Source organism: Pantoea sp. EABMAA-21 (genome assembly GCF_030053335.1).
GTDB classification, from domain to species: domain Bacteria; phylum Pseudomonadota; class Gammaproteobacteria; order Enterobacterales; family Enterobacteriaceae; genus Pantoea; species Pantoea communis.
This window is the reverse complement of the sequence record NZ_JASGBX010000020.1, coordinates 57,672-104,769: the sequence shown is the minus strand read 5'-3', so window position 1 is coordinate 104,769 and position 47,098 is coordinate 57,672. Positions and strand designations below refer to the sequence as shown.

Here is a 47,098-nt window from a genome sequence, read left to right as displayed (position 1 = left end):
CCAGTGACATACGGATTAACAGTCCGCCGTTCTACCGACTGAACTACAGAGGAATCGTGTGAACGAGGCGCATATTAGCGATGCCGATCCCCAATGTCAAAGCCCGATCGCACACTTCTGGTTTAAGTGCGCGTAAAAGCAGCGGAATGCTGTTTTTCTGCCTTGAACGTTCAGATTTCAAACTGCCAGCAAGATCTCACTTTAAGCGCATTTCCTTTGAGATGTTAGATGCATGTCAAAGTTTTGTTATTTGCCGATTTTAAAACAATCATTTCAGTGCTTTTATGATGAAAATTTCAAATGCTGATCAGATGAAACAAATGAACTGCTTATCATCACGGGTGAAATCAGTTTTGGCGTCTGAAACAGCATTTCGAAAATAACCTTTTGATAAGTAGATAGTTGCAGGAAAGAGCAGTACCGAAACGATAGCGTTAGACCAGAAGCCTTACCTCTACAACCAGATAAATAACGCCAGTGCCGTTGAGTGAATGTAAAAAATATTTTTCATTCGTCGTATCAGCCCAACTGAGCATGTTAACGAATAAGAAGGGTTACCTATGAAATTCAAAAAAGCGTTAGTGACTTCCCTGTTAGCTTGCATGTTACCTGCCGCTGTTATGGCAAAAGACCTTCAGGTGGGCGTCTCTATGGCGCTGTTTGACGATAACTTCCTGACCATTCTGCGCACCGCGATGCAGAAAGAGATGACCAAAGATGGCGTTAAGGGTCAGGTCGAAGATGCGAAGGGCGACGTCTCCCAACAGCTGCAACAAATTCAGAACTTCATCGGTCAGGGCGTTGACGCCATTATCGTTAACCCAGTGGATACCAATGCCGTCAAACCTTTGATGGATGCGGCCTCTAAAGCGGGTGTGCCGCTGATCTTTGTTAACCGCAAACCGGCAGGTGAATTGACCGACAAAATGGCTTACGTCGGCTCTGACTCCGAATTAGCGGGCCGTCTGCAAATGGAAGCGCTGGCAAAAGCGATGAACGGTAAAGGCAACGTCGCCATTTTGATGGGCGATCTGGCTAACGAATCCACTCGTGACCGCACCAAAGGTGTTGAAGCGGTGGTGGCTAAATATCCTGGCATCAAAGTGGTGCAGAAACAGACCGCGAAATTCACCCGTAATGACGCGGTGGACGTAGTGAGTAACTGGATGACCGCAGGCGATGACATTCAGGCGATTGCTTCAAACAACGATGAAATGGCGATCGGTGCGCTGCAGGCGCTGGGCAAAAACCCGAACCACATCCTGATTGCGGGCGTGGATGGTACACCGGATGCGTTGCAGATGCTGAAGAACGGCAAGATGGTCGCCACTGTATTCCAGGATGCTAAAGGTCAGGGTGAAGGCGCCGTACAGACTGCCGTGAAACTGGCGAAAGGCGAGAAAGTGGAGAAGGTGATTAACATCCCTTACCAGCTGATCACCAAAGACAACATGGCGCAGTTCGAATCTCGTAACCAGAAATAATCGTTCCCGACTCAGCCGTACGGAGGTGATGTATGACCGCTTTTGCGCTTGAAGCCGAAGGCATCAGCAAGTTCTTCCCCGGAGTGAAGGCACTCGACAATGTCTCACTACGCATTAAACCGGGGTCGGTACATGCCCTGATGGGTGAAAATGGCGCGGGCAAATCCACTTTAATGAAATGCCTTATCGGGATGTACCGTCCCGATAAGGGCACCATTCGCATTAAAGGGGAGCCGGTGCAGTTTCAGGACACCATGGATGCGCTGCGTTCTGGCATCTCCATGATCCACCAGGAACTGAATCTGGTGCCTTACATGACTGTGGCTGAGAACATCTGGCTGGGTCGCGAACCGATGAAGTACGGCTTTGTTGACCACGCGTTGCTGAACAAGCAAACGCAGGAATTACTCAACAAACTCAATATCCGTTTAAAAGCCGATCGTATGGTTGGCGAGCTGAGTATCGCTGCTCAGCAGATGGTGGAAATTGCCAAAGCGGTGTCGTGGAACTCCGACATTGTGATTATGGACGAACCGACCTCGGCACTGACGGAAACCGAAGTGGCGCATCTGTTCACCATCATCCGCGACCTGCGTGCGCAGGGTAAAGCCATCATCTATATCAGTCACAAGATGGATGAGATTTTCACCATCACCGATGAGATCAGCATATTCCGCGACGGCACCTGGGTGGGTAGCAACAGCACTTCCGAGTTTACCCGTCAGTCATTAATTACCCAGATGGTGGGGCGTGAACTGACGCAGCTGTTCCCGAAATTCAATGGTGAAATCGGTGAGGAAGTGCTGACGGTGCGCAACCTTACCTGTAAAGACCGTTTCACCGATATCAACTTTACGGTACGTAAGGGTGAAATCCTCGGTGTTGCCGGTCTGGTGGGGGCGGGACGCAGTGAAGTGATGGAAAGTTTGTTCGGGATGGAAAGCTTCGACAGCGGTGAAGTGCTGATCGATGGCGTGCCGGTCAAAATCGATTCGCCTTCCACGGCGATTGAGAAGGGCATGGCGTTCCTGACCGAAGACCGTAAAAAGTCCGGCTTATTCCTGGTGTTGTCGGTGATGGAGAACATGAGCATCGTCAACATGCCGGATTATGTCAGTAAAGCCGGTTTCGTTAGCCACATGAAGATGGCACAGGACTGCATGGAGCAGATCCGCAAGCTCAATATTAAAACGCCGACCATGGATCAGATCATCAACAACCTTAGTGGCGGTAACCAGCAGAAGGTGCTGATTGCGCGCTGGCTGCTGGCTCAACCGAAGATTCTGATCCTCGATGAACCGACGCGCGGTATTGACGTCGGGGCAAAAGCCGAGATTTACCGCTTAATCAGCGAACTGGCAAACCGTGGCGTGGCCATCATTATGGTCTCGTCGGAGTTGCCGGAAATTCTGGGCATGAGCGACCGCGTGATGGTTATGCACGGCGGACGTATAACTGGCATCCTCGATAAAGAAGAGGCCAATCAGGAAACCATTTTGTCGTTGGCATCCGAGTGAGGCGCGAGACATCTATGAGTAACGTAAAAATTACGGCCCCGCAGGCCGCGGAATCGACATCCTTCTTTGGCAACCTGCGCCATAAGTTGCCGAAAGATACCGGCATCTTTGTGGTGATGTTGGGTATTGCCTTAATCTTTGAGATTGCGGGCTGGTACGTTCGTGACCAATCTTTCCTGCTCAACACCAACCGTCTGGTATTGATTGTTTTACAGGTGGCGATCATCGGCATCATTGCGGTGGGCGTGACCCAGGTCATCATCACCACGGGGATTGACCTGTCGTCTGGTTCGGTGATTGCACTGACGGCGGTAGTGGCGGCCAGTCTGGCACAAACCTCTGACAGCCTGACACCGATGTATCCGTCACTGGTTAACCTGCCTGCCGTCATTCCGATTGTGGCCGGTATTGGTGTAGGTTTGCTGTGCGGGGTCATGAACGGTTTCCTGATTACCAAAACCGGGATCCCTCCATTTATCGCCACACTGGGCATGATGGTGTCGGCGCGTGGTCTGGCGCAGTATTACACGCAAGGTAACCCGATCAGCTTCCTGTCAGATGGTTTTACCTCCATCGGCCAGGGCGCGATGCCGGTGATCATCTTCCTGGTGGTGGCCTTCCTGTTCCACATCGCCCTGAAGCATACCCGTTACGGTAAGTATGTGTATGCAATTGGCGGCAACATGACTTCGGCCAAAGTGTCAGGGATCAATGTTAATAAATACCTGATCATCGTCTATACCATCGCGGGTGCGCTCTCTGGCCTGGCGGGTGTGGTGCTGGCGGCGCGCGTCAGTAGCGGCCAGTCAAGTATGGGTATGGCGTACGAGTTGGATGCGATTGCCGCAGCCGTTATCGGCGGTAGCAGCCTGATGGGCGGCGTGGGTCGCATCACCGGGACGCTGATTGGTGCGGTGATTCTGGGTCTGATTAAGAGCGGATTCACCTTCGTGGGTGTGGATGCTTACGTGCAGGACATCATTAAAGGCATCATCATTGTCGCCGCAGTGTCCATAGATATGCATAGAAACCGTAAAAAGAGATAGTACTTCCTGATTGCAGGGCGCACTGTGTGCGCCCTCAAGGACATTTTGCTCCGTTGTTCACAATAAGTTTTCCCACTGGTTGATCCTGCTCCTTTCCCCGCGTTTGCTTTCGTTCTGACCGTTTTAGGTCATTTTCTGTGAGTTATGCACCACTGCGACGCTTTCGGTCATCACTTTTTTGCACATCTGCCACGCAAGTTGCGCACCATGGTGGTGCATTTCGATTTATTTTTAATCACTCTGTGTCATGTGCTCAGCTTATTAACTCTTAAGAGGTAATCAGAAAGGCTTATTTTCCGTGCCGTTAGGAATATTCTGGCACTGCTTTTTCACGCTCCGAATAAACCTGGCCTGCATATTGCAACTTCATGAACACAAGCCAGCAGGCTGAGACACCCAAACGGGTTATTCGGGGATTGACGGAGGCAATATGAATTTAAGACGACTGAAGTACTTTGTAAAAATCGTCGATATCGGCAGCCTGACTCAGGCAGCAGAAGTGCTGCACATCGCGCAGCCTGCGCTTAGCCAGCAAGTTGCGACGCTGGAAAACGAACTCGATCAGCAGTTACTGATTCGCACCAAACGTGGCGTAACACCAACCGAGGCGGGCAAAATTCTTTATGCTCATGCTCGTACGATTCTGCGCCAGTGTGAACAGGCGCAAACGGCTGTCATCAACGCGGGCCAGGCGTTAAATGGTCAGGTATCAATTGGTCTGGCACCGGGCACCGCCGCTTCTTCGTTGACGATGCCGCTGCTGCAAACGGTGCGGGAACAATTCCCGGATGTACTGGTGTATCTGCATGAGAATAGCGGCACCTCTTTAAATGAAAAAGTGATGAACGGTCAGTTGGATATGGCGGTGCTGTATGACCGTGCGCCGACAGCCGGCATTAACAGCATTCCATTGATGAAAGAAGAGTTGTATCTGGTCGGTGCGACCGCATGCCCGGGCGCTACCGTTGATCTCGCCGACGTGGCGCAGATGAATTTGTTCCTGCCGCGTGACTACAGCGCGGTGCGCAAACGTGTTGATGAAGCATTCTCGCTGCGTCGTCTGAGCGCAAAAATCATCGGTGAAATCGAGTCAATCTCAACCCTGACCGCCGCGGTTTCCAGCGGTATGGGTGTGACCGTTCTGCCGGAATCAGCGGCTCGCGCCCTGGTGAGTTCAACTCACGCGTGGATGGCACGTATTAACAGCCCATCGCTGAATCTGCCGCTCTCGCTGAATATCTCTGCGCGCTTGCCACTGTCACCTTCCGCGCAGGCAGTGAAAAACATCCTGCTGTCACTGCTGAATAAGCCGATGACGGAAGAGCGCGAGTTGATGCTGGTCGGTTAATCCCTTCTTCTTTACCCCAGCTATCTACGGCTGGGGTAACCCCTTCACGCTTTAACACCCGCAAACGCGTCGAGATAAATCACCCTCCTTATTACTATTCCGCATAACACACCGTTTTTTATTATTTCCTGCAATGACACCAACTTCATAACATGGACGAAACAGGGCAGGGAACAGGAGAAAAGGGTGTGAATTTCCAGCAACTTAAAATTATACGTGAAGCTGCACGTTGCGAATTCAACCTGACAGAAGTGGCGAACACGCTGTTTACCTCACAATCCGGGGTTAGCCGCCATATTCGTGATTTGGAAGATGAACTCGGCGTCGAGATCTTCATTCGTCGCGGCAAGCGATTGCTGGGCATGACGGAACCGGGCAAGGCGCTGTTAACCATTGCTGAACGCATTCTTGATGAAGCAGGCAAAGTGCGTCGCCTGGCGGATGTGTTTACCAATGAAACCAGCGGCGTGCTAACGATTGCTACCACGCATACGCAGGCCCGCTATAGTCTGCCGCGTGTGATCAAAGCATTCCGACAGCTCTATCCTAATGTGCGTCTTGAACTCAATCAGGGTTCACCGCAGGAAATTGTGGCCATGCTGTTGGCGGGTGAAGCTGATATTGGTATTGCCTCCGAGCAACTGGTGAACAACAGCAGCCTTGCGGCTTTCCCGTGGTTTAGCTGGCACCACTCGTTATTGGTGCCGCACGACCATGAACTGTTACAACATCAGCCGATCACGCTGGCTAGCCTGAGTCGCCATCCCTTGATTACCTATCGTCAGGGGATCACGGGTCGCTCGCGTGTTGACCGTGCGTTCCAGGCGGCGGGACTTAAGCCGGATATCGTGCTCAGCGCGCAGGACTCCGACGTGGTGAAAACCTATGTTGAGTTGGGACTCGGCGTTGGCATCCTGGCTGATCAGGCGTGCGACATTTATGAAGGTGAAGATTTGGTGAAAATCGACACCCATCATCTGTTCGATGCCAACACCGTATGGCTGGGATTGAAGCGCGGCCAGTTACAGCGCAATTATGTCTGGCAGTTCCTGGAACTGTGTAACGCCAATCTGTCGCTGGAAGAGATCAAGCGTCAGGCGCTTTCCTATGAAACGGAATCTGAACCTGCTATCGATTTCCAGATTTGATGCAGTGGTCGTCATAAATGGCGACCACACATTTCCTACAGGGTGCGCATTCCTGCGCGCCTGGCCTCAAACCGCAGCGTAATCAATGACGCATTTATGCACAGCATAAAATTTCTTTTGGCGCGCTAAAACACATCCTGGCCCGGTTTCCACCCCTTAGAAAAACATCCTGCACTGCTGCGCCACGTTACAGTGAAATGAACAGGATAAAGGGGATGAAAATGTCGCGGATTCAACTAAAAGATGCAGAACTGTTACGCCAGCAGGCGTTGTTTGGCGGGCGCTGGCAGGACGCGCACGCCGGGGCCACGCTGCCGGTGATTGATCCCTCCACTCAGCAACAGATTGCCACTATTCCGGCACTGGGTGCAGCCGAAACCGAGCAGGCAATAGATTATGCTGAGTCGGTGCGTGTCAGCTGGGGCAAAACCCCGAACGCGTCACGCGCGGCACTGCTGGATAAATGGCATCAGCTGATTCTCGATAACGCGGACGATCTGGCGATCATCATGACCGCCGAGCAGGGCAAACCGCTGGCAGAGGCCAAAGGTGAGGTGTTGTACGGTGCCAGCTTTGTTAAATGGTTCGCTGAAGAGGCACGCCGCATCTATGGCGATACCATTCCGGCGCCCAGTGAAGACCGCCGCATTCTGGTTCTGAAACAACCCGTTGGCGTGGCCGCAGCGATTACGCCGTGGAATTTCCCGATTGCGATGATTACCCGCAAAGTGGCACCTGCGCTGGCCGCCGGTTGCCCGATCATCGTTAAACCTTCTGAGTTGACGCCGCTGTCGGCTCTGGCACTGGCGGTGCTGGCAGAGCGGGCAGGTTTTCCCTCTGGCGTACTTCAGGTGCTCACCGGATTACCCACCGAGATCGGCAGCACGCTGACTGCCAGCCGCACGGTGCGCAAAATCTCCTTTACCGGATCCACGCGCGTCGGCCAATTGCTGATGCAACAAAGTGCAGACAGCATTAAACGCCTTAGCCTGGAACTGGGCGGTAATGCGCCACTGATTGTGTTTGATGATGCCGATCTCGATGTCACTATCCCTGGCGTCATGGCGAGTAAATTCCGTAATGCCGGTCAGACCTGCGTCTGCGCCAATCGCATTTTGGTGCAACGCGGTATCTATGAGCGTTTCAGCGAGAAACTCCTGGAGGCAGTGGCAACCCTTAAAGTGGGGGATGGCTTTGAACCCAGTAGCACGATTGGGCCACTGATTAACGATCGCGCTGTTGAGAAGGTAAACAGCCATATTGATGATGCGCTTAGTCAGGGAGCGACCTTGCTGCGTGGCGGGATCAGTGCAGCGAATGGCACCTTTGTTGAGCCGACCGTGTTGGGTAATGTCACCAGCAGTATGCGTATTGCGCATGAAGAAACCTTCGGCCCCGTCGCACCGCTTTTTGTCTTCGATACCGAAGAGGAGGCGATACGCATGGCGAATGACACGCCTTATGGATTGGGCGCATATTTCTTTACGGAGAATATACGTCGAGCCTGGCGCGTGGCGGAATCATTAGAATTTGGCATGGTCGGTTTTAATACCGGTGCGATATCTTTAGATGCGGCACCTTTTGGCGGAATTAAATTATCCGGTTTAGGACGTGAAGGTTCACGCTATGGAATTGAAGAGTATCTGGAGCAGAAAACGTTTCATATGGGCAGTTTATAAATGCAGCAATGCGTGTTAAATCGTACCGCTCCAAATAGGTAACCGCGCAATTCATTGCGCATAATGACTTTCATCACCAATTACATTAACAGCGCCGGCAACCTCAGGTTTACGGCGCTGTTTTATTTTGTGCGCGGCGTCATATTTTTCCGGCCCATCACCGTTTTAGTGCAAGTTTCGTGCGAGCTGCACCGTAGAGATGCACGAATTTTGTGAAGTAAATCATCTGTTTATTCCTTCGGCAAATCCGCAAATTTTCCCTCTTCAATACGGCAGAAAATTTTTCTGGGCTGTTTTTTACGCATTTTTATTTTTTACTGGGCTGGCATACTTTCTGCATTAGCTTATTAACGTGACAGATAAATGTAGTGCAAATCGTTAATTGGCGCACATGTGATGGGTGTAACAAATAAGGAATTTTCCATGTTAAGTTTCGACCCTGAAAAAGTTTCCCTCCCGATTGGCCATTATATTGGTGGCCAGCATGTTTCCACCCAGGGCGCGCGTTTTGCCGTAAAAAGGCCATCTGATGGCAAAGTCTATGCCGAGCTGAGCGAAGCCCAGGCCAGCGATGTTGATAGGGCTGTCACCCTGGCCCATGAAGCGCTGAAAACCAGTGGCTGGCGCAGTTGCCCACCACGGCAACGTGGAAAAGTGTTACGCCGCTGGGCGGATCTGATTGAAAGCGATCCGTTACTGGCTCAGCTCGAAGCGCTGGGGTCGACGCGGCCGATCAGCGATGTGGTAAAGCATGAGATTCCGTTTACCGCAGAGGCCATCCGTTTCTACGCTGAGTGCGCAGACAAATACAGTGGCGATCTGTTCCCGACGCAGGAAAGCAGCCTCGGCATGCTGATTTCGGAGCCATACGGCGTGATTGGCGCGATTACACCGTGGAATTTCCCGCTGTCGATGGCCTCGTGGAAATGCGGTCCTGCACTGGCAGCGGGTAATGCCGTGGTGCTGAAACCTTCGGAGCTGACACCTTTCTCTACCGTACGCATGGCGGAACTGGCGCTGCAGGCCGGTTTACCGGCGGGCATTCTGAATATTGTGCAGGGCAGTGGTGCAGTGACCGGCAGCGCGCTGGTCACCCATCCGCTGGTACGCAAAGTCTCGTTCACTGGTTCCACGGTGACGGGCGCACGCATCATGAGTGACGCAGCACAGCATGGCATGAAGCCTGTCACGCTGGAGTTAGGTGGCAAAAGCCCACAGATGGTGTTCGATGATGCGGGCGATATCGATGTCCTGGCACAGCGCATTCTGCGCGGCTTCACCGCCAACGGTGGACAGGCATGCGTCGCGGGTACTCGCTTAATTGTGCAACGTGGCATCGCTCAACCGCTGCTGGATCGCCTGGTGGCGCTATGCCAGCAGCCGCAGCCGGGTGTCACCTGGCAAGACAGCAGCCGTTATGCGCCGCTGATCGATGAGCGCCAGGGCAACAAGGTGGCATCGGTGATCGCCGAAGCCAAAGCGCAGGGCGCAGAAGTGTTAGTGGGCGGCGAGCGTTTTGCGGACACCGACGAAGGTTGGTTCTGGCAGCCTACGCTGTTATGTGGTGTGGCGGCTGATAACCCGGCGGTGCAGCAGGAGATCTTTGGCCCGGTGCTGACGGTGCAGGAGTTCGACAGCGAAGAAGAAGGGCTCGCGCTGGCGGCGCACGAAACCTATGGACTGTGTGCCGGCGTGCATACGCTGAGTCTGCCGCGTGCCATGCGAGCGATGCGTGCCATCGAATCAGGCACCGTATGGATCAACCGCTACGGTCGCTCCGGCGATTTCATTATTCCCACCGGCGGCTTCCTGGGCTCCGGTATTGGCAAGGATCTGGGTCGTCAGGCGTTTCAGGCCTGCCAGCGCCAGAAGAGTGTATTAATCGATTTCTAAATTCACGTATCAGACAACGACGAGGTCGCGTCATGGCACTGTTTAAACCGAAATTCATCACCTTTGATTGCTACGGCACCCTGATTAACTTTGACATGGCAGGAGCGGCAGAGCGCTGCTTCAAAGATCGGGTGTCAGCGCAAGAGATGCTGGCCTTCACCACCGATTTCGCCATCTATCGCCGCGATGAAGTGCTGGGGGCGTGGAAACCTTACTACGACGTCGTCAGCGATGCGTTGGAGCGCACCTGTAAAAAATGGGGCGTGCAGTGGAGCAAAGCCGATAGCGACTTTATCTACACCGATTGCGCCACCTGGGGGCCGCACCCAGACGTGCCCGCGGGACTTGCCAAAGTGGCGAAAGAGTTCCCACTGGTGCTGCTCACCAACTCAATGAACGATTTGATTCCCCATCACGTGCCGCGTCTTGGTGCACCGATCCACATGACCATCACCGCAGAAGAAGTGGGTGCGTACAAGCCGCAGATGAAAGGCTTCGAGTACATGCTGGACAAGCTGAATTGCGGTCCCGAAGAGATCCTGCATGTTTCGTCGAGCCTGCGCTATGACCTGATGACCTGCTACGACATGGGCATCAAAAACAAAGTGTGGGTCAACCGGGGTCACGATCCGGCCAACCCAGCTTATGAATACACCGAGATTAAAGATATCGGCGGTCTGCCCGCTGTGGTTGGACTCTAAGCCCGGAGGCGGCGATGAAACTCGAATCATTCTGGCAAGCCACGGCACCGGCATTTACTGGCGCAGCGAGTGGCGCACTGCCATCGGTTGCTGACGTGGTGGTGATTGGCGGCGGATTTACCGGCATCTCAACCGCGCTGAATCTCGCACGACAGGGTATCAACGTGGTGGTGCTGGAAAGTGGCAACGTGATGAGTCAGGCCTCCGCACGTAACGGTGGGCACTGCAATACCGGCGTATCGCAAAACTTTGCTTCGCTGGTAGCCAGCCAGGGGATCGAGCAAGCCAGTCGCTTCTATCGGGCTTTTGATGACGCCGTGAGTTATGTCCAGCAACTGGTGCGGGAAGAGCAGATTGATTGTGATTTTCGCCTGTGCGGAAAGCTCAAGCTCGCCAGCAAAGCGTCGCATTTCCCCGGACTGCGCAGTGCATGGCAACTGATGCGTGACACAGTTGACCCGGAAATCGAGTTGATCAGTAAAGATGAGATTCGCCGTGAAGTGGGCAGCGATGCCTTTCACGGTGGCTTACTGCAAAAACGCGGTGGCCAGATGCATATGGGCAAGTTCGGCATTGGTCTCGCCAATGCCGCTGCCCGCGCGGGAGCGAAGATCTTTCCCCATCACGCGGTGACCGGCTTGACGCGTCTGGATGGCTACCGTCATCGCGTCACCACCGCCCAGGGCGAGATCATCGCGGAAAAAGTCATGATGGCCACCGGCGTATCGAATGAAGGGCCGTTCCCGTGGTTCCAGCGCCGCATCGTGCCGGTAGGCAGCTTTATCGTGGTGACTGAACCGCTGGGTGATGCGCTGATTGAACAAGTGCTGCCCAAAGACCGTACCTATGTCACCTCGCTGAACATCGGCAACTACTTCCGCACCACTGCCGATCGTCGCCTGGTGTTTGGGGGGCGCGCACGTTTTGCCGTCAGCAATCCGACCTCGGATACGCGCAGCGGCGAAGTGTTGCGCGCCGCGATGACCGCGCTGTTCCCGCAGCTGGGCAAGTCGCGCATCGATTACTGCTGGGGCGGCATGGTGGATATGACGTCCGATCGCCTGCCGCATGCGGGTGAGCACGATGGCGTGTTCTATTCACTGGGCTACAGCGGCCACGGCACACAGATGTCGGTGTGGATGGGGCGGGTGATGGCCGATTTACTGGCAGAAAAGCGTAACGAAAATCCCTGGCAGCGCGATACATGGCCTGCGCTGCCCGGTTACCACGGGAAACCCTGGTTTTTGCCTCTCGCGGGGCTGTATTACAAGGCTAAGGATCGGCTCTCCTGATCGTTAATCCGGTGCGCATCAATGTGCACTCTACGATGGGATTCTTCAGGTCGCTATTGATGCGCGCCAGGGGAATGCTTTCGAGGGGAACGCATAAATGCACATCCTAAGGTGTCATTGATTTGGCATTCATGCGGACCCTATCCGGTTTGGTAGGGGCCACATTAATGGCGATCTGATTGACGCTCGATTATCAAAACAAACCACTTTTCATATTGAGGGTGTGCAGATGAGTAAATTCGATAAAGAGTCTGACGCTGTAAATCCGGCCCTGACACGTATGCTGACTGAGGGATCCCTGTCACGTCGTGGCCTGATGAAGTTGTTGTCTGCGGGTGCAGTCATGAGCAGCGGCTTGATAGGTTTTCCGCAGATGAGCTTTGCGGCTGAAACACCGGTGAAAGGCGGCAAGATGCGCGCAGCCATGTCCAACGCCTCCGCTACTGACACACTCGATCCTGCCAAAGGCAATAACAGCGGTGACTATACCCGCCAGTTTATGGTCTACAGCGGCCTGACCGAACTCGACCAAAAGTTGGCGATTCAACCGGGGCTGGCGGAGTCCGTGGAGTCTTCGGATGGTGTCACCTGGCACATTAAATTGCGCAAAGGGGTCACGTTCCACGACGGTAAACCTCTCACCGCGAAAGACGTCATTTACTCACTCAGCCGCCACAAAGATCCCGCCGTGGCTTCCAATGCCTTCAAGCTGGCCGATCAGTTCAAAACCTTCACGGCGGTGAACGATAACGAAGTCACACTTGAGCTGAGCAGCGCCAACTTTGACGTGCCTTATATGCTCGCCAGTGCCCCATTCCTGATTGTGCAGGATGGCACCAAAGACTTCAGTAAGGGTATTGGCACGGGGCCGTTCAAATTGAAAGAGTTCACGCCGGGCGTACGCTCTGTTGGCGTCAAGAACCCAAACTACTACAAGCCCGGCCTGCCACATCTCGACGAAATCGAACTGCTGGGCGTCACCGATCAGGCGGCACGTGTCAATGCGCTAATGTCGGGTGACTTGCATATCGTTTCGACCCTGAGCGCAGCCGACAGTAATCGTTTGAAAGCCACGCAAGACTTCGCCGTGCTGGAGAGCAAGGCGGGGATGTACACCAACCTGATTATCCGCACCGACATGAAGCCGGGCAGCAGCGAGGATTTCGTGCTGGCGATGAAATATCTGCAGCCGCGTGACATCGTGCTGAAAACCGTGCTGCAAGGCTACGGTGATATCAGTAACGACACCCCCGTGCCGCCGTGGCATCCGCTGTTTAACGCCGATCTCAAACCGCGTCCGCTGGATGCCGAAAAGGCCAAATTCCATATCGAGAAAGCCGGTATGAAGGGCGCAACGGTAGAGATCATCACCACGCCAAACATCGAAGGTGCGGTGGAAGGGGGCCAGTTAATCCAGCAGGTGGCGCGTAACACCGGGTTGAACGTTAAGGTGCGTCGCGTGCCGTATGACGGCTACTGGTCAACGCACTGGACCAAAGACCCGGTGGGTTATGGCTCGATCAACCCGCGTCCAACGCTGGATATGCTGTTCTCTCAGTTCTATATGTCGAGCGCGGCCAACAATGAATCGGGCTGGAAGAACGATCAGTTTGATCAGTTGGTCGTCGCCGCACGCGGTGAGCGCGATCAGGGCAAACGCAAGCAGATGTATGGCGATATGCAGAAGCTGATCTATGACCACTGCGGCACCATCATCCCCACCTTTATCAGTACCCTCGACGGGTACAGTAAAAAAGTGGGCGGTGTTGAAGCCTGGCCAAGCGGCATGATGATGGGTTACCGCTTCCATGAGTTCGCCTGGCTGAAAGCCTAATCCGTCATCCGTCAGAGGAGAACGCCGATGAACCGATACATGTTGTTTCTGATTGCCCGGCGCGCAGGTGCGGGCATCCTGACCTTGCTTATCGTCTCGGCGGTGGTGTTTTTTATCACCAGCCTGCTGCCCGGCGATGCCGCGCAGATGATCCTGGGGCAAAACGCCACGCCGGAAACGGTGGCGGCGTTACGCCAGCAGCTGGGTCTCGACCAGCCGTTATTGATGCGCTACTTCAGCTGGCTCGGTGGAATGTTGCAGGGTGATTTTGGTACCTCGTTTGCCAGTCATTTGCCAGTGACGCAACTGGTGGGGCAGCGTATTCCTGCCACGCTGGAACTGGCAGGCATCACTACGGTGATCTGCGTCCCTCTGGCGCTGGTGATTGGCATTCTGGCCGCTATGAATCGCGGTTCAACGCTGGATCGTTTCCTGGTGATCGCCACCATGGCGACAGTGGCCGTACCGGAGTTTCTGGTGGCCACCGTGGCGGTGTTGATCTTCGCGGTTAAACTGCATTGGGTCTCGGCAATGTCGTTTGGCAGCCCCGATATGGATCTCGTCAGTTATTTGAAAGCCTATGCACTGCCGGTACTGACGTTGTGCTGCGTATTGGTGGCGCAGATGGCACGGATGACGCGTTCGGCGATCATTAATCAGCTCGACAGCCCGTATCTTGAGATGGCGTTGCTGAAAGGGGTCTCGCCGCTGCGTGCCGTGTTGCGTCATGCGCTGCCGAATGCGGTGGGACCGATTGCCAACGCCATTTCGCTCAGCCTGTCTTACTTGTTTGGTGGCGTGATCATTATTGAGTCGATCTTCAGCTACCCTGGTCTCGCCAGTGCGCTGGTGGATGCCGTGAGTAATCGCGATCTGCCAGTGGTGCAGTTGTGCGTGATGATGTTCGCCGCCTGTTATCTGGTGCTGCTGCTGATTGCTGACATCCTGACTATCGCCTTTAACCCAAAATGGAGGAGCTGATGAATAGCTTGCTGCTTCCTGTACGAATTTTTCAGTCGCTGTCGATCTCCGGTCGCATTGGCCTGGCAATCTCTCTGTTTTGGGTACTGATGGCGCTGTTCGGCAATCAACTGGCGCCGCATAGCGTAGAGGATATCGGTGGTGGCCCGATGCTAGGAGGGATGACCGCTGACAACCTGCTGGGCACCGATTATCTCGGTCGCGATATCCTCAGCCGCATCTTATACGGTGCGAAGTTCTCCATTGGGCTGGCGTTGACCGCTGCGCTGGGTGCCAGTTTAATCGGCACCTTGCTGGCGCTGCTGGCCGCCGTTGCAGGACGCTGGCTCGAAGAGTTGCTGGGCCGCATCAACGATGCCATGTTGGTGCTGCCAGGCAAAGTGCTGTCGCTGATGATTGTGGCCGTGTTTGGTTCCTCGCTGCCGATGCTGATTCTGACAGCCATCTTCACCTACTGGCCCGGTGCGTTCCGTATCGCATTCGCTATGGCCAGCAGTTTGCGCAATATGGATTATGTCCGTGCTTCACGACTGCGTGGCGAAAGCCGCTGGTACGTGGCAATCCATGACATTCTGCCGAATATGGTGCATCCGATGCTCACCGATTTTGGCCTGCGTTTTGTCTATATCGTGCTGTTACTCAGCGGCTTGAGCTTCCTGGGCTTAGGCGTGCAACCACCTTATGCTGATTGGGGCACGCTGGTACGTGAAAATCTACAAGGCCTGTTTAACGGTTCGCCTGCGGTATTGATGCCGGCAGTGGCGATTGCCAGTTTAACCATCGGCGCCAACCTGTTTATTGACAGCCTGCAACAGATGCGTCCGCTGACGCTGGCGAAGGAGGGAGCATGAACGTGACACCCCATACAGCCATGCCCGTGATCTCCGTTGAAAACCTGCGTGTCACCGCCGAGACGGATAAGGGCGAAGAGATCGATCTGGTTTCTGATATCCGTTTTACCGTACAAAAAGGCGAAGTGCTGGCGCTGATCGGTGAGTCCGGTTCGGGTAAAACCACCATCGCCATGGCGCTGATGGGCTATGCGCGCCACGGTTGTCGCATCGCCGAGGGCAACATTCATCTGGCGGGCACCGACGTGCGTAGTCTGTCGCCCGGCCAGCTGCGCGAATTTCGCGGCAACAAAGTGGCCTACATCGCCCAAAGTGCAGCAGCCTCCTTCAACCCGGGAATGCGTATTCTCGACCAGGTTATCGAGCCAGTGGTGATCCATGGCACCATGAAACGCAAAGCCGCCAAAGAGAAGGCGATCACGCTGTTTCGCGAGCTGGCATTGCCGAATCCTGACACCATTGGCGACCGTTTCCCGCATCAGGTCTCTGGCGGACAGCTGCAACGTCTGATGACGGCCATGGCGCTGATCGGCGACCCGGATGTGGTGATCCTTGACGAGCCGACCACGGCACTGGATGTCACCACTCAGGTTGAAGTACTGAAAGCGTTTCGCCGTGTGGTGGCACAGCGCGGTGTGACCGCGATTTACGTCAGTCACGATCTGGCGGTAGTGGCGCAGATGGCGGATCGAATTCTGGTGCTGCTGCGCGGAAAAATGGCGGAATATGGTTCCACAGAGCGGCTGATTGGTGCGCCGCAGGCTGAATATACCCAACTGCTGATGGATGCCGCTCGTCAGAAAGAGCGCGAGAGCAGCTGGACCTGTGCAGAGGCTGATGCACAGCCGCTGATGGAAGTGCGCGATCTCAGCGCCGGCTATGGCCCGCGTGACAGTGAGGGCAAACCGAAAACGCTGATTCTGGAAGATATCAATCTCAAGCTGTGGAAAGGGCAAGCGATTGGCATTATCGGCGAGTCGGGTTCGGGTAAAACCACGCTGGCGCATGCGATTGCCGGCCTTAATGCCCCGAGTCACGGTCATATTCTGTTTAATGGTCACTACATCAATGGCGACATGCACAAACGCCCGGATAACGAACTGCGGCGGATCCAGTATGTGTTCCAGATGGCGGATACCGCGCTGAACCCGGCTCACAACGTGGAACGTATTCTTACTCGCCCGCTCGTGCTGTTCCACGGTCTGAAAGGGGCCGATCTTGAGCGGCGTCTGCATCAGTTACTGGACCTGGTCAAATTACCGCGCTCAGTGTTGTGGCGCCGCCCATGGGCGCTGTCCGGTGGGCAGAAGCAGCGTGTGAATCTGGCTCGTGCCCTTGCGGCGGAGCCGGATCTGATTCTGTGCGATGAAGTGACATCGGCATTAGATACGGTGGTCGCCGCCGCCGTACTGGATTTGATCAGCGAACTGCGTCGTGAGTTGGGACTGTCGGTGCTGTTTATCAGCCATGATATGCATGCCGTGCGCGCCGTTTGCGATGATATCGTGGTGATGAAGTCAGGCCGCATCGTCACGCAGATTTCCCGCGCTGAATATGATAAGCCGACCAGTGAGCTGTACTTCGAACGTCTTAAACGGGCGGTGCCGGAGCTGCGACAGGGTTGGTTGGATGAGCACGAAGAAGTGCTTAAAGCAGAATAAATATCACGGCATTCGTAGCGATGCGATAAATCGCACATCTTAATGGCGAAACCGCTCGCGCAGCAGATTGCGCCGCTACGTCGCGGGTGTGTTTTACAAGAAAGGAGCAGCAGATGATCACATTACGCGCCATGACGCAGGACGATATTGAACACGGCTATGCCATCACCCAACAGCTCAAGTGGCCGCATCGTCGTGAAGACTGGCAGCAGGCGCTGGCGCTGGGTGAGGGCGTGGTGGCGGAAGAGCAGGGGCAGTTTGTCGGCAGCGCCTTCGGTTGGCGCTGGGGTGACAGCGCGGCAACCATTGGTCTGGTGGTGGTGAATCCCACCTGCCAGGGGCGCGGCATTGGTAAGCAGCTGATGCTGGCCGTGATGGAAAAATTCCCGGACGCCGTGATTCGTTTACATGCCACGGAAATGGGGCAGGGGCTGTATCAGAAGCTCGGCTTTAAGGTGACGGGCACCATCCAACAGCACCAGACACGTGAGCTGGCAGCGGTGCCTGCGGTGAGTATCCCCACCGGTTTAACGCTGCGTAATGCCGAGGCGAATGACGTCGATCTACTCACCGAATTAGACCATCAGGCTCACGGTATGTGGCGTCCACAGTTGATGCAAACGCTGATCGCTGACCATCAAACGGTATTGCTGCATGACGCGCAGCAGCGGGTGCAAGGGTTTGCCAGCCTGCGCCGATTTGGTCACGGCTGGGCAATTGGCCCGGTGATTGCGCGCAATATCGAGGTGGCACAGGCGTTAATTGCCGCGCTGATGCAGGGTTTACGCGGCGAGTTCGTGCGCATCGATACCGATGCGGCTTTACCGCTGGCGAGCTGGCTGGAAAAACTGGGGCTGGTCAAGGTTGACGCGCCCACCACCATGTATCGGGGAACGCCTTGGTCACCGCAAGCCGGTGAGATGCGGGCGTTTGGGTTGATGACCCAGGCGATGGCGTGATGCATATCGTCTATAAATCGGAAGCCACGCGTGGAGCCCACTGGCAGCGCTGGCTGGCTGAACATGCACCGGATGTGCAGCTGCATATCTGGCCGGATGTGGGTGACGCAGAACAGGTTGAACTGCTGGTGGCCTGGCAACCGCCAGAAGATGTCATGGCGACCTTCCCTAATCTCAAAGCGCTACTGTCGGTGGGCGCGGGGGCCGATCAGTTCGATCTCAGCCAACTGCCGCCCGATTTGCCGGTGGTGCGCATGATCGAACCCGGCCTGACGCAAGGCATGGTGGAGTATGTCACTTTTGCCGTGCTGGGGTTGCATCGTGATATGCCGCGCTATTTCCAGCAACAGCGCGCAGCAACGTGGCAAACGCACCCGATTCGCACCGCCAATCAGCGGCGGGTGGGCGTCATGGGCTTAGGCGAACTCGGCCAGGCATCTTTGCAGCAGCTGGTGTCATTAGGGTTTGAGTGTGCTGGCTGGAGCCGGACACCGCGTGAACTCGAGGGCGTGCGCTGCTGGCATGGCGCTGAGCAATTGGCTGAGTTTCTGGCACACAGCGACATTCTGGTGTGTTTGCTGCCGTTGACTGACAACACGCGCGGTTTACTCAACTCTGAGCTGTTTGCGCAGTTACCTGCCGGAGCCGCACTGGTACAGGTGGGGCGTGGCCCGCAGTTAAATCATGACGATCTGCTCACGTCGCTGGCCAGCGGACAATTGAGCGCAGCCGTGATCGATGTGACCGATCCCGAACCTTTACCGCCAGAGCATCCTTTTTGGCAGCATCCGGCGATCTGGCTCACACCGCACATTGCCAGCCAGACGCAAACCGACAGCGCGGTGGCTGCGCTGCTCGATAACCTGCGCCGCTATCAACGTGGCGAACCCATGGTCGGCCTTATCGATCGTAACCGGGGATACTGATATGCAACTGGATCAATTAGTCGCTCTGCGACGGGATCTGCACGTCCATCCCGAACTGGGCTATCAGGAAACGCGCACCAGCGACATCGTGGCGCAGGTGCTGCAAGAGCACGGCATTGAGGTGCATCGCGGCCTGGGTAAAACCGGCGTGGTCGGTGTGCTGAAACGGGGAAATAGCCCGCGCATGATAGGTCTGCGCGCGGACATGGATGCGCTGCCGATGCAGGATAACGGCACCCAGCCGTGGAAAAGTGTGCATGACAATGTCTGTCACGCTTGCGGTCACGATGGTCACACGGTGATGCTGCTGGGCGCGGCTATCCAGTTGGCTCAGCAGGGTGATTTTAACGGCACGCTGGTGTTTATCTTCCAGCCAGCGGAAGAAGGTTTAGCCGGCGCGAAAGCGATGATCGATGACGGCCTGTTCCAGCAATTTCCTTGCGATGCGGTATTTGCCCTGCATAACTGGCCTGAACTGCCTCTGGGCGAAGTGCAGACCCGGCCGGGTGCCATCATGGCGGCGGCGGACCGTTTTGATATCACGGTAAAGGGCGGTGGCGGTCATGCGGCACAGCCACACCTGACGCGTGACACCTTGCTGGCCACCAGTGAATTGGTGGTGCAACTCAATACGCTGGTGGCGCGCGCACTTGACCCGTGCGAGCCGGGTTTGCTGACGGTGACGCGCATGCAGGGCGGTTTCTCACACAACATGATTCCGGCGGAAGCCAGTATCACCGGCACGGTACGTACGTTCAGCCCGGCAGCGCAGGACATCATTGAAAGCCGTCTGCGTGAAATGGCGCAACATGTCACGGCGGCGCACGGTCTGCAGGCAGAGGTGAGCTATCTGCGTTATTACCCGGCCACGGTCAATCATGCGGGTGCTGCACAACTGGCGCTGGATGCCCTGCGTGAGGCGGACATGCCTGCTGAACAAGCCAGACAGCCTGCTCTCACCTCGGAAGATTTTGCCTTTATGTTGCAGGCCAGAGCGGGGGCTTATCTGTGGATCGGATCGGCACCCAGCCAGCCGTTGCACCATTCCTCTTACGACTTCAACGATGCGCTGATCCCGCACGGTATTCAGACTTTGACGGCCATCGCCCGCCACGCGCTGCGTGCAGAATTTCCCTGCTGATTGGCAGAAGATTTTGAAACGAAATGCCGCTGCTTTGCTGATTACGGCAGCGTGAGAAACCAACGGGTTGCGATACTTGAGCCAACCGAACGTTACGTGGATGAGGATTTTGAAAATGCAGAATGTCATGGCGGAGCAGCAAACGTATAGCGATAACAGCCTGTTACTGGATACACGTGAACAGAACGTGCCGCGTGGTGTGGTCACCGCGCATCCGTTGGTGATTGAGCGGGCAAAAGGCAGTGAAGTGTGGGATGTCGAGGGCAATCGCTATCTCGATTTTGTCGGCGGGATTGGGGTGCTTAATGTGGGCCATAACCATCCGGCGGTAGTGAATGCGGTGACAAAACAGCTTGGGCTGGTGTCACACGGCTGTTTCCAGGTCGTTGCCTACCCGGGCTATATCGAACTGGCGCAGCGCCTGAATGCGCTGGTCGGCAAAGGTGAAGATTTCAAAAGCGTGTTCTTCACCAGCGGGGCGGAAGCGGTAGAAAATGCGGTGAAAATTGCCCGTGCGCACACCAACCGCAGCGGCATTATCGCGTTTGAGGGTGCCTTCCATGGGCGTACGTTGCTAGGCTGTACCCTGACGGGGATGAGCCAGCCGTATAAACAGAACTTCGGCCCGTTCGCCTCAGAGGTGTATCGCCTGCCTTATCCTAATGCCTTCCATGGCGTCAGCGATGATGACTGCCTGCAAGCGCTGGAACAGTTGTTCGCCGTGCAGATCCTGCCGGAGCGTGTGGCAGCAATCATCATCGAGCCTGTTCAGGGCGACGGTGGCTTCCTGCCAGCGGGTGCGAACTTTATGCAAGCGCTGCGTCGCATTACCGAAAAACACGGAATCGTGCTGATTCTCGATGAAGTGCAGACCGGATTTGGTCGCACCGGTACGCTGTTTGCCTTCGAGCAACTGGGCATTACACCGGATCTGGTGACCGTGGCGAAGAGTCTGGGGGGCGGTCTGCCGATTTCCGGCGTAGTCGGCAAAGCAGCCATCATGGATGCGCCATTGCCGGGCGGTCTTGGCGGCACCTATGGCGGTAACGCGCTGGGCTGTGCGGCGGCGCTGGCGGTGCTGGACCTGCTGGAAAACGACAATCTGCTGGCGCGCAGCAATCAGCTGGGTGAACAGCTGAATGCACGTCTGCAACAGCTGGCGGAGAAATATGCCTGCATTGGTGAAGTACGTGGCGTGGGCTTTATGCAGGCGGTGGAGATCATCGACTTCGAAACCAAACGTCCTGACGCTGCGATGACGCAGAAAATCCTCGACTGCGCCTGTCAGGAAGGCCTGCTGTTGATCAAGTGTGGCCTGCATCGCAACGTGGTGCGCTTCCTCGCGCCACTGGTGACCACAGATTCTCAGCTGGAAGAAGCGTTACATATCTTTGATATTGCGCTGGCCCGCGCCAGTGGTCGCCTGGGATAAATCCGGCTTCCTCATTGATATCTAAGGAATTATTGACTCGACCAATGAATGACGTGGCGTGCGGAAGTCGCTAGCGCCGTCACGTCAAAGCGTGATATACCATCGTATCAGCCTGCGCGATTGGTCAACAATGAGGGGTGCTATGAACGGCTTAATGAAACTCGACCGCATCGACATCAACATCCTGGTGCAACTACAAAAAGATGGCCGTATCAGCAACGTCAATCTCGCCGACGCCGTAGGACTTTCGCCCAGCCCTTGTTTGCAACGGGTGAAGCGCCTGGAGCAGGCTGGATTTATTACCGGCTATGAAGCCCATATCAATCTGACCAAAATTACCGATTCCGTTACGGTGTTCACCGAGGTCACGCTCTCGGGCCATCGACGCGAAGATTTTATGAAATTCGAAAATTCGGTTCGCGACGTGGATGAGCTGATGGAGTGCCATCTGATTACCGGCGGCTACGACTATTTGCTGCGCTTTATTACCCGCAGCATCGAGCACTACCAGGAAGTGATTGAGAAGATGCTGGACGCACAAATCGGCATCGATAAGTACTTCAGCTATATCGTGATTAAATCCCCGATTATGAAAAGCACCGTGCCATTGCGATCGCTGATTGCTAAGCATAATTCTGTGGATTTTAGTGTGTAATTGACCCCATCCTGACCTTCTCCCAGACAGGGAGAAGGTATTGTTTCCACTCCGCTATTCGCCCCTGAACCTCCGAACGCATCTGCCACAGCATAAAATTTCTTCTCTGCCGTAAATTCCCTTTATCTTTACTGTTCCGGTCGTGGCTTCACGCGCGTCCTGTGCCTGCATATCCGTACACTCAATTTATCGCTTTACAAGGAGTTGCCATGACCGCTTTAACCCTTGCCGATCATCAATGGCAGCGCGACGAGTTCACCATCTCTACCGATCGCCAGCGCCTTGATATGGATTACATCCACCAGCAATTGACTGAGAAGTCTTACTGGGCCAACGCGCAGCCACGCGCCAAAACCGAGCGCGCTTTTGCCGGTTCGTTGCCATTTGGTGTTTACCATCAGCAACAGCAGATTGGCTTCGCGCGACTGGTGACGGATTACACCCGATTTGGCTGGCTGTGCGATGTGATGATCGATGAAAACTGGCGAGGCCACGGCCTGGGCAGCTGGCTGGCGACCTGTGTGCGTGCGCACCCGGAGCTGGCCACGGTGCACCGCTGGATGCTCTCTACTAATGATGCCCATCAGCTGTATCAGCGCCTTGGCTGGCGTGTGGTGCAGGATCCGCAAAAACTGATGGAATTTCCTCTCTCCTGATAACGGAGCTTGCTCACCATGGGTTACCGCGTTGGCGTTGATATTGGCGGATCCTTTACGGATTTTGCCGTGCTGAATGAACAGACTCATCAGATTCATACCTTAAAAGTCCTGTCGCGACCGGATCAGCCCGGCAGCGAAATCCTCACCGGGCTGTCGCAGTTGCAGCAGCGTGACGGGATTGAACCCCAGCATATTGACTATTTTACCCACGGCACCACCGTGGGCATCAACGCGGTCATCCAGCGACGTGGCGTGCGGCTGGCGCTGTTTGCCACCGAAGGATTTTGTGATGTGCTGGAGCTGGCGCGTCTCAAAATTCCTCATATTCACGATCTCTTTTCGCGACGTCCGGCACCGTTGATTACCCGCGATCGGGTGTTTGCCATCAAAGAGCGAACGGACCGCCACGGCACCGTGTTGCAGCCAGTGGATCGGCAAAGTGTGCTGGATGCCATTGATCAGGCGCGTGCGGCGGGTTGTCAGGGCATTGTGGTGTCGCTGTTACACAGTTATCGCAATCGCCACAACGAAGCAGCAGTCAAAGCCATTATCGACGAGGTGGCGCCTGAACTGCTCACCTCTTGCTCCGCCGACATCTGGCCGATCATTCGCGAATATGAACGGACTATCACCGCCACCATTAATGCCTATGTGCAGCCGATGGTGATTCACTACCTGGAATCGTTTGAACAGGCGTTGCACACCATGGGCGTTAAGCCGCCGCCGCGTATCACCAAATCCAATGGTGGGGTGATGGGCGTGGAGCAGGCGAAAAGTGAATGTGTGCAGATGGTGTTGTCCGGCACGGCTTCAGGCGTGATCGGTGCCAGCTTCCTTGCCAGCGCTTGTGGTTTCGACAAGATCCTGAGTCTTGATATTGGCGGCACCAGCGCGGACGTGGCGGTGATCGTCGATGGGCAAGTGGCGCAGGGCAACGGTGAAATCATCGGTGATTTCCCGATTTATATTCCGTCAGTGGCAGTCACCTCGGTGGGGCAGGGTGGCGGCTCGCTGGCGTGGATCGATAACCAGGGCGTGCTGCAGATGGGCCCGGATAGCGCCGGATCGCTGCCCGGGCCGGTGTGTTTCCAGCGTGGAGGGACGCAACCGACGGCGACCGATGCTTTTGCCGCCTGTGGCATGATCGGTCATGGCGATCTCGGTTACAACGCGGTGAAAGTCGATGTTGCTGCTGCACGTGCTGCCTGGCAACCGCTGGCAGATCAACTGGGTATCACGGTGGAAGAGACGGCGGAAACCGCCATCGAGCTGGCGATCTCCAGTATGTACGGTGATACCAGCGGATTGCTGTCGCGTTTTGGGTTGGATCCGCGTGAATTTTGGTTCCTCGCCTTTGGCGGCGCGGGCCCGATCGGGCCCGATGATGGGGTGTTTCCTCGCCCGCGAACTCAATATGAAAGGGGTGATCGTGCCGCCTACACCGGGCGTGCTGTCAGCGCTAGGAGGGTTGGTGGCGGATATCCGCAATGATTTTATCCGCACGCTTTATAGCGATCTGGACGCGACGCTGGCGGATGCACTGGCAACGGAAGCGGAAGGCCTGAGCCAACGCGCACGCGGCTGGCTGTGCGAGCAACATGGCACTGATATGCCATTCACCTTGCACTACAGCGCTGATATGCGCTATCGCGGTCAGTCGTTTGAGATCGAAGTCGCGCTACAGCCAGAGTGGCTGGCGCAGGCCAACGTGGCGGCCTTGCACGAGGCCTTTGACCGCCAGCATCAGCTGCTATTTGGTCACTGTGATGCCAATGCACCCGTGCAGATTATCAATCTGCGTTTAGTGATCGCCTCGCCCACACCGAAGCCAACGCTCAACATCTTACCCGACGCGACCGGGCCCGTTGCCGTTGCGAAACGTGTCAGTGCCTGGATTGATGGCGCATCGCATCAGGTGGATGTGGTGGTGCGTGCCAGTCTGCGGGCCGGACATCATCTCAACGGACCGGTGATCATCGCACAAGATGACTGTACCACCTGTGTTCCACCGCAGATGCAGGTGGATGTCGATACCTTTGGCAACTTGCTGATTACGCCTGTGGAGGCAAACTAATATGGCCATTAACGGACGTAACCTGCAAATTCTCGCGAACTATTGTGCCGCTGCGGCCGATGCGATGGCGTTTACGCTGATGCGCACCGCGCACTCCACTTTCGTTAAAGAGACCGAAGATTTTTCCTGTCAGATTGTCAGCCGTGACGGCATGGCGTTCGCTTCGCCACGCAGCTTTGGCGCGCCCTGGTACAGCGGCATCGATTACGGCCCGGTGCTGGCGTTAATCGATCATTACGAAGAGGGCGATATCTGCATCACCAATGATTCGTATGCGGGCAATGTGGCCACCCACTCGCCGGATATCCACATCTGGAAGCCGGTGTTCCATAACGGTGAAATTGTCTGTTTTGTGGTGGGTCATATTCACAACACCGACGTGGGCGGTGCGGTGCCGGCTTCGCTGTCGCGCTCGCTGACCGATATCGTGCAGGAGGGCATTCGCATTCCGCCACTCAAGATTGTGCGCAACGGTGAGTTGAATGAAGAAGTCGCCAGCATTATGCGCCTAAACGTGCGTGTACCAGAGCAAAACTGGGGGGATTTCAAAGCGCAGATTGCTTCGGTAAACGTGGGCGAGCGTAAGATCCATGACATCATCGCGCGTTTCGGTATTGAGGATTTCCTGCAGGGCATTGAAGGCATTCTGGACTACGCCGAAGCGCAGGCGCGCAGCATTATCGCCACCATTCCGGATGGTGAATACTTCTATGCTGACTTTGCCGACGAAGATGGTGAAGGCGGCTATCCGTGCCGCGTGGCGATCACGCTGCGCATTAGCGGCGACACGCTGGAACTGGATTACACCGGCAGCGATCCGCAGCTGGCCTCCTCGCTGAATATGCCCACCGGTGGCCGTGAACGGCATCCGCTGGCGCTGGTGGGCGTCACTTATGTGCTCTCAACGCTGGATCGCCATCTGCTGCTTAATGCGGGCACCTTACGCCCGACGCGCGCCATCCTGCCGCCGGGCACCGTAATGAACTGTGAAGCGCCCGCAGCGGTAGGCATGCGTTCGCTGACCTGTGCGCTGTCGCAGATTGCCACCATCGGCGTGTTCTCCCAGGCATTGCCCGATCGCTTACCGGCAAACTCACCCGGCGGCAACTCAATCATGAATATCCGTACCAGCGATAGTCAGAACCGCAGCGTCGTGGCCTCGCTAGGACCTGTCGGCGGTGGCGCGGGCGGAACGCCACGTCATGATGGCCCGGATGGTTCTGGCGGGTTATCGGCGTTTCTGAAAAACACGCCTATTGAGATCAACGAGGCAGAAGTCCCCATCCATTTCCATCGCTATGGGCTGGCGGCGGACAGTGCCGGTGCCGGGCGCTATCGCGGCGGTCTGGCCACGGAGATGGCGTTTGAAATTACCGCGCCCAACACCACGGTAACGGCGCGCAATCGCAACCGGTCAGTGTTCGCCTCGGCTGGCGTGCTAGGCGGTGAGTCAGGGGCATTGTCGCACTTCCGCACGCTGCGCAACGGCAAGGTCATTGAACACGGCAACACCGATGTCATTCGTTGCCAGCCAGGCGATATCGTTGAGGTACGCGGTCCGGGCGCGGGAGGGTATGGCCTGCCGGTGGAGCGCGAGCCGGCGGCGGTGCTGCAGGATGTGCGCTGCGGATTTGTTTCAGTGCAAGTGGCACGTGATAGCTATGGCGTGGCGATCATCAATGCTGAGGTGGATGAGGTCACCACTGCGCGTTTACGCGCTGAGATGCAGCGCGAAGCCCGGCAGCATTTTGATCACGGCCCGGCACGCACGGCATTTGAACAGCAGTGGACACCGGCGCGCTATGCGTTGCTCACCGCGTTTCTGGCAGAAGCGCCGGTCAGCTGGCGCCACTTCCTGAAGCAACAGGTGTTTGACGCCGTGGCGGCGGAGGCACAACCCGTTGCACTTAAGCCAGCCATAGCAGATACACAACCGGCAGCACTTGACGCGCAGATGCAGGCTATCTTTCAAAATCTGCAACAGCGCTATCCGGCGATGATGAACCGGTCGCACTAAGCGCTAATATTCAGCTTCAGGCTTTGCCATAGTCTTTTGTTGCCCGATGACGGTTCATCGGGCGCACTTAAGAGGATGTCACTATGGCTTCAGCAAACACCCCCGTTTGGTTTATTTCTGGCTGTTCAACCGGCTTTGGCCGGGAGCTGGCGCAGCAGACCATTGCGCGCGGCTTTCACACCGTGGTGACCGCGCGTGACCCGGCGAAAGTGCAGGATTTGGTGGCGGGGCATGACAATGCACTTGCGGTGGCACTGGATGTGACCGATCAGAGCAGTATCGATCGCGCGGTTCACGCGGCGCTGGAGAAATTCGGTGCCATTGATGTGCTGGTCAACAATGCGGGTTACGGCTATCAGAGTTCAGTCGAAGAGGGTGATGATCGCGAGATCCGTGATCAATTCGATGCCAACGTCTTTGGCCTGTTTGCCTTAACGCGTGCGGTATTACCGGCGATGCGCAAACAGCGTCGTGGACACGTCATCAATATCACCTCAGTGGCCGGATTCATTGGTTTTGCCAGCTCAGGCTACTACTCGGCCAGCAAACACGCCGTGGAGGGCTGGTCTGATTCCCTGGCGGTTGAAGCGGCACCTTTGGGCATTCATGTTACCTGTGTTGAACCGGGGCCATTCCGCACTGACTGGGCGGGGCGTTCGCTGCATCAGACGCCGAGCACCTTACCGGAGTATGCCGACACGGCGGCAGCGCGCATGAAAGCCACGTCTGAATACAGCGGCACCCAGGCCGGCGATCCGGCACGCGCGGCCACGGCGATGATTGCCATCACCGAACATGACAATCCTCCGCGCCATTTGGTGATGGGCGCATGGGGTTATGAGGCGGTGACCAATAAGTTGAAAGAGCGCCTGGCGCAGATCGAAGCCTGGAAGCAGACGTCGATTGATACAGATTTTCCGTCATAACCCTGGTGCAGGGTAGATCGCGCCGCCACCGCTAACCGGATTAAACGCGAGCGGCGCGGTTTTGACGTCAATGCCCGCAGGGCGGAACACTCTCCTCCCGCTGGGCATTTATATCATCTTTTCAATCTCTTCAAACGGTACGGCCTGGCTGAACAGATATCCCTGCAGCTGATTACATCCCGCATCGGCCAGTGCCATTTTCTGGCCTTCGGTTTCGACCCCTTCAGCGGTCAGCGTTAAGCCCATAGCGTGACCCAGACGCACCACGGATTCAACGATTGCCGCAGAATTTTGCGCCACGCCCAGTGATTGGGTGAAGGAGCGATCAATCTTAATTTTGTCGACCGGGAACGTGCTGAGATAGTTGAGGCTGGAATAACCGGTGCCAAAATCATCCAGCGCAATCCGGAAACCGGCCTCACGCAGCGCGATGATGTTATTACGCGCTTCGTGCTCATCCTCAATCAATACGCCTTCGGTGATCTCCAGTTCCAGATGATGCGGATTGGCGCCTTCTTCACGCACAATTTCAACGATGCGCTCCACAAAGCCACTGGCGCGGAACTGCACGGGAGAAACGTTGACCGCCACAATCACCTGCGGCAATTTCAGTGAGGTTTTACAGGCTTCACGTAATACCCATTCGCCCAGCGGAATGATCATCCCGGTCTCTTCGGCGATGGCGATAAAGTCACCCGGCGAGACATCACCACGTACCGGATGCTGCCAGCGCAGCAGGGCTTCTAATCCCACCACACGCTGTCCGCTGATCTCCATCAGGGGTTGATACCACACGCGCAGGCCATCGAAATTGACCAGCGCCTGACGTAAATCCGTCGCCATCTGCTGGCGGGTGCGCAGCGATTCATCCATCACTTTTTCGAACTGGCGATACTGGCCGCGACCACTGTTTTTCGCCTCATAGAGCGCGATGTCCGCTTTACGCATCAGCTCCATGCGGTCAATGCCATCTTTAGGGGCCAGCGCCAGCCCGATGCTAACCCCAACCCAGACTTCGCTGCCTTGCAGCTCATAGGCTTCACTCAGCTCACTGATAATGCGTTTTGCCAATGCCTGCACCTGACCGATGTTATCGACGTCCGGCATCATCACAATAAATTCATCCCCACCGATGCGTCCTACGGTATCGCTGGCACGCAAGATGTGCGTGAGGCGGCGCGCCACCTCAATGATCAACTCATCGCCCGCATGAAGACCATAGGTATCATTGATGTTTTTAAAGCGATCGAGATCAAGCAACAGCAGCGCCACACGCTGATCGTGCCGGGCGGATGCCGCCAGCGCCTGGGTCAGCCGATCTTCCACCAGCGCCCGATTCGGCAACCCGGTCAGCACATCGTGAAAAGCCAGATGCTGCGCTTGCGCTTCACTGGCACCGAGCTTAAGCAAAGATTGCGACAGATTGAGAGAGGAGGTCCAGATGCGCCTGACCATAAACAGACAGAGCAGGGTAATCAGCAGCACGGATAACAGTGTTGAAGGGCCGAGCATGCGCAACATCTGCGCACCGGGTTTATCCGGTAGCCAGCTCAGGTAACCCACGGCATCGCCTTGCTGTGAATTCAATTGGTAGAGTGCATCTGTTCCGGGCTGGGGCGCGCCATCGCTAAAATGCAGCTGCTGCAGCTGGCTGCGATCCGCCAGATTACGTAAATAGCCATCATCGAGAAATTTGATACTCACTAATCGATAGCGGCCTGCTTCACGGGTGCTGCTGATATCGCCAACGGCCAGGGCCGCGGCACGTTGCCCAATGCGCACGAAATCGGCGCGATCGCTGGGACCCGCCACCTCATCGCTGCTCACCACGAGCGGACTGGCCAGCATGTCTTTAAGGTATTGCCCTACGCTGTCACTGGATACGCGTTTACCCTCACGTCAGACCGCCAGTGGCTGATTGTTACGATCCATCAGCAGAATCAACTGGTGGTCAAACATGTCATAAAGCCAGCCGCCGATATTTTGATCTAACCAGTTCTGATCCGGCACGCCCAACGCCAATTGGTCAGCAAGAGGCGACCAGCGAGTCAAACTGCGCAACTGACGCAAATGTTCATTCAAACTTTGGCTAAAGGAGGCCTCAATCATGCGTTGCTGTTGATCGCGAGCCTGTTCATTGCTCAGCGAGGTGCCCCAGAACAAGCCAACACCTGCTCCGGCAAAGGTTAAAACTAAAATCGCCACCAAAGGCAAAATCACTTCCCGAACGAAATTGCGTCTGAATCCATCTGACAGTTTGATTGTATTAATCATTTTAAGGTTCGCGTGACAAGGAGGGCTCATCAATAACGTTAGCAGACTTTACGCAAGCTTCACCCAGTAAGGAAAGCGATAAAGCGGTGAAAATAAGCGATAATTTTTTGAACACTGTAACAAAGGCAACAGTTAAAAATTTTTTATCACAACCGCAGCCGTTTCGCTTCGATCCTGCTGCCCTATAGCAAATTCATCCTCACGTCATTGAGTCGTCACGGCGCTGTCATCTGGCTCGCGCACTGTAGTCGCCATCTCGCAGCACTTGTCGCTGCGTTCCTCAACCATAGCGAATGAGGTATTGAACGTGATGGAGATATCCAGACATCCGACCACTGTTTACCAGGCGGTCGCCGCCCAACTGGAGCAGGCACTGCAAGAGCGTTATCGCTGCGGTGACTATCTGCCTTCCGAACAGCAGTTAGCCGAGCACTATGAAGTCAACCGCCATACGTTGCGCCGCGCGGTGGATGAACTGGTGAACAAAGGGCTGCTGCAACGCCGTCACGGCGTCGGCATCCTGGTGTTGATGAGTCCCTATGATTACCCCTTGCATGCGCAGGCGCGCTTTAGCCAAAACCTGCTGGAGCAGGGCAGCCATCCGACCAGCGAACGTTTGCTGGCAGTGCTGCGACCGGCCAGCAGCGACGTGGCCAGTGCACTGGCCATTAATGAAGGCGACAACGTGATTCATCTGCGCACGCTGCGCCGCGTCAATGGCGTACCGGTGTGTGTCATCAATCACTTCCTGCCGGAACTGAGCTGGTGGCCGGCGATACAGCAGTTCCAGAACGGCTCGCTGCATGACTTTATGCAGCAGCACCTTGGCCTCGATTTAACGCGTTCGCAAACCCGAATCAGCACCCGCCGCGCCCAGGCTAAAGAGTGTAAACAGCTGGAGATTGCCCTGCAGTCACCGCTGCTGTGCGTGCGCACCCTGAATAAACACCGTGACGGTAAGGTAGCGGAATACTCCGTCAGCCTGACGCGTGGCGACATGATTGAACTGACTCTGGAGCATGAATGAAACAGCAAACCGCTCGCCAGCATTGGCTATCGGTACTCGCGCACAGCGAAGCCAGCCAGCTAAATGCCCACTGGCAGTCGCTGCACCTCAATGCACAATTTGAAGCGATTCGTCCCGCCGAAACCGGTTTAACCCGTTTGCAGGCGCGCATGGGCGGTAGCGGCAAACGCTTCGTAATGGGCGATGCCACCGTCACGCGTGCCGTAGTGAAACTGCACGATGGCACCCTTGGCTTCAGCTATGTGCTGGGCCGCGATAAAGCCCATGCCGAACGCTGCGCCGTGATTGATGCGCTGCTGCAACAGCCGGAAACCCATGCGCTGTTGCAGGAAAAATTGATTGCCCCGCTGGCGGCCTTGCGTGAAGAGCAGCGTCAGCTGCGTGCACGTGAAATCGCCAGCTCTAAAGTGGACTTCTTTACGCTGGTACGCGGAGATAACTAATGACATTACTCGCCAGTTTTAACCATCCGGTTGCCGATTCACAGCGTGCTTTTCGTCGCATTCTGAAAGCCATGAGCGAGCCAGGCGTGATGGTCTCACTGCCGCTGGAACAGGGCTGGGGCGATTTGTCTCCTGCCGCGACGGCGGTACTGCTGACGCTGGTGGATCAGGAGAGTGCGCTGTGGCTGGATAGCCGTGTAGACAGCGAAATCGTGCGTAACAACCTGCGTTTCCACACCGGTGTGCCGATTGTGGAAGAGCGCCATGCACCGTTTGCCTTAACCCATGCAGCGTCAAATCCGGATCCTGCGCAGTTCGCGCCGGGCGACAATATGTCACCGGAAAAAAGTACCACGCTGATCATTGAAGTGCCCTCCCTGAATGGGGGTTTAACCCTGCGCCTGTCCGGCCCTGGCCTGCGTGAATCACGCGCCATCGCGCCACAGTTGCCGGAAGCGATTCTGACTTATCTGCGTGAGCGTCCGCATCCGTTCCCATTGGGCGTGGATCTGATTTTCACCTGCGGTGAAGCGATGATGGCCTTGCCACGCACCACTGACGTGGAGGTGTGCTGATGTACGTTGCGGTGAAAGGGGGCGAGAAGGCGATAGCCAGCGCCCATGAGCTTCAGGCCGATCTGCGCCGTGGCGACCGCGACGTGGCGGAACTGGGTTGCGATCAGGTCGCGCAACAGTTGGGATTAGCGGTGGATCGCGTGATGACCGAAGGCGGCATTTACGATCCCCAGCTCGCGGCCTTAGCGATTAAACAAGCCAGCGGCGATTTGGTGGAAGCCATCTTCCTGCTGCGCGCCTATCGCACCACCTTGCCACGTCTGGCCGACAGCATGGCGCTGGAAACCGATGAGATGCGCATCGAACGTCGTATTTCGGCGGTCTACAAGGATTTGCCGGGCGGCCAGGTGCTCGGCCCCACTTACGATTACAGCCATCGTCTGCTCGATTTCACGTTGCTGGCCAACGGTGAAATCCCGGCGGCACCGCGTGACGATCAGGCACTGCCTGAACGCTGTCCGCACGTGTTCAGCATGATGACCAAAGAGGGTCTGGCGGCGCGTGAAGAGGATGATGGCAGTGAGCCGTGCGATATCACCCGCGAGCCGCCCGGTTATCCGGCGACGCGCGCGGCACGCCTGCAACAGCTGGTACGCGGCGATGAAGGTTTTCTGCTGGCGCTTGGATATTCCACCCAGCGTGGCTACGGGCGTAACCATCCGTTTGCCGGTGAGATTCGCACCGGCTATCTCAGCGTATCAATCTGCCCGGAAGAGCTGGGCTTCGAGATTGATATCGGCGAAATCCTGCTGACCGAGTGTGAAATGGTTAACGGCTTCACCACGCAAACTGAAGGTGCGCCGCACTTCACCCGTGGTTACGGCCTGGTGTTTGGGCGCTCAGAGCGTAAAGCGATGGCAATGGCGCTGGTGGATCGTGCCCTGCAAGCACCCGATTACGATGAACGTATTGCCGGTCCGGCGCAGGATGAAGAGTTTGTGCTGTCGCATGCCGACAACGTGGAAGCGGCGGGCTTTGTTTCGCATCTGAAACTGCCGCATTACGTCGATTTCCAGGCGGAGCTGGAGTTGCTGAAACGGCTGCGTGAACAGGTTCAGGAGCAAAACGATGAGTGAGTTAACCGGCTATAACAACGGCTATCTGGATGAGCAGACCAAGCGCACCATTCGTCGCGCGATCCTCAAAGCGGTAGCGATTCCGGGTTATCAGGTGCCGTTTGCCGGACGAGAAATGCCGATGCCTTACGGCTGGGGCACTGGCGGGATCCAGATCACCGCCAGCATCATTGGTGACAGCGACGTGCTGAAGGTGATTGACCAGGGCGCGGATGACACCACCAACGCCGTATCCATCCGTCGTTTCTTCCAGCGCGTCAGCGGCGCAGCGACCACTGAAGCCACCAAAGATGCCACGCTGATCCAGACGCGTCACCGCATTCCGGAGACGCCACTGCAGGAAGATCAGGTGCTGATTTTCCAGGTGCCGATTCCTGAGCCGCTGCGCTTTATCGAACCACGCGAAACGGAAACTCGCACCATGCACGCACTGGAAGAGTACGGCATCATGCAGGTCAAACTGTATGAAGATATCGCCCGCTACGGCCATATCGCCACCACCTACGCCTATCCGGTAAGGGTCAACGATCGCTACGTGATGGATCCATCGCCGATTCCGAAATTCGACAACCCGAAGATGCACATGATGCCCGCACTGCAGCTGTTTGGTGCTGGCCGTGAAAAACGCATCTACGCGCTGCCGCCGTACACCAAAGTGGAAAGCCTCGACTTCGACGACCACCCATTCACCGTACAAAGCTGGGATGAACCCTGTGCCCTGTGCGGTTCACGCCACAGCTACCTTGATGAGGTGGTCATGGATGATGCCGGTACGCGCATGTTTGTCTGCTCCGATACCGATTTTTGCCACCAGCAGCAGGAACAACAACATGCACAGTGAACAGCCGCTGCTTGCGGTCAACAATCTGACGCACCTCTATGCGCCAGGCAAAGGTTTTGAAGACGTTAGCTTTGAACTCTATCCAGGGGAAGTCTTGGGCATTGTGGGCGAGTCTGGTTCCGGCAAAACCACGCTGCTGCGCAGCCTGTCGGCGCGTTTAGCGCCACAGCAGGGCAACATTCTCTATCGCGCTCAGGATCTCTATCAGCTAAGTGAAAGCGATCGCCGCCGCTTACTGCGCACCGAGTGGGGTGTGGTGCATCAGCATCCATTGGATGGATTGCGTCCGCAGGTCACGGCAGGCGGCAATATCGGTGAGCGCTTGATGGCCGTCGGCCAGCGCCATTACGGCGATATCCGTAAAGAGGCGATGCGCTGGTTGCAGGACGTCGAAATCCCCGCTAACCGCATCGACGATTTGCCGACCACCTTCTCCGGCGGTATGCAGCAGCGTTTGCAGATTGCCCGCAACCTGGTGACCCAGCCCACGCTGGTGTTTATGGATGAGCCGACCGGCGGACTGGATGTATCCGTGCAGGCGCGACTGCTGGATCTGCTGCGTACCCTGGTACGTGAACTCAATCTGGCGGTGGTGATTGTCACGCACGATCTCGGCGTGGCGCGCTTGCTGGCGCACCGTCTGTTGGTGATGAAGCAGGGCAGAGTGGTGGAGAGCGGTCTGACCGATCGGGTGCTGGACGATCCGCACCATCCCTACACCCAACTGCTGGTTTCATCGGTGCTGGCTTAACTTCATCAGGACATCAACATGCAACCTTTATTGCGCGTAGAGAAACTCAGCAAAACCTTTGTGCTGCACAACCAGAGCAGCGCCGAGCTGCCGGTGCTGCAGGATGCCAATCTTGAAGTGTGCGCCGGTGAGTGCGTGGTGCTGCACGGTCGCTCCGGCAGCGGAAAATCCACCTTACTGCGCGCGCTGTACGGCAACTATCAGGCCAACAGCGGTCATATCTGGCTGCAACATCAGGGTGAGTGGATCGATATGGCACAGGCTCCCGCGCGCCAGATACTGGCGATTCGCCGCGAAACCGTTGGCTGGGTCAGCCAGTTCCTGCGGGTGATCCCTCGCGTCCCGACGCTGGAGATCGTAATGCAACCGCTGTTAGAGCGCGGCGTGGAGCGTGCTTTCTGCGAGAAACGTGCCAAAGAGCTGCTGACACGGCTGAATGTGCCGGAGCGTTTATGGTCACTCGCGCCATCCACTTTCTCCGGTGGTGAACAGCAGCGCGTCAACATCGCGCGTGGTTTTATCGCCGACTATCCAGTGCTGCTGCTGGATGAACCTACCGCTTCCCTCGACAGTGCCAACAGCGCCGCGGTGGTGGAATTGATTGAACAGGCGCGCACCCGTGGTGCCGCCATTGTGGGTATTTTCCATGACGAAGCGGTGCGCGCACGCGTGGCCGATCGCCTGCACGTCATGCAGCCGGTTAAAACAGGAGCAGAAGCATGATCGTCAATAACGTCCGTTTGGTGCTGGAACATGAAGTTGTCACCGGTTCGCTGGAAATCCGTGAGGGTCGCATTGCCAGTTTCAGTGACAGTACCAGCCAATTAGCGGGCGCACTGGATGGCGAAAACGCCTTCCTGCTGCCAGGTCTGGTCGAGTTGCACACCGATAACCTCGATAAGTTCTTCACGCCGCGTCCGAAAGTGGACTGGCCGGCGCACTCAGCAATGAGTAGCCACGATGCGCTGATGGTCGCCAGCGGTATTACCACGGTGCTGGATGCCGTTGGTGTCGGCGATGTGCGCGACGGCGGTCATCGCATTGAGAACCTGAGCAAGATGATCAACGCGATTCAGGACAGTAACCGCAAAGGCATTAACCGTGTCGATCACCATCTGCACCTGCGCTGTGAGTTGCCCCATAACACCACACTGCCGCTGTTCGAAAAGCTGATGAGTACGCCGGAGCTGTCATTGGTGTCGCTGATGGACCATTCGCCAGGTCAGCGTCAGTACGCTTCACTGGAGATGTATCGCCTCTATTATCAGGGCAAATATTCGCTTAATGATGAGCAGATGGATCAGTTCGAGCGTGAGCAACTGGCGCTGGCCGCTGAGTTCTCCACCCCGAACCGCAACGCCATTTCCGGCCTGTGCCGTTCGCGCGGCATTCCGATTGCCAGCCACGATGACGCCACAGCGGCACACGTTGCCGAATCACACGATGTGGGCAGCACCATTGCTGAATTCCCCACCACGCTGGAGGCCGCACGCGCCTCGCGCGAATGCGGTATGCAGGTGTTGATGGGCGCGCCGAATATCGTACGCGGCGGCTCGCATTCCGGCAACGTGGCAGCCTGGGAGCTGGCCAGCCATGGCCTGCTGGATATTTTGTCATCCGACTACTACCCGGCGAGCCTGCTGGACGCGGTGTTCCGCTTAGTGGCGGATGAGCGCAACAGCCTGACGTTGCCACAAGCCGCCGCGCTGGTGACACGTAATCCGGCTCGCGCTATTGGTTTGCACGATCGCGGGGTGATTGGCGAAGGCATGCGTGCCGACCTGGTGCTGGCGCATACCGAACATGGGCATCCTCACATTCGCCACGTCTGGTCGCAGGGCCGGCTGGTGTTCTGATGGCGCGCCTGATCTGGCTAACCGGGCCTTCGGGCTCGGGTAAAGACAGTCTGTTGAATGCGCTACGCGAAGCGCCGCCGGATAACCTGGTCATCGCCCATCGCTACATTACGCGTCCGGCCGATGCCGGGGGCGAAAACCATGTGGCGCTGAGCGAGGCCGAGTTTCGGCGGCGTCAGACACTGGGATTGTTTGCCATTAGCTGGCAGGCACACGGCCTGTATTACGGTCTGGGAGAAGAGATCGATCACTGGCTGGCGCGGGGTTTAAATGTGCTGGTCAATGGTTCACGTCTGCATTTGCCGATTGTTGAGCAGCATTACGGGGCACAACTGTTGCCGCTGGTGCTGCAAGTCTCTCCGGCGGTGCTGGAAATGCGTTTACGGCAGCGCGGACGTGAAAGTGAAGCCGAAATCGGTAAACGGCTGGCGCGTGCGGCAGAACCGCTGCCTGCGCACTGCCATCCGCTCAATAACGATGGCGCACTTAGCGATACGCTCGACCGGCTGCGCCAGTTGCTGGAGCATCCGCCATGAAACTCACTTTTCTCGGTACTGGAGGCGTGCAATCTGCGCCGCTGTTTGGCTGTGATTGCCACGCTTGCGAACGTGCACGTCTTGAGCCACGACGCGCTCGTGCTGCCACCAGTGCGCTGATTGACACCGGCAGCGAACGTATTTTGCTGGATGCCGGACGTCACGATCTGCATCAGCGCTTTCGTCCCGGCGAGTTGAGCCGCATTTTACTGACCCATTTTCATATGGATCATGTAGCGGGACTCTTTAGCCTGCGTTGGGGATTGGGTGAACCGATTCCGGTGTGGGCGCCACCGGATGAGAAGGGCTGTGATGACCTGTTTAAGCATCCGGGCCTGCTGGATTTCCGCTCCGCGCTCACGCCTTTTGTGCCTCACAGTTTCGGGACGTTGCAGGTCACGCCGCTGCCGTTACAGCACTCAAAACTCACTTATGGCTACCTGTTCGACTGGCATGGTACGCGGCTTGCCTGGCTGTGTGATACCTGCGGACTACCCCCGGACACTGCAGATTTTCTTGATGGTCAACCGCTGGATCAGCTGGTGATTGACTGCAATGACCCGCCGCGAGAAAGCGTGCGCAATCATAATGATGTGACGCGCGCATTGCAGATTATTGAACAGCTGGCGCCGCGCCAGGCCTGGCTTATCCACCTGAGCCATGAGATGGACAGTTGGTTACTCAATAATCGCTTACCGGACAATGTGCTGGCGGCTACTGACGGTCAGACCATCACGGTCGGTTCCTCACACGCTGTCACTGTTTAATCATTTTACTGTCATCAAGACTTCATCGGATTTGCCCGTAATAACGGGCAATCAAGACCTCAGCGAGATGGAGTGCAACATGGCACAGGCATTACTGAAAACCGTTATCGACAATCCTTATGTTCCGCACGCCGGGCAAGGCAACAAGGTGCTGTCGGTACAGGGACTGTGCAAGGCGTACGGCGAAAACCGCGTACTGGATAATGTCAGCTTCGATCTGCATGCGGGCGAGCTGGTGGCCGTGATTGGTCGCTCAGGCGCAGGCAAATCGACACTGTTACACATGCTGAACGGCACCATCAGTGCTTCGCAGGGCGCGATTCTCAGCAATCGTCAGGGTGAAGCGGATCGTGATGTAGTGACGCTCAACAGCCGCCAGATGCGCGAATGGCGCAGCGAATGCGGCATGATCTTCCAGGACTTCTGTCTGGTGCCGCGTCTTGATGTACTGACCAACGTCCTGCTGGGACGCCTGAGCCAGACCTCAACCCTGAAATCCTTCTTCAAAGTGTTCTCCGAAGCGGACCGTGCGCAGGCCATTGAGCTGCTGCAGTGGATGAACATGCTGCCGCAGGCGCTGCAGCGTGCGGAGAACCTGTCAGGCGGACAGATGCAGCGCGTGGCGATTTGCCGTGCGTTGATGCAGAACCCGCGCATCCTGCTAGCCGATGAGCCGGTGGCCTCACTCGACCCGAAAAACACCAAACGCATTATGGATGTGCTGCGTCAGGTGAGCGAGCAGGGCATCAGTGTGATGGTGAACCTGCACTCGATTGAACTGGTGAAGCAGTACTGCACCCGTGTTATCGGCATTCAGCGCGGCAAAGTGCTGTTTGACGGACATCCTTCTCAGTTGACTGATGGCTTGCTGCATGAGCTATACGGCGACGAAATTAACCAGCTCCACTAACTTCCACGGCAAGAGAAAAAACACGAATGAAACTGACCTCTTTAGCTTTATTGACTGTTGCAATGACTTTTGGCGTTAACGCAGCGGATGCACCAAAAGAATTGAACCTCGGGATTTTGGGTGGACAGAACGCCACTCAGCAGATCGGTGATAACCAGTGCGTGAAAGATTTCTTCGATAAAGAGCTGAATGTCGATACTAAAATGCGCAACTCGTCTGACTACTCAGGCGTGATTCAGGGCCTGCTGGGTAACAAAATTGATATGGTGCTGAGCATGTCTCCAGCATCTTACGCTTCCGTCTATCTGCAGAACCCGAAAGCGGTTGATGTTGTCGGCATCGTGGTAGATGACAAAGACGGTTCACAGGGTTACCACTCAGTCGTGATCGTGAAAGCGGACAGCCCGTACAAAAAACTGGAAGACCTGAAAGGTAAATCTTTCGGCATGGCCGATCCGGATTCAACTTCTGGCTTCCTGATGCCAAACCAGGCGTTCAAGAAAGAGTTCGGTGGCACAGTTGACGACAAGTACAATAACACCTTCTCCAGCGTCACCTTCTCTGGCGGCCATGAGCAGGACATCCTGGGTGTGCTGAATGGTCAGTTCGAAGGCGCAGTGACCTGGACCTCCATGATCGGTGATTACGACAAGGGTTATACCTCTGGTGCCTTTGGCCGCATGATGCGTATGGACCAACCTGACCTGATGAAGAAAATCCGTATCATCTGGCAGTCTCCGCTGATCCCGAACGGTCCAATCCTGGTGAGCAATAACTTGCCCGCTGACTTCAAACAGAAGCTGGTGGCGGCGATCAAGAAGCTGGATAAAGAAGACCACAGCTGCTTTGTTAAAGCGGTGGGCGGTGCTCAGCACATCGGCCCGGCAACCGTTGCCGATTATCAGAACATCATTGATATGAAACGTGATCTGATGAAAGGCTCACGCGGTTAATTTCGCGTCTGGCTGGCAGGGTCGCCCGTGATGGCGACCCTTTTCACATCTGCACCACCCTCTACCACAGGACATTCCCCTTGACCGATTTCGAACACTACTACCAACGCATTCGTCGCCAGCAAAAGCGCGACACTGTGCTCTGGTCGCTGCTGTTGGTGGCGCTCTACCTCGCTGCGGGCAAGATGGCGGAATTCAATCTGGTCACCGTCTGGCAATCACTGCCACACTTTTTCGATTACATCGGCGAAACCGTGCCGGTGTTGCATCTGCCCGTGCTGTTCTCCGATGGAAAAACCGAAGGCTCGCTGGCCTATTGGGGCTACCGTCTGCACTTCCAGTTGCCGCTGATCTGGGAAACCCTGCAGCTGGCGCTGTCGTCGACCATTGTGGCAGTGATGGTGGCTGGGGTACTGGCGTTTTTCGCAGCTGATAACACCCAGACGCCGCGCAGCGTCCGCATCGCGATCCGTGCTTTCGTCGCTTTCCTGCGCACCATGCCAGAACTGGCGTGGGCAGTGATGTTCGTGATGGCGTTTGGCATTGGGGCGATTCCCGGCTTCCTCGCACTGGCGCTGCACACCGTGGGCAGCCTGACCAAACTGTTTTATGAATCGATTGAAAGCGCTTCAGACAAACCGGTGCGCGGCCTCGCGGCATGTGGAGCGACCAAATTACAGCGCATGCGCTTCGCCTTCTGGCCGCAGGTGAAACCAACGTTTCTCTCTTACAGCTTTATGCGTCTGGAAGTGAACTTCCGTTCTTCTACCATCCTTGGATTGGTGGGGGCGGGCGGTATCGGTCAGGAGCTGATGACCAACATCAAACTGGATCGTTACGATCAGGTGAGCATCACACTGCTGCTGATCATTGTGGTGGTGTCGCTGCTGGATACGGTATCCGGCTGGTTGCGCCGTCGCGTGGTGGAAGGGGATATCAAATGATCGCATTAGTACCGGATGTGGCAAAACTGAAGCAGGAACATCCTGCACTGTTCGCCGCACAGAACCGTTATCTACGCCGCGTGGCTTTAGTCGCCCTCGCCGTGGTGCTCTATTACCTGTTCTTCTTTGAATTTTTCGGCATTGAGTGGAGCCGGTTCCTGATCGGTTGCCAGCAGCTGGGCCGTTACTTCCTGCGCATGTTTGTCTGGCAGGACTTTATCAACTGGCCGTTTGCTTATTACTTCTCCCAGATTGGCATCACGTTGGCGATTGTCTTCGCCGGGACGCTGACCGCTTCCATTATTGCGCTGCCGGTTTCCTTCCTTGCCGCCCGCAACGTGATGCACGATCCGATTGCCCGTCCGATTTCCTTAGTGGTGCGCCGTTTGCTCGACATCCTGCGCGGTGTCGATATGGCCATCTGGGGCCTGATCTTTGTGCGTGCAGTTGGCATGGGACCACTGGCGGGTGTGCTGGCGATTGTGGTACAGGATGTGGGCTTACTGGGCAAACTGTATGCGGAAGGGCATGAAGCGGTTGAGCGTTCGCCGAGCCGGGGTTTAGGTGCGGTGGGGGCCAATAGTCTGCAGAAACATCGCTTTGGCATCTTTACCCAATCCTTCCCGACCTTCCTGGCATTGAGCCTGTACCAGATTGAATCCAATACCCGTTCGGCGGCGGTACTCGGCTTCGTTGGCGCAGGGGGTGTCGGTCTGGTTTATGCCGAGAACATGCGCCTGTGGAACTGGGATGTGGTGATGTTCCTGACCATCCTGTTGGTTGGCGTGGTGATGATCATGGATGTGATCTCCAGCAAACTGCGTAAGCGCTACATCACGGGGAAACCGTTGCCGCTGTGGCAGCCTGCCGTGCGCGATTAAGCCGTTCACTGCGTTGCCAGGCGCGCTCCAGCGCCTGCGCTAATTGTGCCTGCTGCCAGGGCTTCGCCAGCCGTTCACATAGCGGCAGCGTGACCTGGCTCTGGCGCAAATCCTGACCGCTGATCAGCAGGGTGGCCAGTTCTGGCCACTGCTGCTGTGCCTGACGAATCACATCCGCCCCGTTTAACGCGCCGGGTAACATCAAATCACTGATCAACAACTCAATATCTGGCGTCTGCCGCAGCAGCGTGAGTGCGGATTCGCCATCGCCACACTCTAAAGTGAGGTAGCCGAGTTGATGCAGATGCTCACACAATGTCTGCCTGACGGCGGGTTCATCATCCAGCACCAACACCAGCCGGTCACTGCTGGCACCCGGCGTAAACTCGGGAAGAGTCGGCGCGGGCTGGACCGCTTCCGGTGCGCGCGGCAGTAACAGGCGCACGGTGGTGCCCTGGCCGGGGGCGGTTTCCACTTCGATCTGCCCGCCAGATTGACGCACAAATCCATATACCATCGACAACCCCAGTCCGCTGCCGCTGCCGGTCTCTTTGGTGGTGAAAAATGGCTCAAACACCTGTTCACGTACCTCGGCTGACATGCCGCAGCCGTGATCGATAACTTCAATGGTCACGCGATCGCGTTTACCATCCGCTTCCTGCATTCGCTGATTCCAGATGCGCAGGCGAATTTCTCCGCTCTGCTTCTCCATGGCATCGCGTGCATTGACCACCAGATTCATCAGCGCATTTTCCAGTTGCCCGGCATCGATCCACGCGGGCCAGCCGGGGCGTTGCGCATCAACCACTAATTGCTGACCGGGCAACAGTGCATGCTGTAACAGTGAGTGCAGATTATCGACCAGCTCAATGACTGATACCGCACGCGGATAAAGCGACTGTTTACGTGAGAAGGCCAGCAGCCGCTGGGTAAGCTGTGCCGCGCGGTCGGCCGCCAGCCGGGCTCGCTCAATGCGACTGGCCAGTGAACCGGAGGGGAGTTGGCCCACGGTGAGGGCCAGACTGCCAATAATCACGGCCAGCAGGTTGTTAAAGTCGTGGGCGATACCGCCGGTGAGTTGGCCCACCGCTTTCATTTTTTGGCTGTGCAGCAGCGCTTCTTCCAGCGCCTTACGTGTGGTGCGCTCAAGCACGGTATTGACCATGCCCCGGCGTGGCACCGGGCTAAAGCGCAGTTCCAGCGTGCGGCCGTCGGGCAGGCGAACTTCCTGCGCATCCTGCAGGCTGGTGAGCTGCACATCCATTCGCTCTAGCAGACGTTGATAATGCAGGCCGCGATGCAGGTCGCGTGCCGGAATGCCGAGTAACTCGGCGTACTGCGCGTTCCACACCACCAGTTGCCCACTGTTATCGAACAACGCAAAGCCATCGCGCATGGCGAGGAAAGTGGATTCCAGCTGATTGCTTTTCTCTTTTAACAGGCGGGAAGTGTGGGCCAGTGAAGCCGTATTGCGTGCAAAGACGTTAAAGGCGCGAGCCAGATCGCCGAGCTCATCACGGCGGGCCAATCCCGGAACATTGACGCTTTTCTCGCCCTGGGCCAGACGCGTCATGGCGTGGGCGATAGCGGTCAGGCTGGAACCGAGATTGCGATAAATGTAGTAACCCGCGTAACCGGTGATCAACAGTGCCAGCAGCATAAACAGGCCAATAAACCCGATGATGGAGTCCAGCTCCTGATGCGTGGCGGTACTGCGCGCATCGCTCTGCTGCGCCACCAGTTGCACATAATGGGTGATGTCACCATTCAGCATCGCCACCAGCGCTTTGATGCGATAGGTCGCGTAGGCAATGGCAATATCGCTCTGCTCAAGCTGATCAGCGATGGGTTGTAAGCTGCGCGTGGTGTCGACCAATCGGTCACGCTGCATCGCCAGCGCATCCTGTAACGGTAGGGCGGACCAAATGGGCAGCACCTGCTGTAATTGCTGTTCAGCGGCTTGTGGCGCAGTGGATTGGATTGCCACCTTTAACAGGGCATCCGTTTGCTGGCGCAGCGGCATGAAAGCGCCGTCGCTGGCGAGCACATCAATGCGATTCAGCAAGAGTTGTGCCTGCCACAGGCCACTCAGCATCACATTACGTTGTAAGTGGCGTTGATGGCCAACCCTAAGCAGCTGATTGATGCTCTGTTCCAGCATCTGGCTGCGTTCTCGAATGCGCGCCAGCAGTTCAGGTTGCTGTGCGGCCAGAGGCGCGTTCGCCAGCAGGGATAGGGATTGTTGTAACGCTTGCTGCGTCTGCTGCAGACGAGCCGACTCGCTTTGATACTCCAGCGCACCCACCACCTGCGCCAATCGTACGGCGGCGGTGGCCACGTTGGCAGTATCCCGCGCCAGCGCCAGGCTGCCGTTCATATCCGCCAGGGTTTGCGCCTGTGCCTGCTCCTGAATGTGACCGGCGTGGCGAAATCCAAAAATAGCCACCAGGCTCACCGCCAGCGTGACACTCACCACTAACAGGTTAAACAGCAGCAGGCGACCCCGCGCGCCAGCGTGCCAGTGCAGACTCTGACTCATTGCGGTCACTCCTTACCTCTCAGCTCCCGGCGAGTATAGAAGCGTGACCGGGGCGCAATATGACAAATATGAATGGCCGCTGACATTTTCCATTTATCTGGCGTTGCAACACTCGGCGACAACTTCAGAAAGCAGGAGTCAGGCGATGGCGGCGACACCGATATTAGAAATGCGCGAAATCACCCGACGCTTCGGCAGTTTCTACGCGTTAAAGGGCGTGGATCTGACCGTGTGGCCGGGTGAAGTCCATGCGCTGATGGGCGAAAACGGTGCCGGGAAAAGTACGCTGATGAAGATTCTGGCCGGTGCTTATACCGCCAGCAGCGGGGAAATTCTTATCAACGGTAAACCCTACGCCATCAAAGGCCCAAAAGAAGCGCTGGCAGCAGGCATCACGCTGATTTATCAGGAAATCAATCTGGCACCTAATCTCACCGTGGCAGAGAACATCTTTCTCGGCAGCGAGATCACGCGCGGTGGGCTGGTGAAACGGCGGCAGATGGCGGAAGAGGCACAGCAGGTGATTAATCGTCTGGGTGCCCAATTCAGTGCCAACGATCTGGTGAGCAAACTCAGTATCGCTGAGCAGCAGCAGGTGGAGATTGCCCGCGCGCTGCACCGCAACAGCCGCATTCTGGTGATGGATGAACCCACGGCAGCACTCTCCAATCGCGAAACCGAACAGCTGTTTGCGCTGATTAAACGCCTGCGCAGCGAAGGCATGGCGATCATTTACATTAGCCATCGCATGGCCGAAGTGTATGAGCTTTCGGATCGCGTCAGCGTGCTGCGTGATGGGCAGTATGTTGGCAGCCTGACGCGCGATCAGCTTAATGCCAGTGAACTGGTGCGCATGATGGTTGGCCGTCCGCTGAGCGATCTGTTCAATAAAGACCGCAACATTCCCTTCGGCGAGGTCCGTCTCGCTGTCAATCACCTGACCGATAACCGCAAAGTCCATCCCAGTAGTCTCTCGGTGCGTGCCGGGGAGATTGTCGGATTGGCGGGATTGGTCGGTGCCGGACGCAGTGAGCTGGCGCAGCTGATTTTTGGCGTGCATCAACCCAGGGGAGGCGAAATCTGGATCGATGGCGAGAAAGTCAAAATTCATTCGCCGCGAGATGCCATCGCACGTGGTATTGGCTTCCTCACCGAGAACCGTAAAGAGCAGGGGCTGTTCCTGGAACTGGCCGCACAGGAAAACATCGTGATGGCGACGCTGGAACGCGATGCCAGCTACGGCCTGCTTAATCGGCGTAAAGGGCAAAAGATTGCCGGTGATGCCATCGAATCACTCAACATTCGTGTGCCGCACGCCCAGGTACGGGCCGGGGGGCTATCGGGCGGTAATCAACAGAAACTGCTGATCTCACGCTGGGTAGCGATTGCACCACGCATTCTGCTGCTGGATGAGCCCACGCGCGGCGTGGACGTCGGCGCCAAGAGTGAAATCTACCGCATGATGAACCAGATGGCGCAACAGGGCGTGGCGATTTTGATGATCTCCAGCGAACTGCCGGAGGTGGTTGGGATGAGTGACCGCGTGTATGTGATGCGTGAGGGCAGTATTGCCGGAGAGCTGAGCGGCGCAGAGATTAGCCAGGAAAACATTATGACACTGGCCACCGGCGCACAGCCGGTACAGGCCTGAGGAGACCGCAATGACCAGTGAAACTGCACGCGTAAAAAGTCCAACGCTTAAACGCGCCTTGATGAGCGACCTGCTGCAAACGGTAGGGATTCTGCCGATATTGATCCTGATTGTGGCGGTATTTGGTTTTGTTGCGCCGAACTTCTTTACCGAAGCTAACCTGCTGAATATTACCCGTCAGGCTTCGATCAATATCGTGCTGGCGGCGGGGATGACCTTTGTGATCCTCACCGGCGGGATCGATCTGTCAGTGGGCTCGATGCTGGGCACCACGGCGGTCGTGGCGATGGTGGTGTCGCTGGATCCGGCCTTTGCGGGCCTGACCATCCCGGCGGCGCTCGGCGCAGGGCTGATTATGGGCCTGTTCAACGGACTGCTGGTGGCATGGGCTGGCTTACCGCCCTTTATCGTGACGCTCGGCACCTATACCGCTTTGCGCGGAGCGGCTTATTTGCTGGCGAATGGCACTACCGTCATCAACTCTGACATCAATTTCGAGTGGATAGGCAACGGTTATCTCGGGCCGATCCCCTGGCTGATCATTATTGCCTTTGCCGTCATCGCGCTGTGCTGGTTCATTCTGCGCCGTACCACCCTGGGTGTGCACATCTACGCCGTGGGCGGCAACGTGCAGGCGGCGCGCCTCACCGGGATCAAGGTCGGCATGGTGCTGGTGTTTGTCTATGCCATGAGCGGCATGTTGTCGGGATTAGGCGGATTGATGAGCGCCTCACGCCTCTACAGCGCCAACGGCAACCTGGGTGTGGGGTACGAGTTAGATGCAATCGCCGCGGTGATTCTGGGCGGCACCAGTTTTGTCGGCGGTATCGGCACCATTACCGGCACGCTA

38 protein-coding genes and 2 pseudogenes (1 of these 40 running past the window's edge) are annotated in these 47,098 nt (G+C 56.4%); 38 read left to right on the top strand and 2 right to left on the bottom strand.

Annotated elements, in window-relative coordinates; genetic code table 11:
• Nucleotides 1–560 precede the first annotated feature (560 nt).
• The 22 genes and pseudogenes from QMZ65_RS22465 (at nt 561) to QMZ65_RS22360 (ending at nt 28,224) form a co-directional block, all read left to right on the top strand.
• Nucleotides 561–1,484, top strand: a complete 924-nt coding sequence (locus tag QMZ65_RS22465; RefSeq protein WP_034824630.1) for a sugar ABC transporter substrate-binding protein — start codon at nt 561–563, stop codon at nt 1,482–1,484.
• Between the two features lie 32 nt (nt 1,485–1,516).
• The gene (locus tag QMZ65_RS22460; protein ID WP_034824628.1) at nt 1,517–3,001 is read left to right on the top strand and encodes a sugar ABC transporter ATP-binding protein; all 1,485 of its coding nucleotides are present in this window, start codon (nt 1,517–1,519) and stop codon (nt 2,999–3,001) included.
• A gap of 14 nt (nt 3,002–3,015) precedes the next feature.
• A complete protein-coding gene (locus QMZ65_RS22455) occupies nt 3,016–4,047 on the top strand; it encodes an ABC transporter permease (protein WP_038646197.1) in 1,032 nt (343 codons plus the stop codon).
• Between the two features lie 430 nt (nt 4,048–4,477).
• A complete protein-coding gene (gene nac, locus QMZ65_RS22450) occupies nt 4,478–5,395 on the top strand; it encodes a nitrogen assimilation transcriptional regulator NAC (protein WP_034824624.1) in 918 nt (305 codons plus the stop codon).
• A 188-nt stretch (nt 5,396–5,583) separates the two neighbouring features.
• Nucleotides 5,584–6,543 (top strand): HTH-type transcriptional regulator Cbl, encoded by a 960-nt coding sequence (gene cbl, locus QMZ65_RS22445; protein ID WP_045832269.1) that lies wholly within the window; start codon nt 5,584–5,586, stop codon nt 6,541–6,543.
• Between the two features lie 221 nt (nt 6,544–6,764).
• Complete coding sequence (locus QMZ65_RS22440) at nt 6,765–8,222, top strand: NAD-dependent succinate-semialdehyde dehydrogenase (RefSeq protein WP_160868087.1); 1,458 nt, start codon at nt 6,765–6,767, stop codon at nt 8,220–8,222.
• Nucleotides 8,223–8,645: 423 nt separating this feature from the next.
• The gene (locus tag QMZ65_RS22435) at nt 8,646–10,115 is read left to right on the top strand and encodes an aldehyde dehydrogenase family protein (protein WP_283216712.1); all 1,470 of its coding nucleotides are present in this window, start codon (nt 8,646–8,648) and stop codon (nt 10,113–10,115) included.
• Nucleotides 10,116–10,147: 32 nt separating this feature from the next.
• Nucleotides 10,148–10,816 (top strand): haloacid dehalogenase type II, encoded by a 669-nt coding sequence (locus QMZ65_RS22430; RefSeq protein ID WP_034824618.1) that lies wholly within the window; start codon nt 10,148–10,150, stop codon nt 10,814–10,816.
• 14 nt (nt 10,817–10,830) lie between these two features.
• Nucleotides 10,831–12,108 carry an NAD(P)/FAD-dependent oxidoreductase gene (locus QMZ65_RS22425; RefSeq protein ID WP_283216711.1) on the top strand — a complete coding sequence of 426 codons (1,278 nt, stop codon included), beginning with the start codon at nt 10,831–10,833 and terminating at the stop codon, nt 12,106–12,108.
• 229 nt (nt 12,109–12,337) lie between these two features.
• Nucleotides 12,338–13,942 (top strand): ABC transporter substrate-binding protein, encoded by a 1,605-nt coding sequence (locus QMZ65_RS22420; RefSeq protein ID WP_034824613.1) that lies wholly within the window; start codon nt 12,338–12,340, stop codon nt 13,940–13,942.
• Between the two features lie 27 nt (nt 13,943–13,969).
• A complete protein-coding gene (locus QMZ65_RS22415) occupies nt 13,970–14,923 on the top strand; it encodes an ABC transporter permease (protein WP_283216710.1) in 954 nt (317 codons plus the stop codon).
• Nucleotides 14,923–15,774 (top strand): ABC transporter permease, encoded by an 852-nt coding sequence (locus QMZ65_RS22410; RefSeq protein WP_058962118.1) that lies wholly within the window; start codon nt 14,923–14,925, stop codon nt 15,772–15,774. Before QMZ65_RS22415 ends, QMZ65_RS22410 begins: the two co-directional genes overlap by 1 nt.
• Nucleotides 15,771–17,435: an ABC transporter ATP-binding protein gene (locus tag QMZ65_RS22405; RefSeq protein WP_166932138.1), complete on the top strand. Its 1,665-nt coding sequence runs from the start codon at nt 15,771–15,773 to the stop codon at nt 17,433–17,435. Before QMZ65_RS22410 ends, QMZ65_RS22405 begins: the two co-directional genes overlap by 4 nt.
• Before the next feature lie 113 nt (nt 17,436–17,548).
• Nucleotides 17,549–18,394 carry a GNAT family N-acetyltransferase gene (locus tag QMZ65_RS22400; protein ID WP_283216709.1) on the top strand — a complete coding sequence of 282 codons (846 nt, stop codon included), beginning with the start codon at nt 17,549–17,551 and terminating at the stop codon, nt 18,392–18,394.
• Complete coding sequence (locus tag QMZ65_RS22395; protein ID WP_283216708.1) at nt 18,394–19,320, top strand: 2-hydroxyacid dehydrogenase; 927 nt, start codon at nt 18,394–18,396, stop codon at nt 19,318–19,320. Before QMZ65_RS22400 ends, QMZ65_RS22395 begins: the two co-directional genes overlap by 1 nt.
• Nucleotides 19,321–19,327: 7 nt before the next feature.
• The gene (locus QMZ65_RS22390) at nt 19,328–20,461 is read left to right on the top strand and encodes a M20 aminoacylase family protein (protein ID WP_283216713.1); all 1,134 of its coding nucleotides are present in this window, start codon (nt 19,328–19,330) and stop codon (nt 20,459–20,461) included.
• Between the two features lie 115 nt (nt 20,462–20,576).
• Nucleotides 20,577–21,893 carry a 4-aminobutyrate--2-oxoglutarate transaminase gene (gene gabT, locus QMZ65_RS22385; protein ID WP_283216706.1) on the top strand — a complete coding sequence of 439 codons (1,317 nt, stop codon included), beginning with the start codon at nt 20,577–20,579 and terminating at the stop codon, nt 21,891–21,893.
• 142 nt (nt 21,894–22,035) lie between these two features.
• Nucleotides 22,036–22,548 (top strand): Lrp/AsnC family transcriptional regulator, encoded by a 513-nt coding sequence (locus QMZ65_RS22380; protein WP_034824599.1) that lies wholly within the window; start codon nt 22,036–22,038, stop codon nt 22,546–22,548.
• 209 nt (nt 22,549–22,757) lie between these two features.
• Nucleotides 22,758–23,204, top strand: a complete 447-nt coding sequence (locus tag QMZ65_RS22375) for a GNAT family N-acetyltransferase (RefSeq protein WP_034824597.1) — start codon at nt 22,758–22,760, stop codon at nt 23,202–23,204.
• An 18-nt stretch (nt 23,205–23,222) separates the two neighbouring features.
• Nucleotides 23,223–25,281: pseudogene (locus tag QMZ65_RS22370) on the top strand (hydantoinase/oxoprolinase family protein).
• A 1-nt stretch (nt 25,282) separates the two neighbouring features.
• Nucleotides 25,283–27,298: a hydantoinase B/oxoprolinase family protein gene (locus QMZ65_RS22365; protein WP_283216705.1), complete on the top strand. Its 2,016-nt coding sequence runs from the start codon at nt 25,283–25,285 to the stop codon at nt 27,296–27,298.
• Between the two features lie 83 nt (nt 27,299–27,381).
• Nucleotides 27,382–28,224 (top strand): oxidoreductase, encoded by an 843-nt coding sequence (locus QMZ65_RS22360; protein ID WP_283216704.1) that lies wholly within the window; start codon nt 27,382–27,384, stop codon nt 28,222–28,224.
• Between the two features lie 108 nt (nt 28,225–28,332).
• On the opposite strand, the pseudogene QMZ65_RS22355 reads toward QMZ65_RS22360, so the two are convergent.
• Nucleotides 28,333–30,498 (bottom strand): annotated as a pseudogene (locus QMZ65_RS22355) (putative bifunctional diguanylate cyclase/phosphodiesterase).
• A 310-nt stretch (nt 30,499–30,808) separates the two neighbouring features.
• Between QMZ65_RS22355 and phnF the strand changes: the two are divergent.
• The 14 genes from phnF to phnE (QMZ65_RS22285) all read left to right on the top strand — a co-directional run bounded on the left by phnF (nt 30,809) and on the right by phnE (QMZ65_RS22285) (nt 42,058).
• Entirely contained in the window at nt 30,809–31,525 is a 717-nt protein-coding gene (gene phnF, locus QMZ65_RS22350; protein WP_283216703.1) for a phosphonate metabolism transcriptional regulator PhnF, read from the top strand.
• Nucleotides 31,522–31,968, top strand: a complete 447-nt coding sequence (gene phnG, locus QMZ65_RS22345) for a phosphonate C-P lyase system protein PhnG (protein WP_034824584.1) — start codon at nt 31,522–31,524, stop codon at nt 31,966–31,968. The genes phnF and phnG overlap by 4 nt, the downstream gene beginning before the upstream one ends.
• Nucleotides 31,968–32,543: a phosphonate C-P lyase system protein PhnH gene (phnH, locus tag QMZ65_RS22340; protein WP_034824582.1), complete on the top strand. Its 576-nt coding sequence runs from the start codon at nt 31,968–31,970 to the stop codon at nt 32,541–32,543. The genes phnG and phnH overlap by 1 nt, the downstream gene beginning before the upstream one ends.
• Nucleotides 32,543–33,619, top strand: a complete 1,077-nt coding sequence (locus QMZ65_RS22335; protein ID WP_283216702.1) for a carbon-phosphorus lyase complex subunit — start codon at nt 32,543–32,545, stop codon at nt 33,617–33,619. The genes phnH and QMZ65_RS22335 overlap by 1 nt, the downstream gene beginning before the upstream one ends.
• Complete coding sequence (locus tag QMZ65_RS22330; RefSeq protein WP_283216701.1) at nt 33,612–34,460, top strand: alpha-D-ribose 1-methylphosphonate 5-phosphate C-P-lyase PhnJ; 849 nt, start codon at nt 33,612–33,614, stop codon at nt 34,458–34,460. Before QMZ65_RS22335 ends, QMZ65_RS22330 begins: the two co-directional genes overlap by 8 nt.
• Complete coding sequence (phnK, locus tag QMZ65_RS22325; protein WP_039332167.1) at nt 34,450–35,211, top strand: phosphonate C-P lyase system protein PhnK; 762 nt, start codon at nt 34,450–34,452, stop codon at nt 35,209–35,211. Before QMZ65_RS22330 ends, phnK begins: the two co-directional genes overlap by 11 nt.
• 18 nt (nt 35,212–35,229) lie before the next feature.
• Nucleotides 35,230–35,934, top strand: a complete 705-nt coding sequence (gene phnL, locus QMZ65_RS22320) for a phosphonate C-P lyase system protein PhnL (protein ID WP_034824574.1) — start codon at nt 35,230–35,232, stop codon at nt 35,932–35,934.
• A complete protein-coding gene (gene phnM, locus QMZ65_RS22315) occupies nt 35,931–37,067 on the top strand; it encodes an alpha-D-ribose 1-methylphosphonate 5-triphosphate diphosphatase (RefSeq protein WP_283216700.1) in 1,137 nt (378 codons plus the stop codon). The genes phnL and phnM overlap by 4 nt, the downstream gene beginning before the upstream one ends.
• Nucleotides 37,067–37,603: a ribose 1,5-bisphosphokinase gene (gene phnN, locus QMZ65_RS22310; protein ID WP_160832763.1), complete on the top strand. Its 537-nt coding sequence runs from the start codon at nt 37,067–37,069 to the stop codon at nt 37,601–37,603. Before phnM ends, phnN begins: the two co-directional genes overlap by 1 nt.
• Entirely contained in the window at nt 37,600–38,370 is a 771-nt protein-coding gene (phnP, locus tag QMZ65_RS22305; protein ID WP_283216699.1) for a phosphonate metabolism protein PhnP, read from the top strand. Before phnN ends, phnP begins: the two co-directional genes overlap by 4 nt.
• A 79-nt stretch (nt 38,371–38,449) precedes the next feature.
• Nucleotides 38,450–39,280, top strand: a complete 831-nt coding sequence (gene phnC / locus QMZ65_RS22300; RefSeq protein ID WP_034824566.1) for a phosphonate ABC transporter ATP-binding protein — start codon at nt 38,450–38,452, stop codon at nt 39,278–39,280.
• 26 nt (nt 39,281–39,306) lie between these two features.
• Nucleotides 39,307–40,233, top strand: a complete 927-nt coding sequence (gene phnD / locus QMZ65_RS22295; RefSeq protein ID WP_034824564.1) for a phosphonate ABC transporter substrate-binding protein — start codon at nt 39,307–39,309, stop codon at nt 40,231–40,233.
• An 80-nt stretch (nt 40,234–40,313) separates the two neighbouring features.
• Nucleotides 40,314–41,177, top strand: a complete 864-nt coding sequence (gene phnE, locus QMZ65_RS22290; RefSeq protein WP_182058129.1) for a phosphonate ABC transporter, permease protein PhnE — start codon at nt 40,314–40,316, stop codon at nt 41,175–41,177.
• The gene (gene phnE, locus QMZ65_RS22285; protein WP_283216698.1) at nt 41,174–42,058 is read left to right on the top strand and encodes a phosphonate ABC transporter, permease protein PhnE; all 885 of its coding nucleotides are present in this window, start codon (nt 41,174–41,176) and stop codon (nt 42,056–42,058) included. The genes phnE (QMZ65_RS22290) and phnE (QMZ65_RS22285) overlap by 4 nt, the downstream gene beginning before the upstream one ends.
• Here phnE (QMZ65_RS22285) and QMZ65_RS22280 read toward each other — a convergent pair.
• Entirely contained in the window at nt 42,012–44,597 is a 2,586-nt protein-coding gene (locus QMZ65_RS22280) for an ATP-binding protein (protein ID WP_283216697.1), read from the bottom strand. The two genes, phnE (QMZ65_RS22285) and QMZ65_RS22280, sit on opposite strands and share 47 nt — an antisense overlap.
• 145 nt (nt 44,598–44,742) lie before the next feature.
• Between QMZ65_RS22280 and QMZ65_RS22275 the strand changes: the two genes are divergently transcribed.
• On the top strand, nt 44,743–46,248 hold the full coding sequence (locus tag QMZ65_RS22275) for a sugar ABC transporter ATP-binding protein (protein ID WP_097116722.1): 1,506 nt from the start codon (nt 44,743–44,745) through the stop codon (nt 46,246–46,248).
• Between the two features lie 10 nt (nt 46,249–46,258).
• Nucleotides 46,259–47,098: the 5' portion of an ABC transporter permease subunit gene (locus tag QMZ65_RS22270; protein WP_097116723.1), read on the top strand. The gene runs 144 nt beyond the window's last position; the window shows 840 of its 984 coding nt (coding positions 1–840); it begins with the start codon at nt 46,259–46,261; the stop codon falls past the right edge of the window.

What these genes read in the sequence shown, in the direction of transcription:
- QMZ65_RS22465 (WP_034824630.1), top strand. Translation starts at nt 561, where the DNA reads ATGAAATTCAAAAAAGCGTTAGTGACTTCCCTGTTAGCTTGCATGTTA.
- QMZ65_RS22460 (WP_034824628.1), top strand. Translation starts at nt 1,517, where the DNA reads ATGACCGCTTTTGCGCTTGAAGCCGAAGGCATCAGCAAGTTCTTCCCC.
- QMZ65_RS22455 (WP_038646197.1), top strand. Translation starts at nt 3,016, where the DNA reads ATGAGTAACGTAAAAATTACGGCCCCGCAGGCCGCGGAATCGACATCC.
- nac (WP_034824624.1), top strand. Translation starts at nt 4,478, where the DNA reads ATGAATTTAAGACGACTGAAGTACTTTGTAAAAATCGTCGATATCGGC.
- QMZ65_RS22440 (WP_160868087.1), top strand. Translation starts at nt 6,765, where the DNA reads ATGTCGCGGATTCAACTAAAAGATGCAGAACTGTTACGCCAGCAGGCG.
- QMZ65_RS22435 (WP_283216712.1), top strand. Translation starts at nt 8,646, where the DNA reads ATGTTAAGTTTCGACCCTGAAAAAGTTTCCCTCCCGATTGGCCATTAT.
- QMZ65_RS22430 (WP_034824618.1), top strand. Translation starts at nt 10,148, where the DNA reads ATGGCACTGTTTAAACCGAAATTCATCACCTTTGATTGCTACGGCACC.
- QMZ65_RS22425 (WP_283216711.1), top strand. Translation starts at nt 10,831, where the DNA reads ATGAAACTCGAATCATTCTGGCAAGCCACGGCACCGGCATTTACTGGC.
- QMZ65_RS22420 (WP_034824613.1), top strand. Translation starts at nt 12,338, where the DNA reads ATGAGTAAATTCGATAAAGAGTCTGACGCTGTAAATCCGGCCCTGACA.
- QMZ65_RS22415 (WP_283216710.1), top strand. Translation starts at nt 13,970, where the DNA reads ATGAACCGATACATGTTGTTTCTGATTGCCCGGCGCGCAGGTGCGGGC.
- QMZ65_RS22410 (WP_058962118.1), top strand. Translation starts at nt 14,923, where the DNA reads ATGAATAGCTTGCTGCTTCCTGTACGAATTTTTCAGTCGCTGTCGATC.
- QMZ65_RS22405 (WP_166932138.1), top strand. Translation starts at nt 15,771, where the DNA reads ATGAACGTGACACCCCATACAGCCATGCCCGTGATCTCCGTTGAAAAC.
- QMZ65_RS22400 (WP_283216709.1), top strand. Translation starts at nt 17,549, where the DNA reads ATGATCACATTACGCGCCATGACGCAGGACGATATTGAACACGGCTAT.
- QMZ65_RS22395 (WP_283216708.1), top strand. Translation starts at nt 18,394, where the DNA reads ATGCATATCGTCTATAAATCGGAAGCCACGCGTGGAGCCCACTGGCAG.
- gabT (WP_283216706.1), top strand. Translation starts at nt 20,577, where the DNA reads ATGCAGAATGTCATGGCGGAGCAGCAAACGTATAGCGATAACAGCCTG.
- QMZ65_RS22380 (WP_034824599.1), top strand. Translation starts at nt 22,036, where the DNA reads ATGAACGGCTTAATGAAACTCGACCGCATCGACATCAACATCCTGGTG.
- QMZ65_RS22375 (WP_034824597.1), top strand. Translation starts at nt 22,758, where the DNA reads ATGACCGCTTTAACCCTTGCCGATCATCAATGGCAGCGCGACGAGTTC.
- QMZ65_RS22365 (WP_283216705.1), top strand. Translation starts at nt 25,283, where the DNA reads ATGGCCATTAACGGACGTAACCTGCAAATTCTCGCGAACTATTGTGCC.
- QMZ65_RS22360 (WP_283216704.1), top strand. Translation starts at nt 27,382, where the DNA reads ATGGCTTCAGCAAACACCCCCGTTTGGTTTATTTCTGGCTGTTCAACC.
- phnF (WP_283216703.1), top strand. Translation starts at nt 30,809, where the DNA reads ATGGAGATATCCAGACATCCGACCACTGTTTACCAGGCGGTCGCCGCC.
- phnG (WP_034824584.1), top strand. Translation starts at nt 31,522, where the DNA reads ATGAAACAGCAAACCGCTCGCCAGCATTGGCTATCGGTACTCGCGCAC.
- phnH (WP_034824582.1), top strand. Translation starts at nt 31,968, where the DNA reads ATGACATTACTCGCCAGTTTTAACCATCCGGTTGCCGATTCACAGCGT.
- QMZ65_RS22335 (WP_283216702.1), top strand. Translation starts at nt 32,543, where the DNA reads ATGTACGTTGCGGTGAAAGGGGGCGAGAAGGCGATAGCCAGCGCCCAT.
- QMZ65_RS22330 (WP_283216701.1), top strand. Translation starts at nt 33,612, where the DNA reads ATGAGTGAGTTAACCGGCTATAACAACGGCTATCTGGATGAGCAGACC.
- phnK (WP_039332167.1), top strand. Translation starts at nt 34,450, where the DNA reads ATGCACAGTGAACAGCCGCTGCTTGCGGTCAACAATCTGACGCACCTC.
- phnL (WP_034824574.1), top strand. Translation starts at nt 35,230, where the DNA reads ATGCAACCTTTATTGCGCGTAGAGAAACTCAGCAAAACCTTTGTGCTG.
- phnM (WP_283216700.1), top strand. Translation starts at nt 35,931, where the DNA reads ATGATCGTCAATAACGTCCGTTTGGTGCTGGAACATGAAGTTGTCACC.
- phnN (WP_160832763.1), top strand. Translation starts at nt 37,067, where the DNA reads ATGGCGCGCCTGATCTGGCTAACCGGGCCTTCGGGCTCGGGTAAAGAC.
- phnP (WP_283216699.1), top strand. Translation starts at nt 37,600, where the DNA reads ATGAAACTCACTTTTCTCGGTACTGGAGGCGTGCAATCTGCGCCGCTG.
- phnC (WP_034824566.1), top strand. Translation starts at nt 38,450, where the DNA reads ATGGCACAGGCATTACTGAAAACCGTTATCGACAATCCTTATGTTCCG.
- phnD (WP_034824564.1), top strand. Translation starts at nt 39,307, where the DNA reads ATGAAACTGACCTCTTTAGCTTTATTGACTGTTGCAATGACTTTTGGC.
- phnE (WP_283216698.1), top strand. Translation starts at nt 41,174, where the DNA reads ATGATCGCATTAGTACCGGATGTGGCAAAACTGAAGCAGGAACATCCT.
- QMZ65_RS22280 (WP_283216697.1), bottom strand. Translation starts at nt 44,597, where the DNA reads ATGAGTCAGAGTCTGCACTGGCACGCTGGCGCGCGGGGTCGCCTGCTG.
- QMZ65_RS22275 (WP_097116722.1), top strand. Translation starts at nt 44,743, where the DNA reads ATGGCGGCGACACCGATATTAGAAATGCGCGAAATCACCCGACGCTTC.